The organism is Bradyrhizobium sp. CCBAU 51627 (assembly GCF_028128765.1).
Taxonomy (GTDB): domain Bacteria; phylum Pseudomonadota; class Alphaproteobacteria; order Rhizobiales; family Xanthobacteraceae; genus Bradyrhizobium.
Window position 1 is genome coordinate 1 of sequence record NZ_LBJG01000077.1, and the last position, 54,562, is coordinate 54,562.

46 protein-coding genes are annotated in these 54,562 nt (G+C 64.7%); 37 read left to right on the forward strand and 9 right to left on the reverse strand.

Features of this window, described 5'->3' with window-relative positions:
* Positions 1–93 precede the first annotated feature (93 nt).
* The 8 genes from XH88_RS27205 (at position 94) to XH88_RS27240 (ending at position 9,699) form a co-directional block, all read left to right on the forward strand.
* Complete coding sequence (locus XH88_RS27205; protein ID WP_271671357.1) at positions 94–459, forward strand: endonuclease domain-containing protein; 366 nt, start codon at positions 94–96, stop codon at positions 457–459.
* A gap of 90 nt (positions 460–549) precedes the next feature.
* Complete coding sequence (gene recF, locus XH88_RS27210; protein WP_271671318.1) at positions 550–1,686, forward strand: DNA replication/repair protein RecF; 1,137 nt, start codon at positions 550–552, stop codon at positions 1,684–1,686.
* A gap of 116 nt (positions 1,687–1,802) precedes the next feature.
* Complete coding sequence (locus XH88_RS27215) at positions 1,803–2,561, forward strand: hypothetical protein (RefSeq protein ID WP_271671319.1); 759 nt, start codon at positions 1,803–1,805, stop codon at positions 2,559–2,561.
* Positions 2,562–3,031: 470 nt separating this feature from the next.
* Complete coding sequence (gene gyrB / locus XH88_RS27220) at positions 3,032–5,467, forward strand: DNA topoisomerase (ATP-hydrolyzing) subunit B (RefSeq protein ID WP_271671320.1); 2,436 nt, start codon at positions 3,032–3,034, stop codon at positions 5,465–5,467.
* Positions 5,468–5,645: 178 nt separating this feature from the next.
* Positions 5,646–6,941: a UDP-N-acetylglucosamine 1-carboxyvinyltransferase gene (gene murA / locus XH88_RS27225; protein ID WP_271671321.1), complete on the forward strand. Its 1,296-nt coding sequence runs from the start codon at positions 5,646–5,648 to the stop codon at positions 6,939–6,941.
* 231 nt (positions 6,942–7,172) lie between these two features.
* The gene (locus XH88_RS27230) at positions 7,173–8,567 is read left to right on the forward strand and encodes an MATE family efflux transporter (protein WP_271671322.1); all 1,395 of its coding nucleotides are present in this window, start codon (positions 7,173–7,175) and stop codon (positions 8,565–8,567) included.
* Complete coding sequence (locus XH88_RS27235; protein WP_271671323.1) at positions 8,564–9,052, forward strand: DUF2867 domain-containing protein; 489 nt, start codon at positions 8,564–8,566, stop codon at positions 9,050–9,052. The genes XH88_RS27230 and XH88_RS27235 overlap by 4 nt, the downstream gene beginning before the upstream one ends.
* Positions 9,049–9,699 (forward strand): 2-hydroxychromene-2-carboxylate isomerase, encoded by a 651-nt coding sequence (locus tag XH88_RS27240; protein ID WP_271671324.1) that lies wholly within the window; start codon positions 9,049–9,051, stop codon positions 9,697–9,699. Before XH88_RS27235 ends, XH88_RS27240 begins: the two co-directional genes overlap by 4 nt.
* Positions 9,700–9,756: 57 nt before the next feature.
* On the opposite strand, the gene XH88_RS27245 is transcribed toward XH88_RS27240, so the two are convergent.
* Both XH88_RS27245 and XH88_RS27250 read right to left on the reverse strand, forming a co-directional pair.
* On the reverse strand, positions 9,757–10,128 hold the full coding sequence (locus XH88_RS27245; RefSeq protein WP_271671325.1) for a VOC family protein: 372 nt from the start codon (positions 10,126–10,128) through the stop codon (positions 9,757–9,759).
* Between the two features lie 37 nt (positions 10,129–10,165).
* Entirely contained in the window at positions 10,166–11,281 is a 1,116-nt protein-coding gene (locus tag XH88_RS27250) for an FUSC family protein (protein WP_271671326.1), read from the reverse strand.
* Positions 11,282–11,398: 117 nt separating this feature from the next.
* On the opposite strand from XH88_RS27250, the gene XH88_RS27255 reads away from it, so the two are divergent.
* The gene (locus XH88_RS27255) at positions 11,399–12,769 is read left to right on the forward strand and encodes an MmgE/PrpD family protein (RefSeq protein WP_271671327.1); all 1,371 of its coding nucleotides are present in this window, start codon (positions 11,399–11,401) and stop codon (positions 12,767–12,769) included.
* A gap of 3 nt (positions 12,770–12,772) precedes the next feature.
* Here the strand turns inward: XH88_RS27255 and XH88_RS27260 are convergent, their stop codons facing one another.
* Positions 12,773–14,200, reverse strand: coding sequence for a serine hydrolase domain-containing protein (locus tag XH88_RS27260; RefSeq protein ID WP_271671328.1), 1,428 nt, complete (start codon positions 14,198–14,200; stop codon positions 12,773–12,775).
* Between the two features lie 131 nt (positions 14,201–14,331).
* Complete coding sequence (locus tag XH88_RS27265; RefSeq protein WP_271671358.1) at positions 14,332–15,408, reverse strand: AraC family transcriptional regulator; 1,077 nt, start codon at positions 15,406–15,408, stop codon at positions 14,332–14,334.
* 274 nt (positions 15,409–15,682) lie between these two features.
* Here XH88_RS27265 and XH88_RS27270 point away from each other — a divergent pair, with 274 nt between their 5' ends.
* The 3 genes from XH88_RS27270 to XH88_RS27280 all read left to right on the forward strand — a co-directional run bounded on the left by XH88_RS27270 (position 15,683) and on the right by XH88_RS27280 (position 20,135).
* The gene (locus XH88_RS27270) at positions 15,683–16,600 is read left to right on the forward strand and encodes a pirin family protein (protein WP_271671329.1); all 918 of its coding nucleotides are present in this window, start codon (positions 15,683–15,685) and stop codon (positions 16,598–16,600) included.
* 63 nt (positions 16,601–16,663) lie between these two features.
* Entirely contained in the window at positions 16,664–17,578 is a 915-nt protein-coding gene (locus XH88_RS27275) for a phosphoribosylaminoimidazolesuccinocarboxamide synthase (RefSeq protein ID WP_271671359.1), read from the forward strand.
* 340 nt (positions 17,579–17,918) lie between these two features.
* Complete coding sequence (locus XH88_RS27280; protein WP_271671330.1) at positions 17,919–20,135, forward strand: SLC26A/SulP transporter family protein; 2,217 nt, start codon at positions 17,919–17,921, stop codon at positions 20,133–20,135.
* A 146-nt stretch (positions 20,136–20,281) separates the two neighbouring features.
* Here the strand turns inward: XH88_RS27280 and XH88_RS27285 are convergent, their stop codons facing one another.
* The 3 genes from XH88_RS27285 to XH88_RS27295 form a co-directional block, all read right to left on the reverse strand.
* Positions 20,282–21,367: an SbmA/BacA-like family transporter gene (locus XH88_RS27285; RefSeq protein ID WP_271671331.1), complete on the reverse strand. Its 1,086-nt coding sequence runs from the start codon at positions 21,365–21,367 to the stop codon at positions 20,282–20,284.
* 104 nt (positions 21,368–21,471) lie between these two features.
* Entirely contained in the window at positions 21,472–22,965 is a 1,494-nt protein-coding gene (locus XH88_RS27290; protein ID WP_271671332.1) for an NAD-dependent succinate-semialdehyde dehydrogenase, read from the reverse strand.
* 162 nt (positions 22,966–23,127) lie between these two features.
* Positions 23,128–23,448: a hypothetical protein gene (locus XH88_RS27295; RefSeq protein WP_166811901.1), complete on the reverse strand. Its 321-nt coding sequence runs from the start codon at positions 23,446–23,448 to the stop codon at positions 23,128–23,130.
* Between the two features lie 337 nt (positions 23,449–23,785).
* On the opposite strand from XH88_RS27295, the gene XH88_RS27300 reads away from it, so the two are divergent.
* The gene (locus tag XH88_RS27300) at positions 23,786–24,979 is read left to right on the forward strand and encodes a serine hydrolase domain-containing protein (protein ID WP_271671333.1); all 1,194 of its coding nucleotides are present in this window, start codon (positions 23,786–23,788) and stop codon (positions 24,977–24,979) included.
* Positions 24,980–25,089: 110 nt separating this feature from the next.
* Positions 25,090–26,796 (forward strand): AMP-binding protein, encoded by a 1,707-nt coding sequence (locus XH88_RS27305; RefSeq protein ID WP_271671334.1) that lies wholly within the window; start codon positions 25,090–25,092, stop codon positions 26,794–26,796.
* Positions 26,797–26,955: 159 nt separating this feature from the next.
* Here the strand turns inward: XH88_RS27305 and XH88_RS27310 are convergent, their stop codons facing one another.
* Positions 26,956–27,957, reverse strand: a complete 1,002-nt coding sequence (locus XH88_RS27310; RefSeq protein WP_271671335.1) for an adenosine kinase — start codon at positions 27,955–27,957, stop codon at positions 26,956–26,958.
* A 126-nt stretch (positions 27,958–28,083) separates the two neighbouring features.
* Between XH88_RS27310 and murJ the strand changes: the two genes are divergently transcribed.
* The 15 genes from murJ to trmB all read left to right on the forward strand — a co-directional run bounded on the left by murJ (position 28,084) and on the right by trmB (position 42,555).
* Positions 28,084–29,616 (forward strand): murein biosynthesis integral membrane protein MurJ, encoded by a 1,533-nt coding sequence (gene murJ / locus XH88_RS27315; RefSeq protein WP_271671336.1) that lies wholly within the window; start codon positions 28,084–28,086, stop codon positions 29,614–29,616.
* 69 nt (positions 29,617–29,685) lie between these two features.
* Positions 29,686–30,738: a tryptophan--tRNA ligase gene (trpS, locus tag XH88_RS27320; protein WP_271671337.1), complete on the forward strand. Its 1,053-nt coding sequence runs from the start codon at positions 29,686–29,688 to the stop codon at positions 30,736–30,738.
* A gap of 191 nt (positions 30,739–30,929) precedes the next feature.
* Entirely contained in the window at positions 30,930–31,499 is a 570-nt protein-coding gene (locus XH88_RS27325; protein WP_271671338.1) for a NifU family protein, read from the forward strand.
* Between the two features lie 157 nt (positions 31,500–31,656).
* The gene (gene tsaB / locus XH88_RS27330; RefSeq protein WP_271671339.1) at positions 31,657–32,346 is read left to right on the forward strand and encodes a tRNA (adenosine(37)-N6)-threonylcarbamoyltransferase complex dimerization subunit type 1 TsaB; all 690 of its coding nucleotides are present in this window, start codon (positions 31,657–31,659) and stop codon (positions 32,344–32,346) included.
* Positions 32,343–32,828, forward strand: coding sequence for a ribosomal protein S18-alanine N-acetyltransferase (rimI, locus tag XH88_RS27335; protein ID WP_271671340.1), 486 nt, complete (start codon positions 32,343–32,345; stop codon positions 32,826–32,828). The genes tsaB and rimI overlap by 4 nt, the downstream gene beginning before the upstream one ends.
* Before the next feature lie 38 nt (positions 32,829–32,866).
* Complete coding sequence (locus XH88_RS27340) at positions 32,867–33,322, forward strand: Fur family transcriptional regulator (protein WP_271671341.1); 456 nt, start codon at positions 32,867–32,869, stop codon at positions 33,320–33,322.
* 9 nt (positions 33,323–33,331) lie between these two features.
* A complete protein-coding gene (locus tag XH88_RS27345; RefSeq protein ID WP_271671342.1) occupies positions 33,332–34,012 on the forward strand; it encodes an HAD family hydrolase in 681 nt (226 codons plus the stop codon).
* Positions 34,013–34,215: 203 nt separating this feature from the next.
* Entirely contained in the window at positions 34,216–35,613 is a 1,398-nt protein-coding gene (gene miaB / locus XH88_RS27350) for a tRNA (N6-isopentenyl adenosine(37)-C2)-methylthiotransferase MiaB (RefSeq protein ID WP_271671343.1), read from the forward strand.
* 64 nt (positions 35,614–35,677) lie between these two features.
* Complete coding sequence (locus XH88_RS27355; RefSeq protein WP_271671344.1) at positions 35,678–36,676, forward strand: PhoH family protein; 999 nt, start codon at positions 35,678–35,680, stop codon at positions 36,674–36,676.
* 58 nt (positions 36,677–36,734) lie between these two features.
* Positions 36,735–37,244, forward strand: a complete 510-nt coding sequence (ybeY, locus tag XH88_RS27360) for an rRNA maturation RNase YbeY (protein ID WP_271671345.1) — start codon at positions 36,735–36,737, stop codon at positions 37,242–37,244.
* On the forward strand, positions 37,244–38,359 hold the full coding sequence (locus tag XH88_RS27365) for a hemolysin family protein (protein WP_271671346.1): 1,116 nt from the start codon (positions 37,244–37,246) through the stop codon (positions 38,357–38,359). The genes ybeY and XH88_RS27365 overlap by 1 nt, the downstream gene beginning before the upstream one ends.
* Complete coding sequence (gene lnt / locus XH88_RS27370; protein ID WP_271671347.1) at positions 38,356–40,008, forward strand: apolipoprotein N-acyltransferase; 1,653 nt, start codon at positions 38,356–38,358, stop codon at positions 40,006–40,008. The genes XH88_RS27365 and lnt overlap by 4 nt, the downstream gene beginning before the upstream one ends.
* Positions 40,009–40,191: 183 nt before the next feature.
* Positions 40,192–40,605 (forward strand): helix-turn-helix domain-containing protein, encoded by a 414-nt coding sequence (locus XH88_RS27375; RefSeq protein WP_271671348.1) that lies wholly within the window; start codon positions 40,192–40,194, stop codon positions 40,603–40,605.
* 115 nt (positions 40,606–40,720) lie between these two features.
* On the forward strand, positions 40,721–41,848 hold the full coding sequence (locus XH88_RS27380; RefSeq protein WP_271671349.1) for a M20 family metallopeptidase: 1,128 nt from the start codon (positions 40,721–40,723) through the stop codon (positions 41,846–41,848).
* The gene (gene trmB, locus XH88_RS27385; protein WP_271671350.1) at positions 41,845–42,555 is read left to right on the forward strand and encodes a tRNA (guanosine(46)-N7)-methyltransferase TrmB; all 711 of its coding nucleotides are present in this window, start codon (positions 41,845–41,847) and stop codon (positions 42,553–42,555) included. The genes XH88_RS27380 and trmB overlap by 4 nt, the downstream gene beginning before the upstream one ends.
* Here trmB and XH88_RS27390 read toward each other — a convergent pair.
* A complete protein-coding gene (locus tag XH88_RS27390; RefSeq protein ID WP_271671351.1) occupies positions 42,552–43,634 on the reverse strand; it encodes a DUF2336 domain-containing protein in 1,083 nt (360 codons plus the stop codon). The genes trmB and XH88_RS27390 overlap by 4 nt on opposite strands.
* 366 nt (positions 43,635–44,000) lie before the next feature.
* Between XH88_RS27390 and rimP the strand changes: the two genes are divergently transcribed.
* From rimP to pnp, 8 genes are all read left to right on the forward strand, one after another.
* Complete coding sequence (gene rimP / locus XH88_RS27395) at positions 44,001–44,756, forward strand: ribosome maturation factor RimP (RefSeq protein ID WP_271671352.1); 756 nt, start codon at positions 44,001–44,003, stop codon at positions 44,754–44,756.
* Between the two features lie 2 nt (positions 44,757–44,758).
* Positions 44,759–46,369: a transcription termination factor NusA gene (gene nusA, locus XH88_RS27400; RefSeq protein ID WP_194478656.1), complete on the forward strand. Its 1,611-nt coding sequence runs from the start codon at positions 44,759–44,761 to the stop codon at positions 46,367–46,369.
* 22 nt (positions 46,370–46,391) lie between these two features.
* Positions 46,392–47,075: an RNA-binding protein gene (locus XH88_RS27405; protein ID WP_271671360.1), complete on the forward strand. Its 684-nt coding sequence runs from the start codon at positions 46,392–46,394 to the stop codon at positions 47,073–47,075.
* Between the two features lie 70 nt (positions 47,076–47,145).
* Positions 47,146–49,824: a translation initiation factor IF-2 gene (gene infB / locus XH88_RS27410; protein WP_271671353.1), complete on the forward strand. Its 2,679-nt coding sequence runs from the start codon at positions 47,146–47,148 to the stop codon at positions 49,822–49,824.
* A gap of 155 nt (positions 49,825–49,979) precedes the next feature.
* Complete coding sequence (gene rbfA, locus XH88_RS27415) at positions 49,980–50,411, forward strand: 30S ribosome-binding factor RbfA (RefSeq protein WP_271671354.1); 432 nt, start codon at positions 49,980–49,982, stop codon at positions 50,409–50,411.
* Positions 50,408–51,526, forward strand: coding sequence for a tRNA pseudouridine(55) synthase TruB (gene truB, locus XH88_RS27420; protein ID WP_271671355.1), 1,119 nt, complete (start codon positions 50,408–50,410; stop codon positions 51,524–51,526). Before rbfA ends, truB begins: the two co-directional genes overlap by 4 nt.
* Before the next feature lie 2 nt (positions 51,527–51,528).
* The gene (gene rpsO, locus XH88_RS27425; RefSeq protein ID WP_008540131.1) at positions 51,529–51,798 is read left to right on the forward strand and encodes a 30S ribosomal protein S15; all 270 of its coding nucleotides are present in this window, start codon (positions 51,529–51,531) and stop codon (positions 51,796–51,798) included.
* Positions 51,799–52,258: 460 nt separating this feature from the next.
* Positions 52,259–54,421 carry a polyribonucleotide nucleotidyltransferase gene (gene pnp / locus XH88_RS27430; RefSeq protein ID WP_271671356.1) on the forward strand — a complete coding sequence of 721 codons (2,163 nt, stop codon included), beginning with the start codon at positions 52,259–52,261 and terminating at the stop codon, positions 54,419–54,421.
* The last annotated feature ends 141 nt before the right edge of the window (positions 54,422–54,562 follow it).

Sequence of the window (54,562 nt, forward strand, 5' to 3'; positions counted from 1 at the left end):
CGACATCGCCACGCGCCTTGGCCGGTGGCCACCGGCCAAGGCGCTAAGTCGCTTCCATCGCACAAAATGGTCCCGTGCAGATACAAGGGGTTCGTGCCACAAGAACCATCCCATCGACCAGTCGCGAAGCGTCTCCGCCAATTCGCGAAGAACATGCGACGCGAACCGACGGACGCAGAAGCCGCGATGTGGCGCTTGCTGACGGATCGTCGGCTCTCCACATACAGATTTCGCCGACAAGTGCCGTTCAAGAACTACATTCTCGACTTTGTCTGTTTCGACAAATCTCTCGTAATCGAGATCGACGGGAGCCAACACGCAGACTCACAGGGAGATACGGCTCGCGACGCGGTTCTGTCCGCTGAAGGTTTCTCTGCCGCACGCTACTGGAACAATGACGTCCTTCAGCAGCCGGCTTCCGTATTGGAGGACATCCTTGCAAAGCTTGCCGGGCGGTAAGATACCCTCTCACCCGTCGCCTCACTCCGTGAGGCGCCACCCTCTCCCACAAGGGGAGAGGGGAAAAATCGCCTCAACCACAAAGAACTGATGACCCCTTCCCGCATTCATCGCCTGACGCTGACGCATTTTCGCAATTATCGGGCGGCGGGGCTCGAGACGGCGGCCGACATGGTGGCGCTGGTCGGGCCGAACGGGGCAGGCAAGACCAATTGCATCGAGGCGATCTCCTTCCTGTCGCCGGGGCGGGGCTTGCGGCGCGCCACGCTGGAAGATGTCGCCGACAACCAGGGCGACGGGTCCTGGGCGGTGTCCGCGCAGGTCGAGGGCGCGCTGGGCCTTGCCACGCTCGGCACCGGCATCGAGCCGCCGCGCGCGGACGCTGCCGTCAGCCGGCGCTGCCGCATCGACCGCGAACCGGTGAGTTCGGCGGCCGCCTTCGGCGACCATATCCGCATGGTGTGGCTGACGCCGGCCATGGACGGGCTGTTCATGGGCGCCGCGTCGGAGCGCCGGCGCTTCTTCGACCGCCTGGTGCTGGCGATCGACGTTGAGCATTCCAGCCGCATCAACGCGCTGGAACGTTCGCTGCGCTCGCGCAACCGCCTGCTCGAGACGCGCAATTACGACGACCATTGGTGTGACGCGATCGAGCGCGAGACCGCCGAGCTTGCGGTCGCGGTGGCCGCCACGCGCGGCCAGACCGCAGCAAGGCTCACCGGCATGCTGAATACGCGTGCGCAGGCGTCCGCGTTTCCGTCGGCGCAGATCGCGCTCGACGGCTGGATGGAGAATGCGCTGCTCGAGGAGACCGCGACCTCGGTCGAGGATCGCTACCGCCAGATCCTGCGCGACAACCGTCCGCGCGATGCGATTGCCGGCCGCACCACCGACGGCCCGCATCTCACCGATCTCCAGGTGATCTACGCTCCGAAAAGCATGCCCGCGCGCGATGCCTCCACCGGCGAGCAGAAGGCGCTTCTGATCGGCCTCGTGCTGGCGCATGCGACGCTGGTCGCCGAGATGACCGGGATCGTGCCGCTGTTGCTGCTCGACGAGGTCGTCGCCCATCTCGATCCGAACCGCCGCGCCGCGCTGTTCGACGAGTTGAAGACGCTCGGCGCGCAGGTGTGGCTGACGGGTGCGGATCCGGCCGCGTTTGCCGAGATCGGCGCGGGCGGCGAAGTCTTTGACGTCGAGAGCGGACGCGTTTCCGCCCGGCGATAGCCCGCTTTGTTGAACCTCGTTTATTCGGGCCGCGACTAGGATTGTGAGGCCGCGCTGGCGGTGTCGCAGCCGTTGCAATCGCGCGATCGACACGCGCGACATCCCTGGAGAAGGCCATGACGACGGTAAGGCAAGGGACGAAAGTCCCGGCACGATGGCGGCTGCTCGTGTGCGGCCTCGCTTTGCTCGCAAGCTGCGCGCTCGCAGCCAGCGCCGGCGCCTGGGTGCCGCGCCTGCCGCTTCCGTTTTCGTCCACGCTCACGCCGGATCCCGATGCTGCCCTGCCCGCGCCGACAAGGACCAGCTATCGCGAGATCGGCACCACCAAGATGCTCGGCATCGAGGCGCCGCTGCGGACCAGGCTTACGGCCCGCATCCCCGCTGGCCTCGGTGACGTTCTCGCCTTCTACCGCACCGAGCTCGGCAAGCTCGGCTGGCAGGAACAACATGAAGGCGCTGATATCGCCACCGATCACATCAGGCTGGCCTACGCGACCCCACTCGGGCCGGCGGCACTGCAGCTCGATCGCAAGGGTAGCAGCACCTCGGTCAATCTGGTGCAGCGAAACCGTGAGGCCGCGACCATGGCGCATGTCATGCCCCGGCCCGGCCGCGCCGCGCTGATGCTCACCAATCTCAGCGTCAAGGAAGCCGTCCTCACACTCGACAACCACACCGTCACGCTACCGGCTCGCACCGGCAAGGAACGTCCCGAGTCACCGCTGTTCAATATGCCGCCGGGCAAATACGCCTACGCATTGAAGGTCGACGGCGGCCCGGATCGCGACGCCGCGATCGAGCTCGCGGCCGGCGATGCCTGGGAGGTCACGGTCGGGCCCGAGGGAGACCTCTGGTCGCCGCTTCAGCTGTATTGAACCTGCCCTCTCGCGATCCGCCGCAGGGTGCCCGGGGCGCGTGCTTGAATCCATCGGGTTCGCGAGGCGACTAGTCGTCGAGAGGCGGTGGCGACCGTGTCCATCCGGTGCGGACCGATACCATCACGGTGGCTGCTGGCGAGTCCTGGGCACTTCACGACGATAAGAAGCCGTCCCAGCTCTACTGAGCCGGCGGCTGTTCCAGGGCGCCACGACCGTTCTCGAAAGGCCTCTGCCCACCCCCGCAAAATCCCGTCTTCAGGTGCCCTAAACGGGGCCTCGAATCGGGCTTTTCGCTGGCTTCGGAATCGGCCTTCACACGCCTTGAAAATCGGCCCAAAAACCCTATCTGCTCAAAGGGTTGCGAGGCGATACTTTGCGCTAGGCGCAAGCCCCCTTTCGTGGCACAAATAGCTTCCAGATCAGCGCCTTTTGCGCGGCTGATTCGGGCGACATTTCGAAGGCCTCTCATGACAGAACCTGCTCGGCAGCAAGCTGCCGAAAACGAGTCCTCCTCCGCGAGCGAATACGGCGCGGAATCGATCCGCGTGCTCAAGGGGCTCGATGCCGTTCGCAAGCGCCCCGGCATGTATATCGGCGACACCGACGACGGCTCGGGCCTGCACCACATGGTCTACGAGGTCGTCGACAACGCGATTGACGAGGCGCTGGCGGGCCACGCCACGCGCGTCGACGTCGTGCTCAACGCCGACAATTCCGTCACCGTGCGCGATGACGGCCGCGGCATTCCCGTCGACATCCACAAGGGCGAAGGCATCTCGGCCGCCGAGGTCATCATGACCCAGCTCCACGCCGGCGGAAAATTCGACCAGAACTCCTACAAGGTCTCCGGCGGTCTGCACGGCGTCGGCGTCTCCGTCGTCAACGCGCTGTCGAGCAAGCTCGGCTTGCGCATCTGGCGCGACAACAAGGAGCACTACATCGAGTTTGCCCATGGCGATGCAGTCGCACCGCTCAAGGTCGTCGGCGATGCGCCGGGCCAGCGGGGCACCGAGGTGACGTTCCTGGCCTCGACCGAGACCTTCAAGAACATCGAATATGATTTCGCGACCCTCGAGCACCGCCTGCGCGAGCTCGCCTTTCTCAACTCGGGCGTGCACATCGCCCTCTCCGACATGCGCCACGCCGTCGAGAAGCGCGAGGAGATGCACTATTCCGGTGGCGTCGAGGAATTCGTCAAATATCTCGATCGCAACAAGAAGGCGATCGTTCCGGCGCCGATCATGGTGCGCTCGGAAGCCAACGGGATCGGCGTCGAGGCCGCGTTGTGGTGGAACGACAGCTACCATGAGAACGTGCTGTGCTTCACCAACAACATCCCGCAGCGTGACGGCGGCACCCATCTCGCCGGGTTCCGCGGCGCGCTGACGCGCCAGGTCAACGGTTACGCCGACGCCAATGCGAAAAAGGAAAAGATCGCGCTGACCGGCGACGATTGCCGCGAAGGCCTGACCGCCGTGCTGTCTGTCAAGGTACCGGACCCGAAGTTCTCGTCGCAGACCAAGGACAAGCTGGTGTCCTCGGAAGTGCGCCCGGTGGTCGAGAACGTGCTCAACGAGGCACTTCAGGCCTGGTTCGAGGAGCACCCGTCCGAGGCCAAGATGATCGTCGGCAAGGTGATCCAGGCCGCCGCGGCGCGCGAAGCTGCGCGAAAGGCGCGCGAGCTGACCCGCAAGAGCCCGCTCTCGGTGTCCTCGCTGCCCGGCAAGCTCGCCGACTGCCAGGAGAAGGATCCGGAAAAATCCGAGTTGTTCATCGTCGAGGGCGACTCGGCAGGCGGCAGCGCCAAGCAGGGCCGCAACCGGGAATTCCAGGCGGTGCTGCCGCTGCGCGGCAAGATCCTCAACGTGGAACGCGTCCGTCCCGACAAGATGCTGTCGTCGGAGCAGATCGGCACGCTGATCACCGCGCTCGGCACCAGCATCGGTGACGAATTCTCGATCGAGAAGCTGCGCTATCACAAGATCATCGTGATGACCGACGCCGACGTCGACGGCGCCCATATCCGCACGCTGCTGCTGACGTTCTTCTACCGGCAGATGCGCGACATCATCGACGGCGGGTACCTCTATATCGCGCAGCCGCCGCTCTATAAGGTTGCACGCGGCAAGTCCGAGCAGTACCTGAAGGACGAGCGCGCGCTGGAAGACTATCTGATCGATGCAGGCCTCGACGATTGCATCTACATTCCCGGCACCGGCGGCGACCGCTCGGGGCGCGATCTGCGCGCGCTGGTTGACGATGCCCGCGTGGTGCGCAACATCCTCCGCAATCTGCACAGCCGCTATCACCGCAAGGTGGTCGAGCAGGCCGCCATCACCGGCGTGCTGAATAAGGCCATCTACGGGGATGCCGAGAAAGCGAACGCCGCGGCGCAGTACATCGCCAGCCGCCTCGACAACCAGGCCGAAGAGGTGGAGCGCGGCTGGATTGGCCAGTACGTGGAGGGCCAGGGCTTCCAGTTCGAGCGCACCGTGCGAGGCGTCAAGGAAGCGGCCGTGATCGACGATGCTTTCCTCGGATCCGCCGAAGCCCGCAAGCTCGACGAGTACACCACGAGGCTGCAGGACGTTTATGCCCGCGCCGGCAAGCTGCGGCGCAAGGACGCCGAGCACATGGTTCATGGGCCGGTTGATCTGTTCGAAGCTGTGACCGAGGCCGGCCGCAAGGGGATCACGCTGCAACGCTACAAAGGTCTCGGCGAGATGAACGCGGAGCAGCTATGGGAGACGACTCTCGACGTCAACGCGCGCTCCCTCCTGCAGGTGAAGGTCAAGGAGGTCGACGAGGCCGACGACATCTTCACCAAGCTCATGGGCGACGTGGTCGAGCCGCGCCGCGACTTCATCCAGGAACATTCGCTGAGCGCGACGATCGATATTTGAGGGCAGTTGGCTTTGGGCGCGCTCTAGCCACACACTCGCTGCAACCTCTTCCGCTTGCGGGGGAGGAGGCGCACCTTGTTCGTGGCGACCATCAAGCCTGAATTGCTACCGCCCGCAATTCTCGGTAGTTTCCGCCTCCAAAGCAGCCCGCCCCACCGCAACAGGACGGAGAGAACCCGTGGCGCCCATTCAGTACATCGTCGAGGGCGGTCACCGGCTCTCGGGCTCGATCGAGCCGGCCGGCAACAAGAACTCGGCGCTGCCAATCATCGCGGCCGCCCTGCTCACCGAACATCCGGTGACGCTGGAGAACGTGCCGCGGATCCGCGACACCGAGACGCTGGTCGAGCTGATCCGCTCGGTCGGCGCGGCCGCGCAGTGGACCGCCCGCAATACGCTTCACATCCACGCCAAGAGCATCCGTGCCGCCGATCTCGATCCCGAGCTTTGCGTGCGCATTCGGGCCTCGATCCTGCTCGCAGGCCCCCTGCTCGCACGCTGCGGTGAGCTGATGCTGCCGCCGCCCGGCGGCGACGTCATCGGCCGCCGCCGGCTGGACACCCACGTGCTGGCGCTGGAACAACTTGGTGCCAAGGTCACCGCGACCGACCGGCTGGAATTCCGCGCACCAAAACTTACCGGTGCCGACGTGTTCCTGGACGAGCCGAGCGTGACCGCGACCGAGAACGCGCTGGTGGCGGCGGTCGCCGCGGATGGCGTCACCATTTTGCGCAACGCGGCCTCGGAGCCGCATGTGCAGGATCTCGCCAATTTCCTCGTTGCGCTCGGCGCCAGAATCGAGGGCATCGGCACCAACACCATGATCGTGCACGGGCCGGCGACGCTGGGCGAAGCGACCTATCGGATCCAGCCCGACCATATCGAGGTCGGCTCGCTGATCGGTCTTGCCGCCGTGACGCGCTCGCCGCTTCGCATCGTGCGATCAGGCGTCGAGCACCTGCGCTCGATCCGCATGGGCTTCGAGCGGCTCGGCATCGTCTGCCGCGTCGAGGGCGACGATCTCATCGTGCCATCGAACCAGACGCTGAAAATCCAGGACGATTTCGGCGGCCACGTGCCGAAGCTCGAGGACCAGCCCTGGCCGGCCTTCCCGGCCGACCTGATGTCGATCGCGATCGTCACCGCCACGCAATGCGAGGGCGTGATCCTGATGTTCGAGAAGATGTTCGAGTCCAGAATGTTCTTCGTCGACAAGCTGATCGCGATGGGCGCACGCATCGTGTTGTGCGACCCTCATCGCGCCATCATTGCAGGCCCGAGCCGCCTGCGCGGCGCCTCGATGATCTCGCCCGACATCCGCGCCGGCATGGCGATGCTGCTCGCCGCCGTCTGCGCCGAGGGCACCTCCACCATCAACAACGCCGACCAGATCGAGCGCGGCTATGAGCGAATCGACGAGCGGTTGAACGCGCTGGGTGCGAAGATCCGGCGCGTGCCGGAGCGGAAGGGATGAGGGTTTTTTCCTTTTCCCCTGGTGGGAGAAGGTGGCGCGAAGCGCTGCATGAGGGGTACCTTTCCACAAACAAGCCCGATCGAGTATCGTAGGGTGGGCAAAGCGACGCGTGCCCACCACGGCGCAAGTGCGCCTTTGCCCACCCTACGATAGCCAGCTAGCGGATAGAGCCCCGCATCCCTCCCACGAGAGGCCATGTTTTCGACGTGCGGTTGTGCTATTGACGCCGCCATGCTCGACAGCATCCAATCACAACGGCAGCCGCACATCGGCATGCCGCAAAGCCATCTCGCGCAGGAATTCGTCGAGACGTTACGACTGGCCGTGCCGATGATGCTCACGCAGCTCGGGCAGATCGCGATGATCACGAGCGATCTGGCGCTGATCGGGCGGCTCGGCGAGGATGCGGTCGCGGCTGCGGCACTTGCGCACACCGTCTATTTCGTCAGCTTCACCTTCGGGCTCGGCCTGATGGCTGCGGTGTCTCCGCTGGCAGCGCAGGCGTTCGGCGCCGGCGACGTCAGGCGTATCCGCCGCTCCTTGCGCGTCGGCCTGTGGGTCGCATTCCTCATTTCGCTGCCGATGATGGCCTCGCCGCTTTATGGCGAGCACATCCTGATCACGCTCGGACAGGCGTCGCATTCCGCCGGCCTCGCGCAGCGTTATCTGAACGGCCTTGCCTGGGGCATCGCACCGGCGCTCGGCTTCGTCGCACTGCGCAGCATGATGAGCGCGGTGAACCGGCCGCAGGCGCCGCTGTGGATCACGCTCGCGGCGATTCCTGCGAATTTCGCGCTGGTCTATTGCCTGATCCATGGCCTGTTCGGCCTGCCGGAGCTCGGCCTGTTCGGCGCGGGACTTGCGACCACGTTGGTCAATCTCGGCACCTTCATCGCCGCGCTCGCGATTGCGGCGTGGCGCGAGCCGTTCGCCCGCTACCATCCGCTGGCGCATTGGTGGCGGATCGACTGGTCTTTGATGCGCCAGCTGATCGAGATCGGCGCGCCGATCTCGTTCTCGCTCCTGCTGGAATATGGCCTGTTCTCCTCGGCCGCACTCCTGATGGGATTGATCTCGACCACGGCGCTCGCCGCGCACCAGATCGCGCTCCAGGTCACGGCCGTGCTGTTCATGGTCCCGCTCGGCATCGGCATGGCCGCGACGGTGCGGGTCGGCCATGCCTTTGGCCGCGACGACCCGGCCGGCGTGCGGCGCGCGGGCCTCGTCGCAGCGCTGCTCGGTATCGCACTCGTCGCAGGCCTGACGGTCGCCATCATCCTTGGCCGCTACGAGCTGGGACGGCTGTTCCTCGGCAGCGGTGACGCCAGCGCGCCGACGGTCGCGCTCGCTGCGACTCTGCTCCTGGTTGGCGCGACCTTCTTCATCGCCGACGCGCTCCAGACCATCATGGGCGGCGCGCTGCGCGGCATCAATGACACCAGGATGACGCTGGTGTTCGCAGCGATCGGCTACTGGTGCGTCGGCTTCCCGATCGCGTGGATGCTCGCCTTCCACGCCGGCCTCGCCGCGATCGGCGTCTGGATCGGACTATCGATCGGATCGTTCGTCTATGCCGCTCTCTTGATCTTGCGCTTTGCGATGCTGACGCGCAAGATCACGGGATGACGGGCCCGGTTCGCGAAATCACACCCTATGTCGATGCCGGCACGGTGCTGTCAGGCGCGCAGTTCATCGATGCCTTTCGTGTCGAGGTCGGCGCGAGGCAATTGAGCGCCCGCGAGGCCTGCACCCGGATGGTGCTGCAGGGACCGCGCTGGATCGACGCGCTGACGCGCTTGCGCAACATTCTGGTGACCCCCTTTGGCTTGAAAACATCGGGTGAAGGCGCTTACGCGCCCGGCGGCCTGATCGGCCTGTTTCCGGTGGTGAGCGAGACGCCGGAGCGGCTGGTCGCCGGCTTTGACGACTATCACCTGAATTTCCGTATTGTGGTCGACGTCGCCGGGGAAGCGACGCTTCGCCACGTCACCGTGACCACTGTGGTGAAGACGAACAATTTGCTCGGCCGTACCTACCTCACGCTCATCACGCCGTTCCACAAGCTGGTGGCCCGCGGCATGATGGGAAGGATCGAGGAGCCGGCACGATGACATTGTCCGTCGACCTGTTCTACTCCTTTCGCAGTCCCTTCAGTTATCTGGCACTCCCCAAGACACTGAATCTCGTCGCGGAGTATGATCTGGCGGTCAATTTGCGGCCAGTCTATCCGCTCGCGGTCCGTGTGCCCGGGTTCTTCAAGAAGGCCAGTCCGAACTTCATTCGCTATGTGGTGCTCGACAGCACGCGCGTGGCGCAGCACGAGGGCATTCCGTTCCGCTTTCCGCGGCCCGATCCGATCGTGCAGGACAAGACGACGCTCGATGTCGCGACCGAGCAGCCCTACATCCATCGCCTGACCCGGCTGGGCGCCATGGCGCAGCTCGAGGGACGCTCGCTCGAATTTACACATGCGATCGCGCGCGTGCTGTGGGATGGTTCGGTTGCCGGGTGGAACGAGGGCGATCATCTGGCGCGCGCGGCCGAGAAGGCCGGCTTCGATCTTGCCGCCATGGATGCCGCGATCACCGCCGATCCGGATCGCTACGAGCAAGTGATCGCAGAGAATGAAAAAGACCACGCTGCGTCGGGCCATTGGGGCGTGCCGACCTTCGTGTTCGAGAACGAGCCGTTCTTCGGCCAGGACCGCATCGACCTGCTGGTCTGGCGCATGCAGAGCAAGGGCCTGGCGAAGCGCTAGGACGTGTGCGCAGTCGCAGCGATGCAGCCCGTCACATTCGCACCGGCTGCCCGACCCCTAGCAAGTTACCTTCGCTATCGCGAAGCCCCGCTCTCCGACCCCCTTGCTGGGATAATTCCCGGCAATCTCCGCTATGCCATCGACGGTCTTCAAGCCGGGCAGATCGTACTCCTCGAATTCGACCCCGCGCGCGCGAAGCTCGCATACGGTTGCCTCGATATCCTCGACTTCCCAACCCATTTGCGTATGCGTGCCGGATTGCATTCCGGCCGAGAGGAATATCGCGAACTCTCCCCCAGCGCAGACGTAGCGGAGTCCGCCCGCACGCTCTTCCACCGGCTTGAGTCCAAGTTTTTCGGCATAGAATGCCCGCGCGCGGTTGAGATCTCTGGCCGGAAGGCGGGTCGCCACCTTTGCGTTGCCTAACATGATCCTTTTCTCCCGGTCTAAAACCCGCTTGCCTTCCCTACTCTGCCACGCGTGCGGACTTGTCGCGCGCGGCCTCCGACCATTCGCCGACGACGCGATCGAGGTCGCAGAGATTCTGGTGCATCTGCTCCAGCGAGAAGCCGAGCGCGAAGAAGCGCTCGGCGGTGTCGCTCGCATGACCGCGGATCAGCCCGTCCTGGCGCACGCCCGCAACCGCTTCGGCATAATGCTGAAGCGCGAGATGCACGGGATGGATCGGCGGCGCGCCGGCACCTGCACGCAGGGCTTCGGCCGCCGACTTCAGGAAGCGTGCGATCGCAGCGCCCACCTCCGCCAGCGGCGCGGCAAGCCGGACCTGCACCTCGACCGGCAGCGGCACCACGGTGGCACGGCCGATCATCACGACGTCATGGCGCAGCCGCAGGATCGTGCGCAGCAAGGGGCCGGTGTCGGGACCGCTCGACAGCCGCGCCGAACGCTCGCGCTCGGCCTCTGCGCCGATCGCATTCATGCCCACCATGGCGGTGCCGATACCGTCCTGGATCCGGTGCAGTGCGTCGTTGTCGCGGCCGCGGGTGAGACCCGCGAGCAGTTCGGTGAAGGCCTCCGCGATCAGCTCGAGCAGCTTCGCCGCGCTGGCACGGATCTGCCGGACCGCGCGCGACGGCAGCACCAGGAACGAGACCAGCAGCCCGGTGATGGCGCCGACCGAGACTTCGCTGACGCGATCGATTGCGGATGCCAGCGGATCGGCGTGATGCATGGTCGGCACCAGCAGCACGATCACCGCGGTCACGGTGGCGGTGCTCAGGTTCGGATAAATCGCGGCGACGAGGGCGAGCGGCGCGACTGCCAGTACGAGCAATCCCAGCAGGCCCGCTTCGCTGGAATAGGGAAGCGTGATCGCAATGGCGCCGCCATAGATGGCGCCGCCGATCGTGCCGAGCATGTAGTCGCGCGTCGCCTTCAGCGAGCGGCCGACGCTCATCTGGGTCACGATCAGCGAGGTCAGGACCGCCCAGAGAGGCAGCAACAGATGCAGCGCGGTCGCGAGCGCATAGGCCGCCGTCGCCGCCACCGTGACCCGGATCGCCAGCCCCAATTGCGTCCGCCGCGGCCGGACCCGGTCGAACAGCTCTCTTGCGCCTGCCATCGTCTGATGTCCCGATCCTCTCAATCGGCCAAGAGCATAGCTGATGCCCGCGGCTCGAAGGCCGCTTGAAAGGCAAAATCAGCCCGCCTAACTTGCCGGCCAAAACGAGGAAACACGATGGCCCATGAAACCGCAACGCTCGCCGCCTATGTCGCCAACCTGAAATTCGTCGATATTCCGGCGGAGGTGCTGGAGCGCGCCAAGGTGCTGACGCTGGACTTTTTGGGCAGCGCCATCCGGGCCCGGAGCGAGGCTGAATCCACTCCGTCGATCCTGAAGATGCTGGAAGCGCTGGCGCTCGACACCAAGGGCGAGTCGACCGTGTTCGGCGATGCCAAGACCTGGACGCCGGCGGTGGCGGCCCTGCTCAACGGCGCGCTCGGCCATTCGCTCGATTTTGACGATACCCATGCGGATTCCTCGCTGCATCCGAGTGCGCCGGTGGTTCCGGCCGCCTTCGCTGTCGGCGAAATGGTCGGTGCTTCCGGCCGCGACGTGTTGACTGCGATCGTCGCGGGTTATGAGGTCTGCTGCCGGCTCGGCAACGCGCTTGACCCGACGTCGCACTATGCGCGCGGCTTCCATCCGACCGCGACGGCCGGCACTTACGGCTCGGCCGCGGCGGCGGCAAAGCTGTTCGGCCTCTCCGAGCCGCAGATCGTCGCCGCGTTCGGCGTCGCCGGCAGTCAGGCCGCGGGCTCGCTGCAATTCTTGATGAACGGCGCATGGAACAAGCGCTACCAAGTCGGCGCCGCCGCGATGAACGGCGTGATTGCCGCAACGCTCGCGCGCAACGATTTCGTCGGCTCTGCGGAATCGATCGAAGGCAAGCATGGCCTGCTCGCCGGCTACACCGACGATCCGCATCCAGGCAAGGCGGTGGCCGAGCTCGGCAAGACCTATGAGACCATGAAGATCGGCGTCAAACCCTATCCGAGCTGCCGTTACACCCATGCCGCGATCGACGCGCTGATCGCGATGCGGCGCGAGCACAATCTGACGCCCGACCAGGTCAAGCGCGTCGAGATCGGCCTGCATCGCAACGGCATCATCCTGACCGGCGATGCGGCCACCAAGCGGCATCCGACGTCGATCGTCGGCGGCCAGTTCTCGATGTTCTTCACCGGCGCTCTTGCGCTCGACCAGGGCTCGTTTGGCTGGGACGATTACGCCAGGCTCGGCGACGCCGCGATCGACGCGCTCGCCGACAAGTTCGACGTGGTGCAGGACGACCGCCTCGAGATCGGCCGCACCCATCCCTTCGGTGCGCGCGTCAGCATCACCACGGACGATGGCGTGCACGAGCGGCTCTACGCCGATCCCTCCGGCGAGCCGAACTCGTTCCCCGACACGCAGGCGATGCAGCAGAAGTTCCTGACGCTGGCGCGGCCCGTGCTCAACGCACGAGCCGACAAGTTCGCCGATGCAATCATGACGCTGGAGCGGTTCGATCGCGTGACGAAGGCGACGGAGCTTGGGCGGCAGTAGCTGCTACTCCGCCCCCGCCAGCTTGCCCTTTTCGCGCGTTATCGCCACCACGTCGCGTACGAGATCGAACACGCCATCCGCTGCCGGCGGGAAATTCGGCGAGCGGCCGAGGCGCACGATCACCAGGCGCTCCGACGGGATCACGATCGTGTATTGGCCGATCGTGCCCTTGGCGAAGAAGGCATCGCGCGGCCAGCCGTGCTCGACGCGAAATTTTGCGCCAAAGCTGTCGCCCTGGTTGGTCCAGAAGCCGGCGCCGATGCCGACCCACGCGTTTGGTGTGGCCGATGCCGAGCAGTTCACCCAGCCCTCGGGCAGGATGCGCTTGCCGCCGACGACGCCGTCGTTGAGATAGAGCTGGCCGAAGCGCGCCCAGTCGCGCGCGGATGCCATCATCTCGCCGGAGCCTTCGATCGTGCCGGCGCTGTCGAGCTGGAGCGTGACGTTGAGCATGCCGAGCGGCGCGAACAATTCGCGGCGGGCAAAGCGAAGCGCATCGGCCGGCTTGCCGCCGGCGGCGTTGCGGATGAGATGCGAGAGGATCAGGAAGTTGCCGTCGTGGTAATTCCACGCCGTGCCCGGCGCCGACGCAAGCGGCGCGCGCTCGGCAAAGCCCGCCATATCGTTCTCGGCGTATTTCATCGTGTTGACCGGCTCCAGCACGGAACCGAGCGAGGCCTCCAGCGAGCTTCCAAGGGCAATGCCGGCGGTATGACGCAGCAATTGATCGACGGTGATGGCGTGACGCGGATCGTCAGGATCTTGCCAGGCGGCGATCGGCGCGGGCCCGTCCAGCTTCAACTTGCCCTGGCGCACGAGGATGCCTGTGAGCGCCGAGATCACCGACTTCGTCATGGAGAAGCCGAGCAGCTGCGTCTCCGGCCGGATGCCGTCGGCATAGCGCTCGGCGATGATGCGCCCGGCCTTCATGACGACGATCGCGCGGGTGTGGCGATAGGGCGGCTGCGCGGGTTCAGTGAAGGCGCGGTCGAGCGCAGCTGACAGCGCCTCGCTTTGCGGCGGGACGATTCCGGGGCCGGCAATCTCGGGCAGCAACGCGGGCTGCTTGTCGTCGATCGGCAACGGAACGTCGGCGATCCCCTGGCCGTGCTCGAGCGTACAACCAAGTCCCTCGCGATAGACGGCATGGCTGCGGCCGATGCCGAACAGGGTCACGGTGACATCCTTGCGGGCGTGATCGATCTGCAAATTCATCGCCCAGGTCAGGAGGCCGCTGCCCGGCATCGCCTCGGTTGTTTCAGTGAGGTCGCGCTGGGAATCGAGGCCGGAGACGAACGTCTCCGAGCAGAGCGTGTGGGCGATGAAGCCGGTGGCAACCTTGGGCACGTCACGCGCCCTGGCTGCGCCGAGCGCGAGGCCGGCGCAGGCGATGGCGGTGGTGAGGAGGACGATCTGGCGGCGAGGGGTCACAGGCTTTCTCCGGCTGGGGGGGCGAGTGCCGGAGAGCAGGCCGGATGCGGGCGAGACGCGCTCGCCGGATTTGGAAAACGACTTCGCCAAAACTGACCGGGGCTGGTCGATTTCGGACTTCCTATGTGATTTCAGTGCCTTACAATCCAAGCCGCGTCGACCTTGAGCCGCCGGTACTCCGTCGGCGTCACCCCGGTCACCGCCTTGAAGGCGCGGTTGAACGGTCCGAGCGACTGGAAGCCGGCGTCAATCGCGATGGTGATGACGGGAACCTCGGCCTGGGTGGGATCGGCGAGCGCGGCCTTGGCTTCCTCGATCCGGTGGTTATTCAGGAACACATTGAAGTTGCGATAGCCGAGCCGCTGGTTGATCAGCCGGCGCAGCCGGTATTCCGGAATTTTCAGCCGGCCGGCCAGCACGCCGATGGTGATGTTCTCCTGACGATAGATCCGCTCGTCCGCCATCAGCCGCATCAGGGCGTCGATGAGCTTCTGGTCGGCGGCGTCAACGGGCGGAGGCTGACTGGAAACATCAGGCGATGCAGGCTCCACTGCTGCCGTAAACAGATCCGTCCCGTCAACGCGCATCATGGCGTAGACGATCGCCGCGACGGTGCAGGCGAGCACGCCGGCATTGATGGTTTCGGCGACAGCGCCGACGTGATGGCCGGCGACGGCGATCTGAAGCACCGCGTTCAGCCCGCCATAGAGCGCGGTTGCGCAGACGATGAAGACGCGGGCGCTGCGACGGCGCTCGACCAGGTCGGCCGGCCAGGAGGCGATCGTCTGCGCGATCGCAAGCGCGATGAACCCGAGCACGATCAGATTGACCACCGTGACCGAGAACCGCACATGGCCGCCGGGTGCAATCCAGACGCAGCCCGCGAAGCTGAACGCCGTCACCAGTGCCCAAACGCATCCGTGCCACCAATGGAGGCGAAACTCGTCGTCAAACAGGGCGCGTGTGAACAGCCAGAACACCACCATGGTGCCGGTGGACAACGCGATCAAGGGTGCATGCCAGAGCGGGACCCGCGAAGTGACATCCATCGAATAGCTCACCGCATGCGCGGCCGAGCCCAGCGCGAAGGCCGCGCCGAGGCGAGCAGCCAGCACTTTGCGGAAGTCCTGCAGCAGCGCCGCCGCCAGCACCAGCAACAGTGCGACGCTGGCGGCGCGGAAGGCAAGGTCCAGGGCGGCAAGGGTCATCGATTGATGCGGGTCGGTCGCAGTTGCGGTCGGCCGAACATCGGTCGTCAGCGCTATTTTTTCAAGGACCATCCTCACTCACGGCTGTCATCGCCCGGCCTCGACCGGGCGATCCAGTACTCCGCGGCAGCGGTGATAGAACCGATGAGCCGCGGCGTACTGGATCGCCTGCCTTCGCAGGCGATGACACCGGCGTATGTGGCCCGGCCTTTGGCGCGACGGCGACGCGAAATCCTGCTACGATCAAGCCCACTGAGCTAAGAAGGAGCCCGTCATGAGCTGGATGCCTGATAACGATCCCGTGCTCGGCGATCCCAAAACATGCGACGCACTCGATCTCGTCATCGTGCCGCGCACCCGCGATCTCGGTGACGGATTCGCGGTGCGGCGGGCGCTGCCGCATGGCAAGCGGCAGATGGTCGGGCCCTTCATCTTCTTCGATCATTTCGGCCCGGTGCAGTTCGTCTCCGGAAAGGGCATGGACGTGCGGCCGCATCCGCATATCGGGCTTGCCACCGTCACCTATTTGTTCGACGGGTCCATCATGCATCGCGACAGCGAGGGCAATGTGCAGGAGATCGCGCCCGGCGCGATGAACCTGATGACGGCGGGGCGCGGCATCGCGCATTCCGAGCGAACGCCGGATGCGCAGCGCGCCTCGGGCCAGCAGATGCTTGGCCTGCAGAGCTGGATCGCGCTGCCTGAAGGCTCCGAGGAGATCGATCCCTCGTTCCAGCATTATGCCGCGGGCGATCTGCCGATGATTTCCGAGCGTGATTTTACCGCGCGGGTGATCGCCGGCTCCGCCTTCGGCATTTCCTCGCCGGTGAAAATGGTCTCGCCCTGGTTCTACACCGAGGTCACGGCCGCCGCCGGCGCGACCGTGCCGCTCGACCCCGATCATGAGGAGCGCGCGATCTACATCGTCGACGGCGAAGTGGAGATCGCCAATGAGCGTTACGAAGGGCCGCGGCTGCTGATCTTCCGTCCGGGCGATCGCATCACCGTGAAGGCGCCCAAGGCCACGCGGATGATGTTTCTCGGCGGCGATGCGCTGGAAGGGCCGCGCCACATCTGGTGGAATTTCGTCTCCTCCAGCAAGGAGCGGATCGAGCAGGCCAAGCAGGACTGGAAAACTGGCCGCTTCGCCGCAGTTCCGCAGGAACATGAGTTCATTCCGCTGCCGGAATAGGCTAATCCGGTGTCCGGCCGCACTGTCCGGTGCGGCTGGACTTTCTTCCTGAAGGCTCTGCCGATGACCACCATGCTCTCCAGCGACCTGCCCCTGACCAAGATCGGCCGCGGCAAGGTGCGCGACATCTATGCCGTCGACGACGACCGCCTGCTGCTCCTCACCACCGACCGCATCAGCGCCTTCGACGTCGTGATGGCCGAGACCATCCCGATGAAGGGCGCGGTGCTGACGCAAGTGAGCGCGTACTGGTTCAACAAGCTCGAAGGCATCGTGCCGCATCACATGATCAGCGCCGATACCGACGAGATCGTCGCGGCGGTGCCGGCCCTGAAGCCGCATCGCGCGGAAATCCTCGGCCGCGCCATGCTGTGCAAGCGCACCAAAGTATTTCCGATCGAATGTGTGATCCGCGGCTATCTCTCGGGCTCGGCCTGGAAAGAATATGCGCAGAGCGGCACGCTCGCGGGCGAGAAGCTGAAGACCGGCCTCGTCGAGAGCGAGAAGCTCGATCCGGCGATCTTCAGCCCCGCGACCAAGGCCGAGAGCGGCCATGACGAGAACATCACCATCGCGAAGATGCGCGAGGTCGTCGGCGACGAGGTCGCCTATACGCTCGAGAGCATGACGCGCGCGATCTACACCCTCGGCGAAGAGCTGGCGCGCGAGCAGGGCATCATCATCGCCGATACCAAGTTCGAGTTCGGCCGCGACAAGGACGACCGCATCATCCTGATCGACGAAGTCATGACACCGGATTCGTCGCGCTTCTGGGCAGTCGATGCCTACAAGCCCGGCCAGCCGCAGGCCAGCTTCGACAAGCAACCCTTGCGCGACTATCTCGATGTCGAGCGTCGCGCCGGCCGCTGGAACGGCGACGCCCCGCCGCCGCCGCTGCCGGCGAGCGTGGTCGATGCGACCAGCAAGCGCTATCTGGAAGCGTATCGGCGCGTGACGGGGACGGAGCTGAAGATTTAGGCTGGGCAGTCGCCTTGCACCCGTCGTTGCGAGCGAGGCACAATGCATCTCCAACGTCGTCCCGGCGAAGGCCGGGACCCATACCGCGGAGTCTGTCGATTGCGGATAGCAGGAGTACCGCACTCCGAGTCTTCGCCAAACCCCACCCTGTGGTTACGGGCCCCGGCCTTCGCCGGGGCGACAACAGACTTCTGCTTTTCTCTCAACCATATGGTTGACCGTTTCGCACGCGGACGCCGGCAGAACTGTCGGATACTTCATATTTGCAAGAATCTTGTTGCGCTAGGCTCGCACTCGTCTACCTCTCCGGGCGGGTATTTTCATGAGCGAGTGTCACAGCGTGACAGATCCTGCAATTGGCTTCGATCCGGTCCCTCGGGTCAGCCCCTCCGCCAAGCGTGCGCTGAATGATATCTTTGGAGGGGGTGCCGCCAGCGTCCTCACCGTGACGTTCGGGCTGTCCTATTCGCTGTTGATCTTCGCCGGCCCGCTCTCGCCCTATCTGTCCTACGGCATCGCCGCGACCTTCATCAGCTCGGCGGTGCTTGCCGCCGTGATCGGGCTCGGCAGCTCGCTTCCTTTTGCGATCGCCGCCCCCGACAGCTCGACTGCCGCCGTCACAGGGATCCTTGCGGCATCGCTGGTCGAGCACATCGAGGCGGCCAATCCATCGGCGCCGCTGCTCTCGCCTGTCCTGATCACGCTCGGCCTGTCGACCGTGCTGACCGGCATCGTGCTGTGCGGGCTGGGCCTCACGCGGCTGGGCCGCGCGATCCGCTACGTCCCCTATCCCGTGGTCGGCGGCTTCCTCGGCGCCACCGGACTTCTCATTGCGCTGGGTGCTGTCAGGGTCATCACCAATATTCCGGTGCAGCTCGCGACGCTGCCGCGCTTCGCGAGCGGCACCACGCTGCTGGAGCTCGGTGCCGCCTGCGCCATGGCACTGGCGCTGTATCTGACCTGGCATCGCTCGCGGAATCCGTTTGCGTTGCCGATCATCCTGGTCGGCGGCGTGATCACGGCGCACTTGGCGTTCTGGATCTCGGGGGTTTCGCTCGATGCGGCACGCAGCCTGGGCTGGACGTTCCAGCAGCCGCCGCACGCGGCGTTCATGCTGCCCTGGCACACCGACGAGCTCGCCAACTATCCCTGGTTTGCCGTCCCTGATTTGCTCGGCAATCTCGTCGCCGTCGTCTTCGTCACCGCGTCCAGCACGCTGTTCAACACCACCGGCATCGAGGTCGCCGTGCACCGCGAAGCCAATCTCGAGCGCGAGCTGAACGTCACGGGCGCGGCCAACATCCTCACCGGCGTGCTCGGCGGCTACACCGGCTGCAGCTCGATCAGCCGCTCGGTGCTCAATTTTTCCAGCGGCGGACGCGGCCGGTTGTCAAGCCTCACCGCCTCGGCGCTCTCGCTGCTGATGCTTGGGGTCGCGCCCGAATTGCTCGGCTTCATTCCGAAATTCGTGCTTGGCGGCCTGCTGCTCTATCTCGGCGCCGACCAGCTGCACAAATGGATCATCGAGTCGCGCAAGCGGCTGTCGAAGCTCGAATATCTCTCGCTCGTCGCCATCATCATCATCATCGTCGCCTGGGGCTTCGTGCCGGGCATTTTGATCGGCGTGATCATCGGCTGCGCGACGTTTGCTTTCAGTGCGGCACGGGTCGACTCGATCAAGTACAGTTTCGATGGCTCCGAATATCGCTCCTCGCTCGACCGCTCGCGCGACGACCAGGAGGTGCTGCAGGCCCATGGCGGCAAGATCCAGGGCCTCAACCTCCAGAGCTATCTGTTCTTCGGCTCCGCCAACCGACTCTACCAGCATGTCAAGCTGCTGCTCCAGGAACGTCCGGAGTGCCGCTATCTGCTGTTCGACTTCAAGCTCGTCACCGGCGTCGATTCCTCCGCAGCCTACAGCTTCGCGCAGATCAAGCGCAGCGCGGCCGATCTCGGCGTCGAATTGATTGTGGTGCACCTGTCGGCAGCGGCCGAGAAGGTGCTGCGCGCAAGCGACTTCATCGGTGAAGGCGTCACCATCATCGGCGAGCTCGATCGCGCGCTGGAATGGTGCGAGAACGAAATCATTGCGCAGCATCAGGGGCTGGCACAGGAAGAAGCTAGCCTGCGCGACTGGTTCGCGGGCATTCTCGATAGCGAGGATGACGCCGACGAGCTGATCCGCCGCTGTCAGCGCATCGAGGTCGAGGCCGGCGAGGTCATCGTGCAGGCCGGCGACCCCGCCGATTCCATGCACTTCATCCTCGACGGCCGCGTCGGCATCATGGTCCCCGCCGACGACGACCGCACTACGCGCGTGCGCAGCCTGGGGCGCTACACCACGATCGGCGAGATGGGCCTGGTGTCGCACACGCCGCGGAGCGCCACCATCCAGGCCGAAGTCGACAGCGTACTCTACGTGCTGAATACGCACCAGTTCGATGCCATCAAGGCCGAGGACCCCGCGCTCAGCCACAAGCTGTTGACTTATTTCGTATCGGTAATGGCCGAGCGACTGACATTCGCCAACCGGACGATTGCGGTGCTCAGGCGATAGCGAAAGCAATCCGGCAGGCTAAAGCGCGATGAGATCTGGATGAATCGTCATCGCGCCTTAGATTGTTGTTTGGGCATGATCTCCGCGCAAACGCGTTCCGCGTTTGTCGCGAGAGAAAACCGCTGTGCACTTTTCCGGATCATGCTTTAGACCTGGATCGCCTGGTCTTCGTCCAAGGCGAGCAGGAGTTCGGCAACCCGGTTGGCGGAAGCCGTCCACTCTGCAAGCTTGGCGTAGTTGTCCGTGAACCAGTTGAACGCGGTCTGGACGACGACAAAGGCCGCCGATGCCTGCACCACTTCGCCAAGCGTCATCGCATCGACCAAATATTTGGGCAGACACAGCAACAGACCGATCACCGGCGTAATCAGGAGACTGGTATAGGTGACCAGGGTCATCCGCATCAATTGCCAGCAATAGATGCGCCAGATCGCGATCACGGCCTTCAACGCCGACACGAGGGCGTGCCGGCCATTCGGTCGATCCTCGGACACGATCTTCCCCTCACCGCTCTCGCGCACATGCGTCCCGATCGCCCGCAGTTCGGCCTCCATCCGCTTGTTCTCCTCGATGACTCGCGTCAGATGCCCGGCTGTCAGCCAGATGCCGATCGCGAGCAGCGCGGCATACGCGATCACGGCAAGGACGAGATACCCGGGAATCGTGAAGTCTATGCCATCAAGATGGACCTGCAGATTGCCGCCGACAGACCAGAGCACACCGATGAACGTACCGATGGTGAGCAAGGACTGAAGCAGTCCGGTGACGAGGTCGATCGGCAGGTCGGTCGCGACCCTGGCGTCCTCGGCGATGCGATATTCGGGCGCCTCATGGTGTCCGGCGAGGGGGCCTGCCTTCACAAGGTGAGAACGTCCTAGCCAATCGTCATAGAGGCGATTGCTCAGCCACTCCCGCCAGGAGCGCTGCAGGGTCATGCGCGCCCACACCGAGAATACGGTCAAGGCGATACTCGCCGCCGCCAGCGGCAGAAACCGGTACGTCTGGTACAGAAGCTCCGCCTGATCTCTCCGGCCAATGGCGTTGAAAAAGTCGCGATTCCAGAAGTTCAGGCCGTATTGCGTCAGAAGTTGCAGGATCACATTGACGATCAAACCGAGGACCAGGGCCCATGCGACCCAGGCGGTGGGGCCCCGCCAATATCCCGAAGCGCTTTGCCAGAAGCGGCCCAGCAGCCGCTTCTCACCCGGAACGAAAGAGGTCCTCGTCAGCATTCGCGAGCCGCAATCCTGCGTGCGGCAAACCTTATAATGCCGCTTGTGCCAAATTACGGTGTCTTTCCGGAGGCCTTTTGACCTGCGTCAAGCGATGCCGGCGGCTACACCCCCGCCATCATCACGTATTTGATCTCGACGTATTCTTCCATGCCGTGACGCGAGCCTTCGCGTCCAAGGCCGCTTTCCTTGACGCCGCCGAAGGGCGCAACCTCGGTGGTGATCAGGCCGGTGTTGACGCCAACCATGCCTGATTCCAGCGCTTCGGCGACGCGCCAGACGCGGCCGATATCGCGGGAGTAGAAGTACGATGCGAGGCCGAACGGCGAGGCGTTGCACATCGCGATGACGTCAGCCTCGTCCTTGAAGCGGATCACCGGGGCGAGCGGACCGAAGGTTTCCTCCTGCGATACCAGGGAATCCGGCTTGACGTCGGCGAGCACGGTGGGCTCGAAGAACGAACGTCCGAGCTCGCTGCGCTTGCCGCCGGTCACAATCTTGGCGCCGCGCTTGACGGCATCGGCAATGTGGCGTTCGACCTTGTCGATTGCCTTCATGTTGATCAGGGGCCCCTGCGTGACGCCGCTCTCGGTGCCGTCGCCGATCTTCATCGCCGCGACCTTCGCCGACAGCTTCTTGACGAACTCGTCGTAGATCTTGTCCTGGGCGTAGATGCGGTTGGCGCAGACGCAGGTCTGGCCCATGTTGCGATATTTCGAGACGATCGCGCCTTCGACCGCGGCGTCGATGTCGGCGTCATCGAACACCACGAACGGGGCGTTGCCGCCGAGTTCGAGGCCGAGGCGCTTCACGCCGACGGAGGCCTGCTGGTAGAGAATCTTGCCGACTGCGGTCGAGCCGGTGAAGCCGACGAAGCGCACCGCCGGATGCTCGCACAGCACCTTGCCGATCGGCGGCGCATCACCGGTGATGATGTTGAGCACGCCCTTGGGGATGCCGGCCTTCTCGGCGAGCACGGCCAGCGCGAGAGCCGAGAGCGGCGTCTCGTTGGCGGGCTTCAGCACCACGGTGCAGCCCGCGGCCAGCGCCGGCGACACTTTTCGCGTGATCATCGAGTTCGGAAAGTTCCACGGCGTGATGGCGCCGCAGACGCCGATCGGCTGCTTGATCGCCAGCAGCCGCGCATCAGCCCGCTGCGTCGGGATCGTCTCGCCATAGACGCGGCGGGCTTCCTCGGCGAAGAACTCGATATAGGCGGCGCCGATATCGACCTCGCCGAGCGCTTCCGACAGCGGCTTGCCCTGCTCGGAGGTGAGGATCAGCGCGAGGTCTTCGCGGTTGGCGATGATCAGCTCGAACCATTTGCGCAGGATGTTGGAGCGCTGCTTGGCGGTGTGCTTGGCCCAGGCCGGGAACGCGCGCTGGGCGGCTTCGACCGCCTTGGTGGTGTCATCGGCGCCAAGCTGCGGCACTTTTGCGATCTCGACACCGGTCGCGGGATTGTTCACCGCGAAGACCGGCTTGCCGACCCAGGCGCCGTCGATGTAGCAGGCCTCCTTCAGCAGCGATGGGTCCTTCAGGCGGTCACGCAAGGCGGCAGTGGCGTGCTGGGCGCGTGCAGCGGCGGTCGGGGTCATGGCGTTACTCCCTGGGACGATCGGATCGGCCGGAATATAGGGGCAGACGGTATGCAATGCACCGCCCCGCAACGCACATCTGCTGATTGCTGAAGTTGGGAGCGGCCGGCTCTTCACCTCTCCCCGGCGGGGAGAGGTGAAGCACCAACACCACGGAGAGGATCAGGCCGCGCCGCTCATATAGGTCTCGCGCCGGCCGATCATGCGCTCGGCGGCCGCTTTGGCGTCGGCCTTCGAGGAGGTCGCGCAGGTGCGATATTCGAGATCGGGCACGTCGGAGGTATCGCGACGGCCGAACCAGTTTTTCGAGCCAACCGGCAGCAGCGCCAGCGACTGCGCCAGATTATCGACCGCGCCGAAGGAATAGAGCGCGCCAGTGCCGGCGATCCGAACCTCGTAAATGCCGGGCGAGATCGGCGCTTCCAAATTATCGCCACGTCCGGGACGGGGATAGCGCTTCCATTCGCTCCAGGTTGAAATCATCTCAGGTCCCCCTCGCGGCCGCTGGGCCGCCAAAATTTGCTTCAAATCCTAACGTCAGCCCCAAGTCGGGCCGCAAGCTGAACGTCGCAACGCACAAAGCGTTTCAAGTGCTTCAAAACGCTCGAAACATATCGCCGCGGCCATCCAGGGTCACGGTCAGCTGCGGCCATCCACCGCAAATTGTGAAGACGTGTTGCAGATCAGTCGTCCCGCGCGACGCCGGAACCGTCAAGTCACGACATCGCGACCGGCGCGCAAGTTGAGATGCTTGCCGCACGCGACCTCCGGGAGGACAATCCGATCACTTCCAACAATAATCAAACCGGAGGAAACGTAGATGCAAAGCAAAGCTGAGATCGACGAGATTCTGCGCAAGACAAGCGATGCCAAGGAAATCCCCGGAGTCGTTGCGATCGCCGCCAGCGGTAACGACGTGCTGTATCAAGGCGCGTTCGGCAAGCGCGATCTGTCCAAGCCCGATCCGATGACGCTGGACAGCGTGTTCTGGATCGCCTCGATGACGAAGGCGATAACATCGGCCGGCGCGATGCAGCTGGTCGAGCAGGGCAAGCTGTCGCTCGATGCGCCGATCGGCGAGGTGCTGCCCGATCTCGCCAAGCCGCAAGTGCTCGAAGGCTTCGATGAAAAAGGTGAAGCGAGGCTGCGGCCGGCGAAGGCACCGATCACGCTGCGTCACCTCATGACCCACACCGCCGGCTTCTGCTACAATATGTGGAACGGCGACATCGCGACCTATCTGGACAAGACCGGCACGCCGCCGATCACCACCTGCCAGAATGCCGCGCTGAAGACGCCGATCGCGTCCGACCCCGGCACGCGCTGGGAGTATGGCACCAATATCGATTTCGTCGGCAAGGCGGTGGAGGCGGTCAGCGGCAAGCGCCTCGATGCATACTTGCGCGACAATCTGTTCGCCCCTCTCGGCATGGGCGACACCGCCTTCAAGATTACCGATGACATGCGCAAGCGCCTGGTCGGCATGCATGCGCGCGGCGAGGATGGCCAGCTCGCCGCGATTCCGTTCGAGCTCGAGCAGGAGCCGGAATTCCACATGGGCGGAGGCGGCCTCTATTCGACCGCGGGCGACTACATCAAGTTCACCCAGATGATCCTGAACAAGGGCCGCGGCAACGGCAATCAGGTGCTCAAGGCCGAGACGGTTGCGACCATGGGGCAGAACCACATCGGCGATCTCAACGTCACCAAGATGACCTCGGTGGCGCCGATGTACACCAACGACGTCGACCTCTATCCCGACCAAGCCAAGAAGTGGGGTCTCAGCTTCCTGATCAACACCGCCAAGACGCCGGAAGGCCGCAGTGCCGGCAGCCTCGCCTGGGCGGGCCTCGCCAACACCTATTACTGGATCGATCCGGCGCGCGACGTCACCGGCGTGATCCTGATGCAGCTGTTGCCGTTCGCGGACGCGAAATGCCTGGAGGCCTTCGCGGGATTTGAGCGTGGCGTCTATGCCGGGCTCGATGCCGGGAGCGGGAAGAAGGCAGCCTAACCGTTAGTATGAGGCGCGCAGTGTCGCGCGCATTCGCCGCAACGGATAACCTCGTGCCCGAGAGCCATCGGCTTCAGGGCACGAGGCAATAAAGGTTTGAGGAGACGAACTTGGCAAACGATCTTGCAGGTAAAGCCGAAAGCTACGTTTGCGGCATCTCGGACACGCCGCTGATCGGCGACACCATCGGCCGCAGTCTCGACCATGCGGTGCGGCGTTGGGGCAGCCGCGAGGCGCTGGTCTCGCCCAGCCACGGCGTGCGCTGGACCTGGACGGAATTCGCCGAGCGCGTCGATGCGCTTGCCGCCGGCTTTCTCGCGCTGGGTCTCGAACGCGGTGAGCGGATCGGCATCTGGTCGCTGAACCGGCCGGAATGGACCTTGACCCAGTTCGCCGCCGCCAAGGCCGGCCTGATCCTGGTGACGATCAATCCCGCCTATCGGCTCAGCGAGCTGGAATTCGCGCTGAAGAAGGTCGGCTGCGCGGCGATCGTCACCGCGACGGCGTTCAAGACCAGCCAATATATGGAGATGCTCAACACGCTGCTGCCGGAGCTGGCGAGCGCCACGCCCGGACAGCTGCAGGCGGCGCGGCTGCCGGCCCTGCGGATGGTGATTCAGATTGGCGGCCCCTCGGCGCCCGGCACGATCCCGCTCGAAGAGGTCGCGTGCATGGGCAAACCCGAGCATCGCGAACAGCTTGCGGCACTCGGCGCGGCGCTTCAGTTCGACGACCCGGTCAATATCCAGTTCACCAGCGGCACCACGGGCTCACCAAAGGGCGTGACGCTGACGCACCATAACATCCTCAACAACGGCTATTTCACCGGACGCGCAATGCGCCTGACGGAAGCGGATCGCATCTGCATCCCGGTGCCGCTCTATCATTGCTTCGGCATGGTGATGGGCAACCTCGCCTCCGTCACGCTCGGCGCGACCATGGTCTATCCCGGCGAGGGCTTTGATCCGCTCGCGACACTGCGCGCGATCGAACAGGAGAAATGCACCACGCTGTACGGTGTGCCGACCATGTTCATCGCAGAGCTCGATCATCCCGAGTTCAAAAAATTCAACCTGACATCATTGCGCACCGGCATCATGGCCGGCGCGCCCTGCCCGATCGAGGTGATGAAGCGCGTCAACACCGAGATGAACATGCGCGAGGTGACCATTGCCTATGGCATGACCGAAACCAGTCCGGTCAGCTTCCAGAGCGCGACGGACGACCCGCTCGAACGGCGCGTCTCCACCGTCGGGCGGATTCATCCGCATGTCGAGGTGAAGGTCATCGACCTCGAGGGGCGGATCGTCAAGCGCGGCGAACGCGGCGAGCTCTGCACCCGCGGCTACAGCGTCATGCTGGGCTATTGGGAGGAGAAGGAGAAAACCGCCGAGGTGCTCGATACCGCCGGCTGGATGCATACCGGCGACCTCGCCACCATCGACGATGAGGGCTATTGCAACATCGTCGGCCGCATCAAGGACATGGTGATCCGCGGCGGCGAGAATCTCTATCCGCGCGAGATCGAGGAATTTCTGTACCGCCACCCCAAGATCCAGGATGTGCAGATTTTTGGCGTGGCCGACACCCGCTACGGCGAGGAGCTCTGCGCCTGGATCCGCGTCAGGCCGGGCGAGACGCTGACCGCCGAGGAGATCCATGCCTTCTGCGACGGCCAGATCGCCCACAACAAGATCCCGCGCTACGTGGAATTCGTCGACGAATTCCCGATGACGGTGACCGGAAAGATCCAGAAATTCGTGATGCGGGATGCCGTGGAGCAGCGGCTGGGGTTGAAAGCGGCGAAGACGGCGTGAGGTGCTGAACGCGCTCGCCCCACCGACGCTGTCATTCCCCGCGAAAGCGGGGAATCCAGTACGCCGCGACTTCTCGACTGAACCACTGACGTCTCTGGAATACTGGATCGCCCGGTCAAGCCGGGCGACGACAGTGAAGCGCGAGGCGCGACTTCGGCCCTAAACCGTCAGCCCGCGCTGCTGGGCCAGCTCCCTCAGCGACACGAGCGGGCGCGCGCCGATGTGCTGGATCACTTCGGCCGCGGCAAGCGCACCAAGCTCGCCACACTGCTTGTGCGACAGATCGCGCGAGAGCCCGTAGAGAAATCCCGCGGCAAACAGATCGCCGGCGCCGGTGGTGTCGATCAGTTGCGTGATCGGCGAGGCCGGCGCTGCGACGGCATCCGTCGGCGTCACCACCACGCAGCCCTTTTCGCTGCGGGTCACCACGCCGAGCTTGACGTCGTTGCGCAGCTGCTTGAGCGCGGTATCGAAGTCGGAGGTCTCGTAGAGCGCGTGCAGCTCGGACTCGTTGGCGAACACGATGTCGGCGATGCCGTCCCGCATCAGCCCCAGAAACTCGTCGCGGTAACGGCCGACGCAGAAGGAATCGGACAGCGTCAGCGCCACCTTGCGGCCGGCCTCGTGGGCGATCTTGGAGGCCTTCAGGAAGGCGTCTTTCGCACCCGGCGGATCCCAGAGATAGCCTTCGAGATAGACGATCTTGGCGGCCGCGATCTCGGCCGGATCGATATCGGCCGGCGACAGGTCCTGCGCCGCACCGAGATAGGTGTTCATGGTGCGCTCGCCGTCGCCGGTGACCAGGATGTAGGAGCAGCCGGTGGCGGGGCCGTCCTTCGCGGGCGGCGTGTTGAAGGCGACGCCGGCGGACCGGATGTCGTGGACATAGAGCTTGCCGATCTGGTCGTCCTTGACTTTACCGACATAAGCCGCACGCGCGCCGAAGCTGCCGATGCCGACGATGGTGTTGGCGGCCGAGCCGCCCGAGACTTCCGTCGCCGGGCCCATGTCGTTGTAAATGGCGGTAGCCCGCGCCTCGTCGATCAGGGACATGCTGCCCTTGGTCATGCCGTGCTTGACCAAAAAGGCTTCATCGGTCCGGACCAGCACGTCGAACAGCGCGTTGCCGATACCGAGAACGTCATATTTCACGTCAGCCATTCACCTTGATCCTGTTTGGCGGATTGCGATCCCCGCGAAAATCCGCTTCCTGTCGGCCTGAAATCCGGCTCGCGGCCTATCACGACCGGGCCGCTACGGGCAAGCAACGGTATTATAACGGCCCCGATGATCCGCTCCTTCCTGACCGTCTCGACGGGAACACTGGCCTCGCGGCTCCTGGGCTTTGCGCGCGATTCCCTCATCGCGGCCTTGCTCGGCACCGGCGCTGTTGCGGATGCCTTTCTGGCCGCCTTCCAGCTCGTCAATGTGGTGCGGCGGCTGCTCAGCGAAGGGGCACTCAACGCGGCGCTGATCCCGGCCTGGCTGCGCGTCCGTGACAGCGAGGGCGCGGAGGTGGCTTCGGCCTTTGCGGGGCGCGTGCTCGGCACGGTCAGCGCCGCCCTGATCGTGATCTCTATTGGCATCGCCGTCGCTATGCCGCTGATCATTGTGATCATCGCGCCGGGCTTCGTCGGCAGCCCCACGCTCGATCTCGCCGTCCAGAACGCGCGGCTGATGCTGCCTTATCTGGCGTTTGCCGGCCCGGTCACGGTTCTGATGGGATTGCTGAACGCTCAAGGCAAATTTGCACTCACCGCGTTCTCGCCGCTGCTGTTCAACATCGCGCTGATCGCGGTCATCACCGCGCTGCTGCTGTGGCACGCCGATGCGGCTCTCGCCGCATGGATGTTGGCGACGACCGTCGGCATCGCCGGCCTGCTGCAACTCGTGATGCTGGCTTCACAGCGAAGTGCGCGTCTCGCGACGCCGCTGCGCGCGGGTTTCGACAAGGAGATGCGCGGCTTCTTTGCCAAGGCGATCCCCGGCATGATCGCAAGCTCGGGCCCGCAATGGCTGATGGTTGCGGGCGCGATCATCGCTTCGGCAACGCCGTCCGCCGTGTCCTGGCTCTATTTCGCCAACCGCCTGATCGAGCTGCCGCTCGGCATCGTCGGCGTTGCCATGGGCACGGTGCTGGTGCCGGAGCTGACGCGCGCCGTGGGAAGCGGCGACCGCGAGGCGGTGGCGCACGCGGAATCGCGCGCGCTGGAACTTGCGACCGGACTCGCACTGCCCGCCACGCTCGGCCTCGCCGTGCTCGCCGTGCCGATCGTGCGGCTGCTGTTCGAGCATGGCGCCTTCCACGCGGAGGACAGCGCAGCCACCGCGCATGCGCTGATGTGGCTGGCGCTGGGCCTGCCGGCGCATGTGCTGATCAAGGCGCTGTCGCCGGCCTTCTACGCCCGCAGCGACACGATGACGCCGCTGCTCGCGACGGCCAAAGGCTTCGTGGTCGCGGTCTTGCTCGCCGTGCTGCTCGGACACTTCTTCGGCGCGAGCGGCATCGCCGCGAGCATTGCGGCCGGCGCCTGGAGCAGCGCCGTCTCGCTGCTCCAGACAGGCTCAAGCGAATTCGGCTTCTCGTTTGATGCCACCGCGCAAAAGCGGCTGCCGCGGATCGTGCTTGCCGCCGCCGCCATGGGCGCCCTGCTCTGGCTGATGACAGCGCTGATGCCATCAGAGACCCACGGCCTGATCCGCTTCATCGTGCTGGGCGCGCAGATCGGTGCCGGGATCGCCGTTTACGGCCTGCTCCTGCAAATCCTTGGCGCCGCCTCCTGGCGCGAGGCGGTTAATGCCCTGAAGCGGCCGGTCTGACGAATTGCCCTTGACGGGGCAGCGCCGCTGTTGGAAACGACGGCCGGCGACCTCTCAGGAAGACTGACCATGCCATTCGTTGAACGGGTATTTTCGGGCGTCCAGCCGACGGGCAATCTGCACCTCGGCAACTACCTCGGCGCGATCGTCAACTTCGTGAAGATGCAGCAGACCCACAACTGCATCTATTGCGTCGTCGACATGCACGCGATCACGCAAGGGGTGGACGTCTGGGGCGGGCCGACCGAGCTCGCGCGCGTCACCCGCGAGGTGACTGCGGCGTTCATTGCCAGCGGCATCGATCCGAAAAAGCACATCGTGTTCAACCAGAGCCAGGTCTCCGGCCACGCCGAGCTCACCTGGATCTTCAACTGCGTCGCGCGCCTGGGCTGGCTGAACCGCATGACCCAGTTCAAGGAGAAGGCCGGCAAGGACCGCGAGAACGTCTCCGTCGGGCTCTACGACTATCCGGTGCTGATGGCTGCCGACATTCTGCTCTACCGCGCCACCCACGTGCCTGTCGGCGAGGACCAGAAGCAGCATCTCGAGCTCTCGCGCGACATCGCCCAGAAGTTCAATAACGATTTCGGCGACTCGATCCGCAGTCACGGCTTCAGCGACGGTCTGTTCTTCCCGCTGCCGGAACCCTTCATCACCGGCCCGGCGACGCGCGTGATGAGCCTGCGCGACGGCACCAAGAAAATGTCGAAGTCGGATCCATCCGACAATTCGCGCATCAACCTCACCGACGACGCCGACACCATCGCGCAGAAGATCCGCAAGGCGAAGACCGATCCGGAGCCGCTGCCGACGGAAGAGAAGGGCCTGGAAGCGCGTCCCGAAGCCGACAATCTCGTCGGCATCTTCGCCGCGCTGTCCGACCGCTCGAAGGCGGACGTGCTGCGCGATTTCGGCGGCGGCCAGTTCTCCAGCTTCAAGAACGCGCTGGCCGAACTGTGCGTCACCAAGCTCGCGCCGATTGCGGGCGAGATGAAGCGCCTGGTGGCCGATCCCGGCCATATCGACGCGATCCTGAACGACGGTTCCGACCGGGCCCGGGCCATTGCTGACGAGACCATGAAGCTCTCGAAGGATATCGTCGGCTTCATCCGACGGCGCTGAAGGCTGGCCGGCGTCACGGCGCCGGGCCGTCTCGCCTCTCCCCGCTTGCGGGGAGAGGGAGAAGCCGCCCCCTAACCCGCTGAAATAACAGCGAAACGACCGTTTTCCCCCTTGACCGTGCGTTCCCCATCGCCATCTGCTAGGGAATAGCGCACGCGCCGGCCTTGAACCGGCGACGTCTGGAGAAAACCATGTTCATTCAAACCGAAGCCACCCCCAATCCCGCCACGCTGAAATTCATCCCCGGCCGCGCCGTTTCCGACGGCAGCCCGATGGAATTTTCGAGCCGCGAAGCTGCAACGCGTTCGCCGCTCGCCGAAAAGCTGTTCGATGTGCCTGGCGTCATCGGCGTTTTCTACGGATCCGACTTCATCACCGTGACCAAGGCGAACGGTGAGTGGCAGCAGCTCAAGCCCGCGATCCTCGGCGCCATCATGGAGCACTACATGTCCGGCGCGCCGCTGCTCGCCGACGGCACGGCGCAAGCCGATGTCGAGCTCGACGACGAGGACGAGTTCTTCGACGAGGCCGATGCCGAGACGGTCGACATGATCAAGGACCTGATCGAGACCCGCGTGCGGCCAGCCGTCGCCAATGACGGCGGCGACATCACCTTCCGCGGCTTCAAGGACGGCATCGTCTACCTCAACATGAAGGGCGCCTGCTCGGGCTGCCCGTCTTCGACCGCGACGCTTCAGCACGGTATCCAGAACCTGCTGAAGCACTTCGTGCCCGACGTGGTCGAAGTCCGGCCGATGTAAATTGCGCGATCGGCGCACCGATCGTTTCCGTCATGCCCGGGCTTGTCCCGGGCATCCGCGTTTTTGGAGCTGCAAAGTCGTGGATGGCCGGGTCAAGCCCCGGCCATGACGGCAAGAAGCTTGGGCATCATCCGGTTGGCAATGCTATGATCGCGACATGCTGATCCTTGCCATCGATACGGCGCTCGAGGCGTGCGCAGCCGCCGTGCTCGACACCGATGCCGGCGAGCTCCTTGCGCGGGAGCAGCTGCTCATGAAGCGCGGTCACGCCGAGGCGCTGATGCCGATGATCGCGCGCGTGATGCAGTCGGCCAATCTCGCCTTCACCTCGCTCGATCGCATCGCCGTCACCCTCGGCCCTGGAAGCTTCACCGGCCTGCGTGTCGGCATATCGGCAGCCCGTGGCCTTGCGCTCGCCGCGAAGCGGCCCGCCGTCGGCCTGACCACCCTGTCCGCCTATGCGGCCGCCATCGTCGGCCAGAGCGGAACGGCGCCAGTGATCTCGGCGATCGATGCGCGGCACGATCATGTCTATTTCCAGATTGTCGCCGGCGACGGCAGCCAGCTGGTGCAGCCGGCGATCGCCCCGATCGACGACGCCATCGCCGCTTCGCAATTCGGCGCGCCGCATCTGGTCGGCAATGCCGCAAGGATTCTCGCCGATCGCTGGCCGAAGGATGGGCCGCAACCCCTTGCGGTTGATACCCAGCCCGCGCCCGACATCAGCTGGGTGGCCTGGCTCGGCGCTGCGGCCAATCCCGACACCAATCCGGCGCGGCCGTTCTACCTGAAGGCGCCTGACGCAAAGCCGGCCGCGCCGCCGCTCGCACACGCCGCAATCTCATGATGAGATGGCTTTCTGAATGGTGGCGCGGCGGCACCGCGGCCGTCGAGCCGGCGTCCGCGCGCGACGCGGCGCGGCTGGCGCAGCTTCACGGCAAGTCCTTCGCGCATGGCTGGGGCGAAGGCGAATTCGAGCGTATGCTCATCGAGAGCAACACGCTGGTCCACCGCTTGCGCCTGGGGCGCAAGACCATCGGCTTTGCGGTGTCCCGGATCGGCGCGGACGAAGCGGAAATCCTCTCGGTTGCGGTCGATCCGGCCCATCGCGGCCGCGGCCTCTCCCGCACGCTGCTGATGACCCATCTCGGCCACCTCGCAGGGCGCGGCGTACGCACGATATTTCTCGAAGTCGAGGAAAATAACCAGCCGGCGCGGCGGCTCTACGACGGGTGCGGATTCGTGGTGGTCGGACGCCGCGAACGCTACTATAAGCAGGCCAACGGGGAACAATTGAACGCCCTTCTGATGCGACGTGACTTGTCGTAACATTGATGGCAGAAAACGCCCCGTCAGGCGGACACGATATGACTGGACTTAAACCTTCTTCCGTATCCAAGGCGACCGGCATCGAGGCGCGCTGCGCCGCCACCGGAATGCGCATGACCGAGCAGCGGCGCGTCATCGCCCGCGTGCTGGCGGAAGCGGTCGATCACCCCGACGTCGAGGAATTGTACAGGCGCTGTGTCGCGGTCGACGACAAGATCTCGATCTCGACCGTCTACCGCACCGTCAAGCTGTTCGAGGATGCCGGCATCATCGAACGCCACGATTTCCGCGAAGGCCGCGCGCGCTACGAGCAGATGCGCGACAGCCATCACGATCACCTCATCAATCTGCGCGACGGCAAGGTGATCGAGTTCACCTCGGAAGAGATCGAGAAGCTGCAGGCGGAGATCGCACGCAAGCTCGGCTACAAGCTGGTCGATCATCGGCTCGAGCTTTATTGCGTCCCGCTCGACGACGACAAGCCGTCGTCCTAAGTCAGTTTAGTGCCCATCGATCTCATCATCTTCGATTGCGATGGCGTGCTCGTGGACAGCGAGGTGATCTCCTGTCGCGCGCATGCGGACGTGCTGACCAGGCACGGCTATCCGATCACGTCGGAGCAGGTGCTGGCCCGCTTTCTCGGCGTGTCCGAAAAGGACGCCCGGCGCATCGTCGAGCAGGAGATCGGCCGCAGCCTTCCCGACGATTTCGAGCAGCGGGTCAATGCGGCCACGCTGCAATCTTACGCCAGCGATCTGCAACCGATTACCCATGTGGCCGCAGCGATCAGCGCGATCGATTTGCCCAAATGCGTTGCATCGAGCAGCACACCGAACAAGATCCTTCACGGCCTGACCTGTGCCGGCCTGTATGACCTGCTCGCTCCGCACGTCTTTTCGGCAAGCCAGGTTGCACGCGGCAAGCCGGCGCCCGATCTATTTCTGTTCGCCGCCGCGCAGATGAGGGCCGCGCCGGAGCGGTGCCTGGTGATCGAGGATAGCGTCCCCGGCGTAACCGGCGCGCACGCCGCCGGCATGACCGTGCTGGGCTTTTGCGGCGGCAGCCACTGCCCGCCCGGGCACGCCGAAAGGCTGCGGGCCGCTGGCGCCGGACTGACCTTCGACGATATGCGGCAATTGCCGGAACTGGTCCGGCGTGTCGCGACGGACGCCCGGACGGACTGATTGTTGCCGTCATTCGGGGGCGATGCGCAGCAGAAAACTCTAGCGCGCACTCGCGCACCTGCGAATCTTGCGCCAAAACCGCTTGGTTCCGGGTTCGCGACTACGTCGCGCCCCGGAATGACGGCCGCAGGCCCCCAATCGCTGGATTTTCGGCTCTCCAGCCTCTATTTGAAGGCTGTCCTCCACCGCAATTTCCGGGTTCCATGACGCCGCCGCGCAAGCTGCACATCAAATCATATGGCTGCCAGATGAACGTCTACGATGCCCAGCGCATGGTGGACACCCTGGCTCCCGAAGGATTCACGGAGACCGATCGCGCCGAGGAGGCCGACCTCGTCATCCTCAACACCTGCCACATCCGCGAGAAGGCCTCTGAAAAGGTCTATTCCGAGCTCGGTCGCCTGCGCCTCGCCAAGGACGAGGCGGCACGTGAGGGCCGCGCCATGCAGATCGCGGTCGCCGGCTGCGTCGCCCAGGCCGAAGGCGAGGAGATCGTCCGCCGGGCACCCACGGTCGACGTCGTGGTCGGCCCGCAGAGCTACCATCACCTACCCCAACTGGTGAAGCGCGCCAGCAGCGAAGGCCGCGCGATCGAGACTGAATTTCCCGCCGCCGACAAGTTCGGCTTCCTCGCCCAGCCCAAGCCCGATGCGATCCGCGCGCGCGGCATTTCCGCGTTCGTCACGGTGCAGGAAGGCTGCGACAAGTTTTGTACATTCTGCGTCGTGCCTTACACGCGAGGCGCGGAGGTCTCGCGCCCCGTGGCAAAAATCGTCGACGATGTGAAGCGCCTTGCCGACAACGGCGTGCGCGAGCTCACGCTGATCGGGCAGAACGTCAATGCCTATCATGGCGAGGGACCCGACGGAAAAAGCTGGGGGCTCGGCCAATTGCTGGAGCATCTGGCCAAAATTCCCGGCATCGCGCGGCTGCGCTATTCGACCAGCCACCCCCGCGACGTCGATGACAGCCTGATCGCAGCCCATCGCGACCTCGACGCGTTGATGCCGTTCGTGCACCTGCCGGTACAGTCGGGCTCAGACCGGATTCTGGCCGCCATGAACCGGAAACATACCGCCGATGATTACCGGCGCGTCATCGACCGATTCCGCACCGCGCGCCAAGACATTGCTTTTTCATCGGATTTTATCGTCGGCTTCCCCGGCGAGAGCGAGCAAGATTTTCTCGCCACCCTCGCGCTTGTCACGCAAATCGGCTACGCTGCGGCTTATTCGTTCAAATACTCCGCCCGGCCGGGAACGCCGGCCGCGGATATGCAGGAGACGGTGTCCCCCGCCGAGATGGACCAGCGATTGGAGCGGCTCCAGGACTTGATCGACAGCCAGCAATCGGCCTTCAACAAGGCTGCGATTGGCTCAACGGTCGACGTGCTGTTCGAACGTCCGGCGCGCAAGGACGGCCAGATCGTCGGCCGCACCGCCTTCCTTCAGCCTGCGCACGTGATGGCCTCGCCCGATATCATCGGACAGATCCTGCCGGTCAGGATCGACAGTCTCGAGCGCTACAGTTTCCTCGGCGAGCTCGCCACGCCACGCAATAGGCGCGAGCCCGCTTTATCATCCATCGCCACTGGAGCCTGAACCCTTGCCAAAAAGCGCATCGGATTCGTCTTCCATCGCTCCCAGCCGCAAATTTGACCGCGACATGCAAGTTCCGCCCGAGACCCAGGTCGTCATCGATTTCGACGACAACCGTGCCGCATCCGCGCTGGTCGGCCCCTATGGCCAGAACCTGGCGCAGATCGAGCGGCGGCTCGGAGTCGTCGTCGACTCCAAGGGCAACCACATCACCATCGGCGGCACCCGCGACGGCTGCGATGCCGCACGCCGGGTACTGGAGACGCTCTACGCCCACGCAGTGAAGGGGCAGGACGTCGACCAGGGCGAGGTCGAAGGCGCGATCCGCGCGGTGATCGCGCAAGGCTCGCTGTTCGAGTTCGACGCCAAGTCGGCGAAATCCAGCTTCGACAGCATCAATTTGCGCAAGCGCCCGGTGCGCGCGCGCACGGCGGCGCAGGACTCCTACATCCGCGCGTTGAAGCGGCATGAGCTGGTGTTCGGCATCGGCCCCGCCGGCACCGGCAAGACCTGGCTTGCGGTTGCGCATGCCGCGCAATTGTTCGAGCGCAAGGAGGTCGACCGCATCATCCTGTCGCGTCCGGCGGTGGAAGCCGGCGAGCGGCTCGGCTTCCTGCCCGGCGATCTCCGCGAGAAGGTCGATCCTTATCTTCGCCCGATCTACGACGCCCTCTACGATCTCATGGATGCACGCATCGTCGAGCGCGCGCTCCAGAGCGGCGAGATCGAGATCGCGCCGCTCGCCTTCATGCGCGGCCGCACCCTGACCAACGCCGCGATCATCCTCGATGAGGCCCAGAACACGACATCGATGCAGATGAAGATGTTCCTGACCCGCCTCGGCGAGAACAGCCGCATGATCGTCACCGGCGACCCCTCGCAGATCGACCTGCCCAACGGCCAGACCTCGGGTCTCGCCGAAGCGACGCGCCTGCTCGATGGCGTCGAAGGCATTGCGCAAGTTCATTTCAAGGCCGAAGACGTGATCCGCCACGAGCTCGTGGCACGAATCGTCGCTGCCTATGAAGGGTCGCCGCAGCGGCCAGCCGCCGGCAACAAATCCTGACGAGACAACAGCGGGACCAGCCGGGCGCGAGCACGGCGCCTTCGTTCCGAACAAAGCCATGTCGCATCCCAACCTTCCCATCACCGAGGTCCTCGTCGTCGCCGATTGCTGGCAGAGCGAGCCTGACGCCGAAGCCGTGATCCAGCGCGCCGTCGCCGCCGCCGCCGAAACCGTCGACGAAGACGTCGCGGATGCGGAAGTGGCCGTGATGCTGACCGATGATGCCGGCATCCGGACGCTCAACAGCAACTGGCGCGGCATGGACAAGCCGACCAACGTGCTGTCGTTTCCCGCGCTCCAGCCGGAGGGCGAGTGGAAGCCGGGGGATGCGCCGCGCATGCTCGGCGACATCGCGATCGCCTTTGAGACCATGCGGCGCGAGGCGGACGAGGAACACAAGCCGTTCGATCATCATTTGAGTCATCTCGCCGTGCATGGTTTCCTGCATCTGATCGGCTACGATCACGAGAACGACGACGACGCGGAAGAAATGGAAGCGCTCGAAACCGAGATCCTGGCCCATCTCGGCATCCCCGATCCCTATGCAGACCGCGCGGGGACGCACTGATGCCGGATTCAGATCCTGTTCACGACAATCCGCGCAACACGGCCAATCTGCCCGCCGTCGTGACGCCTGGCGAAGTCATGCGCCCGACCGCGGAAGGCTGGCTGCTGCGCGCGATCCGCACCCTGTTCGGCTGGAAGGCCGGATCTGTCCGCGACGATCTCCAGGTCGTGCTCAACGCGACGACGCCCGACGACACCGGCTTCTCCGCGGTCGAGCGCACCATGCTGCGCAACATTCTCGGCCTGCATGAGCGCCGCATCGCCGACGTCATGGTGCATCGCGCCGACATCGTCGCGGTGAAACGCGACATTCCGCTCGGCGAATTGATGGATCGCTTCGAGAGCGCCGGCCATTCGCGCCTCGTCGTCTACAACGAGACGCTCGACGATCCCGTCGGCATCGTCCACATCCGCGACTTGCTCGCCTTCATGACGGTGCGGGCGCGCGTGTCGGAGGCCACCAAGACCAAGCGCAAGAAGCCGCTGCCGGCCGGGCTCGATTTGAAGGCGGTGGACCTCGCGCTGCAGCTGCAGGACGCACGCATCATCCGCAAGCTGCTCTATGTGCCGCCGTCGATGCGCGCGATCGACCTGCTGGCGCAGATGCAGGCCACACGCATTCATCTCGCGCTCGTCGTCGACGAATATGGCGGCAGCGACGGCCTCGTTTCACTCGAGGACATCGTCGAACAGATCGTCGGCGAGATCGACGACGAGCATGACAGCGACGAGCCACCCTCGATCGTCCGGCTTCCCGACAATGCCTTCATTGCGGACGCCCGCGCCAGTCTCGACGACGTCCGCACGGTGATCGGCGAAGACTTCGTCACCGGCGAGGCCGGCGAGGAGGTGGAGACGCTGGGCGGTTATCTCGTCAGCTTCGTCGGCCGCCTGCCGGTGCGCGGGGAGGTGATCTCGGGCCCCGGCACTTACGAGGTCGAAGTGCTCGACGCCGATCCGCGCCGCGTCAAGCGGCTGCGCATCTCGACCCGGAAGGAACGGCCCACGCCGCGCACCCAGCGCGAGAGAAGCCGCCGCGAGGCCGCACCCGACAGCGGCCAGCCGACGGCTGGCGACACGCCGACCCCGCCCGCCGACGGGACCGGCCCGCAGTGAGTCCGTTCCAACGTTTCAGGCAGATTGCGCTTGCCGTCATCCTGACCTGGGGATGGAAGCGCGCGCTGCTGGCGATGGCATGCGGCGCATTGTCGGTGCTGGCGCTGGCACCGTTCAACATCTTTCCGGTGCTGTTCATCACATTCCCCGTGATGGTCTGGCTGATCGACGGCGCCGGTGCCGGACGATATGGCGGCGTCCCTGCCGCAGCGCTGACGGGCTACTGGTTCGGTCTCGGCTATTTCGTTCCTGGCCTCTACTGGATCGGCTACGCCTTCTTCGTCGACGCGGACGTGTTCGCCTGGCTGACACCCTTCGCCGTGCTGGGCCTGCCGGCCTATCTCTCGCTCTTCACGGCGGCCGGTTTCGCGCTGGCCCGTCTGCTCTGGACCAAGGATGCCACCCGCGTTCTCGCGCTCGCTGCAAGCCTTACGGTCGGTGAATGGTTGCGTGGGCACGTGCTCACCGGCTTTCCCTGGAATGCCTTCGGCTATGCGCTGTCGGAGCCGTTGGCGCTGGCGCAGACGTCATCCCTCATCGGCCAATGGGGCATGACCTTCCTCGCGGTTGCGATCTTTGCGAGCCCGGCGGTGCTGATCGACCGCACGCGCGACCGCAGCCTGGCATGGCGCGTGCCGGCCGCGGCGATTGCGCTGCTGGTCGCCATGGGCATCTTCGGCGCCATCCGCATGTCGCTGCATCCCACCACGATGGTCGCGGGCACCAAGCTGCGCCTGATGCAGCCGGACCTTCAGCAGGATGCCAAGTTCAACTACTCCGCCAAGGCGGAGGTGATGAAGAAATATCTGGCGCTATCGGACCGGGCCTCCGGACCGCAATCGACCGGCGTGCGCGATGTTACCATCCTGATCTGGCCGGAATCCGCCTTTCCGTTCTTCCTGACCCGCGAAGCCGATGCGATGGCCGCGATCGCCGAGCTGTTGCCGAAGGGCACCGTTCTGATCACCGGATCGGTCCGCGCCCCCGATTTGCCGCCCGGCAAGCCGATCACGCGCGCCTACAATTCGATCTACGTGATCGACCACGATGGCAGCGTGCTCGCGGTCTACGACAAGCTGCACCTGGTTCCGTTCGGAGAATATCTTCCGTTTCAGGACGTGATGGAGAAGCTGGGCTTCGAGCAGCTGACACGGGTCCGAGGCGGCTTCATTCCCGGCACGGTGCGGCACGTGCTGCCGCTGCCGGGCGCGCCGCCCGCGCTGCCGCTGATCTGCTACGAGGCGATCTTTCCCGGCGAGGTTGGGACACGCGACGAGCGCCCGGGCTGGATGGTGAACCTCACCAATGACGGCTGGTTCGGCATCTCGACCGGTCCCTATCAGCATCTGGAGCAGGCGCGGATGCGCTCCATCGAGCTCGGGCTACCGCTGGTCCGCTCGGCCAATACCGGCGTCTCGGCAGTGATCGATCCGATGGGACGCACGGTGGCCAGCCTCGGCCTCGGGATCGAAGGCATCTTGGACTCAAGCCTGCCCACCGCAATCCCGCCCACGATCTATGCGAGGGTCGGTGACATCCCCGCGGCCATGCTCGTTGCGCTGGCTGTGATTTTGGCGGTGCGCCGTCGTGTTGCCAAACGGCACCCTGATCGCGCTAGCGATATCGGCAAGACGGCCGGAAACCTTTGACAACCGTAGTCCACGGTTGACAGATTGCATGCGGGCTCCCCATTCTGCACCGGCTGCGCAAGACAGCGGTGCATTGCTAAATTTCTCCGCAATGTTTCCCCAATCAGAGTGAAGTTTGGCGTCGCTGGCACCTGAGGCAACAAGTTCGATTGCGCCGATGGTGATGTTTGGAGGGCTGAGGAAATGTCGAAAGCGCCCAACCCTGTTGACAAATATGTCGGCAGTCGCGTGCGCATGCGCCGCATCATGTTGGGCATGAGTCAGGAAAAGCTCGGTGAAGCTTTGGGCCTGACATTCCAGCAGATTCAGAAGTACGAGAAGGGCACGAACCGGGTCGGCGCGAGCCGAATCCAGCAGATTGCCGAGATTCTCCAGGTGCCGGTGTCGTTCCTGTTCGAGGGCGGACCGAGCGGCGTGCCCGGCCCCGAAGGCTTCGCTGAGGGTGCATCGCCCTCTTATGTGTCCGACTTCCTCGCGACGTCCGAAGGGCTCGCGCTGACCAAGGCGTTCACCCGAATCACCGATTCGAAGCTGCGCCGCTCGATCGTCGATCTCGTCGAGCAGATCGCCGCCCGCGAAGGTCCCGACAAGCGCTGACGCGCTCTTCATTCCGATTTGAGACTGCGCCAAATCTGGCCTATGTCGTCATTTGCGGACCGCGCATTACGCTGCCTCCGCTGAAGTGATGTGATTCGAAGGCGCAGATACGTCCATGGCGAGATCCAATTCGTTCGATTCCCAAACTATCCTCGCTGGTATCCGCCGCTGGGTGGAGATTGAGACGCCGACGGAGGTGCCCGAGCAGGTCAACAAGCTGACCTCGATGGTTGCCGACCATTATCGTGATCTGCCCGTCACGCTCGAACGCGTCGCCGGTGTCGACGGCTGCGGCGACCATCTCGTGGTGCGTTCGACCTGGGGGCAGGACCGGCCCGGTATTCTGGTGCTCAGCCATCTCGATACCGTTCACCCCCTGGGCTTCATCGCGCGCCTGCCATTCAAGGTCGAGGGCGACAGCGCATTCGGTCCCGGCATCTACGACATGAAGGGCGGCGCCTACATCGCCTATCACGCCTTTCGCGAACTCTGCGCCGCCCCCGATCGCCCGCCGCTCGGTGTCACCCATCTGTTCACCTCCGACGAGGAGATCGGCAGCCCGACATCGCGCGCGCTGATTGAGAACGAGGGTCGCAAGGCCAAATACGTGCTGGTGACGGAGCCGGCGCGCGACGGCGGCAAGATCGTCACCGGACGCAAGGGCGTCGGACGTTTCGAGGTCTTCATCAAAGGGGTGCCCGCGCATGCCGGCTCGCGCCCCGAAGACGGCCGCAGCGCCATCCGCGAGCTCGCCAATGTCATCCAGACGCTGGAAGGGATGAACGATCTGAAACGCGGCGTCACCGTCAATGTCGGCGTGGTGCGCGGCGGCACGCGTCCCAACGTCACGCCGGAAGAGGCCTATGCCGAAGTCGATCTGCGCGTGCCAAGCTTCGACGATGCGGAAGAATTCGTCGGCAGGATCCTCGGCCTGACGTCGAAGACCGACGGCGTGACCGTCACGGTCACCGGCGAGCTCAACCGTCCGCCCTATGAGAAGGGCAATGCAGGCGCATCGCTGTACGAGCACGCCAGAACGCTCGCGGCGGAAATCGGTTTCGAGCTGATCGATACCCACACCGGCGGCGGCTCGGACGGCAATTTCACCGCGCCGCATACCGGCACGCTCGACGGACTCGGCGTCGACGGCAAGGGTGCGCACACCCATTATGAGCAGCTCTACGTCTCCTCGCTCGAGCCGCGCGCGCGGCTGCTCTATCGCCTGTACCAGACGCTGCGATGAGCGAACGCAAATCAGATCCCGACCGCGCGGAAGGCGAGCGCGCCTTCTTTGGACGGCGCAAGGGCCACAAGCTCAGGCAGCATCAGGCCGAGCTGGTCGATCATCTGCTGCCGCATCTTTCGCTCGACATCACTATGCCGCGGCCTGCGAATGCCGCCGGGATCTTCGATCTCCCAGTCGAAGATCTGCGGCTCGAGATCGGCTTCGGCGGCGGTGAGCATCTCGCGACGGAAGCGCAGAACTTCCCGACGACCGGCTTCATCGGCTGCGAGCCCTATGTCAACGGCATGGCCAAGATCCTGGCGCAAATCGAGGCGGCCAACATCGGCAACATCCGCCTGTTTGCCGGCGACGCCGCCGAACTATTGGCCTGGCTGCCCAGCGCTTCGCTGTCGCGGATCGACCTGATCCATCCCGACCCCTGGCCGAAACGGCGGCACTGGAAGCGGCGCTTCGTTCAGGACCGCACGATCGCTGCGATGGCGCGCGTGCTGAAGGCAGGCGGCGAATTCCGCTTTGTCTGCGACATCGACGACTATTGCGCCTGGACCCTGTCGCACCTTGCGCGCGCGCCGGACTTCCAATGGCTCGCGGAACGCGCCGATGATTTCCGAAAGCCCTGGGCCGGCTACACCATGACGCGTTATGGACGAAAGGCCGCGCGCGAAGGCCGCAAGGCGGCTTACTTGCGTTTTCGCAGAAGCTAGATCGTCCGCCGGTTGCGCCAGAAATTCACGACGCGCTCGGCGGTCGCCGGCATCAGGCGCGTGAAGTTCATTCGCGCCGCTTCGAGATCGGCATCGGCCGGCGTGCGCTGCGGCCCGTACCACATCAGGATCAGCGCGCGCACCGTGGGCCAGCCGAGATTCAGGACCCGGCCGAGGACCAGGATCGGGTCGTAGCGATCGCCCCCGATCAGGCGGTCGAGGATCGGAAGCCTGACGCCGGACATCGCCGAGAGTGCGGCGACCGACTCCTCGTATTTGTGCGCCTTGGCGAAGCCGAGCAGCGCGCTCTCGCCGAGATGACCATCACGATGCAAGCCGAGCACCGTGCGCTGTGCGGCCGAGAAATCGCGCCGCGGCCCGGGCGGCAGCGCGGCCTCCTCGATCGCGGCCATGGCGCGCTTGATCTCGACCTGGCGCGTCGGATTGACCACGCTGGAGAGACGACGCCTGATGACGTCGAGCGTGCCGTTCAGAAGCTCCTTGAGATTCTCGCCCGAAAGATCCTCGCGCTGGCCGATCTTGAGCGTCAGCACACCATCCTGGCTCGCGCGCTTGATCAGCTCCGAATAGCCGCCCGGCGAGAAATGTGCGCCGGCATTGCCGGCGGCGCGGCGTACCACGTCGCGATCGCCGCGCTCGACCAGCACGTCGGTAATTTGCGTCGACAGGGTCGGCCGCTCCGTCATCGCCAACAGATGACCCTGACCCTTCAGCCGGGCGATCTCGACGAGTGCGGCTTCGTCGAGCACGGGCGAGCGGCGCAGCACCGGACCGGCCACCATGATCTCGTTTTCGCGGGCGAGCTGGCCGACGAGATGACGCGGCGCATTGTCCACGCGCGAGAAGCGCTCGGCGAGATCGACGCGCGCGGCAAGCTCCGCATGCGGGACAAGATCGATCAGCAGATCGTCGAAAAGATCGACGAGCTCGGGACGGAGTTTTGAGGGATCCTGAAAGAATAACGCGGCAATGGCGCTCGCGATCTCGCCACGACGCCGGGGATCGCCGCGTTTGACGATATCGTCCAGTCCGGGAATGAGCGACGTGGCAACAGTCATGAAACGCAACTCGAATCTGGCACGCCGTGGGCGCGCCATGGCTCAAGTCGCCCCACAAGGTGGAAATTAGGCCCGCTTCATGAAGGAAGCGTTGCTCCCGGGCTGCCCGCCGGAGCGCAAAAAGCCCGCATCTGCCCGTAAGAGGCCTTGTCCGGGCTGGCGGAAAGGGCTATATCAGCGCCAATTCATCTTCTCATACGATCCGCGTAGTGAGAGTGGGCCCGAAAGGACCCGCTCTTTTTTATTACCTGAACGCGGCTTGGCGGAAGATGCGGCCCGGCCGGCTGTCGGGATAGTTCCGAAACGGGCTCTGACGTCTTAACCAAGCCTTAACCATCGACACCATCGAGCGCCTTGACCCCTGAGATGACCGAACCGACCACTGGTTCCACAGATGCCGAAATGCTGGCCGAGCCGAGGCTCGTGGTCGAGCCAGGCGTCGCGGCACGGGTGTCTGCGGTCGCAACACCGGTGCTGGAGGGCATGGGCTACCGCCTGGTGCGGATCCGCATCTCCGGGGAGGCCGGCTGCACCGTGCAGATCATGGCCGAACGGCCCGACGGCTCGATGCAGCTCGAGGATTGCGAGGCGATCTCGCGGGCGCTGTCGCCAGTGCTCGACGTCGCCGACCCCATCGACCGCGCCTACCGGCTGGAAATCTCCTCGCCGGGGATCGACCGGCCGCTGGTGCGCCGCTCCGATTTCGAGCGCTATTCCGGCCATCTGGTGAAGATCGAGATGGCCGTCGCCCATGAAGGGCGCAAGCGGTTCCGCGGCACGCTGGGCACTGTGGAAGGCGACCGCGTGCATCTGCATCGCGACGACGCCAAGGCAGGCGACAATGCCGACGTGCTCCTGACGATGGAAGATATCGGCGAGGCCCGGCTGGTGCTGACCGATGAGCTGATCGCCGAATCCATGCGCCGCGGCAAGGCCGAGGAGCGCCAGATGCGCCGGGATCTCGGTCTCGCGCCACCGCAGGCGCCGCACGCCGAGATCAGCGCAAAGACGACCAAGAACACCAAGCCGAAAAAGAAGCCGGCACCGACCAACACGAAGAAACATCGCCTTGCTGCCGAACGCGCGCGGCGCGGCGAGATCGAGCCTGACGAAGGAGACTAGCCATGGCAGTCAGCGCCAATCGACTTGAATTGCTCCAGATCGCCGACGCGGTCGCTCGCGAGAAATCGATCGACCGTGGCATCGTGATCGCGGCGATGGAAGATGCCATTGCCAAGGCGGCGCGGGCCCGTTATGGCAGCGAGACTGACGTTCACGCCGAGATCGACCCGAAGAAGGGCGAACTTCGGCTGTCGCGCCATATGCTGGTGGTCGACAAGGTCGAAAATCATTCCAACCAGATCTCGCTGATCGATGCGCAGCGCGCCAACCCGGGCGCCCAGGTCGGCGACACCATTGCCGACACGCTGCCGCCGCTCGAATACGGCCGTATCGCGGCTCAATCGGCCAAGCAGGTGATCGTGCAGAAGGTGCGCGAGGCCGAGCGTGACCGGCAATATCAGGAATTCAAGGACCGCATCGGCGACATCGTCAACGGCGTCGTCAAGCGCGTGGAATATGGCAGCGTCATCGTCGATCTCGGCCGCGGTGAAGCCATCATCCGCCGCGACGAGATGCTGCCGCGTGAGGTGTTCCGCAACGGCGACCGCGTCCGCGCCTACATCTTCGACGTCCGCCGCGAGACGAGAGGTCCGCAGATCTTCCTGTCGCGCACCCATCCGCAGTTCATGGCGAAGCTGTTCGCGCAGGAAGTGCCGGAAATCTACGACGGCATCGTCGAGATCAAGGCGGTCGCCCGCGATCCCGGCTCGCGCGCGAAAATCGGCGTGATTTCCCGCGATTCCTCGGTCGATCCGGTCGGCGCCTGCGTCGGTATGCGCGGCTCGCGCGTGCAGGCGGTGGTGAACGAATTGCAGGGCGAGAAGATCGACATCATCCCGTGGTCGCCTGATATCGCGACCTTCGTGGTCAACGCGCTGGCGCCCGCTGAAGTCTCCAAGGTCGTTATCGACGAAGACCGCGAGCGCATCGAGGTCGTGGTGCCCGACACCAACAACCAGCTCTCGCTGGCGATCGGCCGTCGCGGCCAGAACGTCCGCCTCGCCTCGCAGCTCACCGGCTGGGACATCGACATTCTGACGGAGCAGGAGGAATCGGAGCGCCGGCAGGCCGACTTCGAGAACTCCACCCGCGTCTTCATGGAATCTCTCAATGTCGACGAGGTGGTCGGCCAGCTGCTCGCCTCCGAAGGCTTCACCTCGGTCGAGGAACTGGCGATGGTGGACCTCAAGGAACTCGCCAGCATCGAGGGCTTCGACGAGGAGACCGCGCAGGAGCTGCAGAGCCGCGCGCGGGAATATCTCGATCAGCAGGAAGCCGAGATCGAAGCCCGCCGCAAGGAACTCGGCGTCGAGGACGCCGTGAAGGACGTGCCCGGCGTCACCTCGAAGATGCTGGTGAAGTTCGGCGAGAACGACATCAAGACGGTCGAGGATCTCGCCGGCTGCGCGACCGACGATCTGGTCGGCTGGACCGAGCGCAAGGAAGGCGGCGAGCAGACCAAATTCGCCGGCGCGCTCGACGGGCTCGGCATCTCCCGCGACGATGCGGAAGCCATGATCATGCAGGCCCGTGTCAAGGCCGGCTGGATCACGGAGGCTGACCTTGCCAAGCCTGCCGAAGAGGCTGACGCGGCCGAAGATCAACCGGCTTAAGGGCAACGGAGATGTCGCCCGGATGCTTGCCAGCGCTGACAGCGAACTTGATCATGGACCGCGGGCCGAAAGGTCCGCGACCATGCGCATGTGCGCGGTCAGCCGCGAGGTCCGGCCGATCGACGAGCTGATCCGCTTCGTCGTCTCGCCCGGGGGCGACATAGTTCCCGACCTCAAACGCAAGCTGCCCGGACGCGGCATGTGGGTCACGGCGTCGCGACAGGTGGTTGCGGAAGCGGTCCGCCGTCACCAATTTACCAAAGCCTTCAAGCGCGACCTGCGCATTCCCAAGTCGCTTCCCGACGATATCGAGGCGCTCCTGGTCCGGAGCGTGATCGAGGCCCTCGGGATCGCCGCCAAGGCGAGGCAAATCGTCGCCGGCTTCGGCAAGGTCGAAAGCGCCCTGCGGGAGGGCACGGTCGCGGTCCTGATCCATGCCAGCGACGGGGCCGCGGACGGAATCCGCAAATTGGACACGCTGGCGCGGCAAAATGACGAAAATCGCGGCGTTCGGCCGCCGATTCCCGTCGTCACCGCATTGAAATCTGCAGAATTGGATTTGGCACTCACCCGGTCAAATGTGATACATGCTGCCCTGCTCGCGGGCCCGGCGAGCAAGACATTCCTGTCACGTAGCCAGATGCTGGTCCGATACCGGCTGGCGGACGACGACAAGACTGCCGAAAAGCACGGCCAGGATTTCTGAAGACAAACGACCACCCGATAGGACGGTGCGGCAACGCACAACACTGATAAATCAGGATTAGGACTGCTGAATGGTTGATACCAAGACCCCTGACGACAAGAAGCTGAGCGTTCCGAGCAAGACGCTATCGCTCAAGCCGCGCGTCGAAACGGGCACCGTGCGCCAGAGCTTCAGCCATGGCCGCAGCAAGCAGGTCGTGGTCGAGAAGCGCGGCAAGCGTCGCATCGACGGCAGCCCTGAGCCGCAGGCGCCCACCGTCGTTGCAAAGCCGGCGCCGGCCGCGCCCGCGCCGACCCCGTCGCGCACGGCGCCACCGCGCAATGCCGGCTCCGGCGTCGTGCTGCGCACGTTGACCGAGGACGAGCGCTCCGCTCGCGCCAGCGCTCTTGCTGATGCCAAGGTCCGCGAAGTCGAAGAGCGCCGCCAAGCCGAGGAAGAGGCCCAGCGCCGCGCCGTCCGCGAGGCCGCCGAGCGCGCCGAGCGCGAAGCCGCCGAATCCCGCCGCAAGGCCGAGGAAGAGCGTCATCGTCACGAGGAAGAAGCCAGGCGCAAGGCCGAGACCGAAGCCAAGAAGCGCTTTGGCGAAGGCGAGCAGCCGGCAGCGGCTGCGCGTCCCGCCGCCGCCCCGGCGACCAGCGCTCCGCGCCCGGCGCCGACGACGACGCGGCCGGGAACGACGACGACCGCTCGCCCCGCCACCACCACGTCGCGGCCGGCAGGCCCTGCGGGTCGCACGCCCGCTGTCGCGGCCGGACCGGACGAAGACGACGGTCCGCGCCAGATCCGGCGTGGCCCCGGCGGCGCCGCGCGTCCTGCAGCAGCGCCCAAGACCACGCACAAGCCCGGCCCGCAGAAGGAGCGCGGCCGCCTCACCGTCGTGACCGCCCTCAACGCCGACGACGTGCGCGAGCGTTCGATCGCCTCGTTCCGCCGCCGTACCCAGCGGCTGAAGGGCCACGCCTCGAACGAGCCGAAGGAAAAGCTCATTCGCGAGGTGACGATCCCGGAAGCGATCACCATTCAGGAACTCGCCAACCGCATGTCCGAGCGCGCGGTCGACGTCATCCGCATGCTGATGAAGCAGGGCGCGATGCACAAGATCACCGACGTGATCGACGCCGACACCGCCCAGCTGATCGCCGAAGAACTCGGCCACACCGTCAAACGCGTCGCCGCGTCGGACGTTGAGGAAGGCCTGTTCGACCAGGTCGACGATTCCACGGATACCGAGACGCGCTCTCCGGTCGTCACCGTGATGGGTCACGTCGACCACGGCAAGACCTCGCTGCTCGACGCGCTCCGCCATGCCAACGTGGTGTCAGGCGAAGCCGGCGGCATCACCCAGCATATCGGCGCCTATCAGGTGCTGTCGCCCGAAAGCGGCAAGAAGATCACCTTCATCGACACGCCCGGCCACGCCGCGTTCACCGCGATGCGCGCCCGCGGCGCCAAGGTCACCGACATCGTCGTGCTGGTGGTCGCGGCCGATGACGGCGTCATGCCGCAGACGGTCGAAGCCATCAATCACGCCAAGGCCGCGAAGGTGCCGATCATCGTTGCCATCAACAAGATCGACAAGCCCGATGCCAAGCCCGAGCGGGTGCGCACCGAGCTGCTCCAGCACGAGGTGCAGGTCGAATCGTTCGGCGGCGACGTCGTCGACGTCGAAGTGTCCGCCAAGAACAAGACCAACCTCGACAAGCTGCTCGAGATGATTGCGCTCCAGGCCGAAATCCTCGACCTGAAGACCAATTCGGAGCGTCCGGCCGAAGGCACCGTGATCGAAGCCAAGCTCGATCGCGGCCGTGGTCCCGTCGCCACCGTGCTGGTCCAGCGCGGCACGCTGCGGGTCGGCGACATCATCGTCGCCGGCGCCGAGATGGGCCGCGTCCGCGCGCTGATCTCGGATCAGGGCGAGACCGTGCAGGAGGCCGGCCCCTCGGTGCCGGTCGAGGTGCTCGGCTTCAACGGTCCGCCGGAAGCCGGCGACCGTCTCGCGGTCGTCGAGAATGAAGCTCGCGCCCGCCAGGTCACCAGCTACCGCGCGCACCAGAAGCGCGAGAACGCCGCGGCCTCGATCTCCGGCATGCGCGGCTCGCTCGAGCAGATGATGTCGCAGTTGAAGACGGCGGGCCGCAAGGAATTCCCGCTGATCGTCAAGGCCGACGTGCAGGGCTCGCTGGAAGCGATCCTCGGCTCGCTGGAGAAGCTCGGCACCGACGAAGTCGCAGCCCGCATCCTTCATGCCGGCGTCGGCGGCATCTCGGAATCGGACGTGACGCTCGCGGAAGGTTTCAACGCCGCGATCATCGGCTTCTCGGTTCGTGCGAACAAGGAGGCGGCGGCCGCCGCCAAGCGCAACGGCATCGAGATCCGCTACTACAACATCATCTACGACCTCGTGGACGACGTGAAGAAGGCGATGAGCGGCCTGCTCGCGCCGACCCTGCGCGAAACCATGCTGGGCAATGCCGAGATTCTGGAGATCTTCAACATCTCCAAGGTCGGCAAGGTCGCCGGCTGCCGCGTCACCGATGGCACCGTGGAACGCGGCGCCAATGTGCGCCTGATCCGCGACAACGTCGTCGTGCATGAAGGCAAGCTGTCGACGCTGAAGCGCTTCAAGGACGAAGTGAAGGAAGTCCAGTCCGGTCAGGAATGCGGCATGGCCTTCGAGAACTATCACGACATGCGTGCCGGTGACGTGATCGAGTGTTACCGTGTGGAGACGATCCAGCGCTCCCTGTAAGTCCAAATCTTACCGAAGCGCCGGGATCTTTTTGAACTGAAATTGCGGGAGTGCGATGGCCGGATTTTTCCGGCCATCCACGCCTCATTCGTTTCAACAGGACAAATGACAATGCTCGTGTCCCAAACGCGGGCACGACGAGGTGATTTTCGACCATGCCCCGCCACCATCAGAAGAAGAGTTCCGCGCCCGGCGGCTCGCAGCGCCAACTGCGCGTCGGCGAGCAGGTTCGCCACGCGATAGCCGATATTCTGGCGCAAGGCAGTGTGCATGATGCGGACCTCGAAGGTCACATCATCACCGTGCCGGAGGTACGGATGTCGCCCGACCTGAAGCTCGCGACAATCTACGTGATGCCGCTCGGAGGCCGTGACACCGAGCTCGTCATCAATGCGCTCGATCGCAACAAGAAATTCCTGCGCGGCGAAGTCGCGCGGCGCGTTAACCTGAAATTTGCACCTGACATTCGCTTCCGCGTCGACGAGCGATTCGACGAAGCGGAACGGATCGAGAAGCTTTTGAGAACACCTGCGGTGCAGAAGGACCTGCAACAGGATCCGGATTCGGATCGGGAAGAAGAACGATGATGATGGACCCCGCTCACGGCACGATCGGCAGCGACGAGGCCAATGCGCGCGATCTGCAAAAGAATAATTTTGCAGATGCCGACGGCAACGCGCAGCCGCATCAGGAAGCGCGTCGCGTCAACAACGATCCGCGCGCAAACAAGCAGAAGGGGAACCAGCAGCGCCGCGACCGGCGCGACGTGCACGGCTGGGTCGTTCTCGACAAGCCGATCGGGATGACCTCGACGCAGGCCGTTGCCGTGCTCAAGCGCCTGTTCAACGCCAAGCGTGCGGGCCACGCCGGCACGCTCGATCCGCTCGCTTCCGGCGGCCTGCCGATCGCGCTCGGCGAAGCCACCAAGACGGTTCCCTTCGTCATGGACGGCCGCAAGCGCTACCGCTTCACCGTGTGCTGGGGCGAGGAGCGCGACACCGACGACATCGAGGGCCAAGTCACGGCGACCTCGGACCAGCGTCCGACCCGCGAGGCCATCGAAGCCCTGCTACCCCGTTTCACCGGCGTGATCGAGCAGGTTCCGCCGCGTTATTCGGCGATCAAGGTCCAGGGCGAGCGGGCCTATGATCTCGCCCGTGACGGCGAGGTCGTGGAACTAGCGCCCCGACCCGTCGAGATTCACCATTTAATCCTTGTAGATCAACCGGATAACGACCGGGCCGTGTTTGAGGCCGAGTGCGGCAAGGGCACCTATGTGCGGGCGCTGGCCCGCGATATGGGCCGGATTCTCGGCACTTACGGCCATATCTGCGCGCTGCGGCGGACCCTGGTCGGCCCATTCGGCGAAAATGACATGATTCCGCTGGATCAGCTGGAGGCTTTGTGCGATAGAGCCGCGTCCGGCGAGGGAAGCCTCGCCGACGCGCTGATGCCCGTTGAGACCGCGCTGGACGACATCCCGGCACTGGCCGTCACTCGGGCTGATGCGGCAAGGCTCCATCGGGGCCAGGCCGTTTTGTTGCGCGGACGGGATGCGCCCACAAGTAGCGGCACAGTCTATGTCACGGTGGCAGGCCGTCTTTTGGCGCTTGCTGAAGTTGGCAATGGCGAAATCATCCCCAAGCGTGTGTTCAACCTGACCGGTTTGACTGCCTCAACCGGTCGCAACGAGAGAAATTGACGATGTCGATTGCCGCAGAACGCAAAGCGGAAGTCATCAAGACGAATGCCACCAAAGCCGGCGACACCGGCTCGCCCGAGGTTCAGGTCGCGATCCTGTCGGAACGCATCAACAACCTCACCAACCATTTCAAGACCCACGTGAAGGACAACCATTCGCGTCGTGGCCTCTTGAAGCTGGTCTCGACCCGCCGCTCGCTCCTCGACTATCTGAAGAAGAAGGACGAGGCGCGGTACAAGGCGCTGCTCGAGAAGCACAACATTCGTCGTTAAGAGTTCTTGCGCGCGCCACCGGCGCGCGTTTTTGCGCGTGGTTTCGAGCGAAAGCGCTTATTTCAAGGTTTTTGATCGAGGCTCACGCGTCCGGTGCGAGCCCAAAGCGCGACAAGAATCGCACTTTGGATTGTTGTTTGAGCATGATCTCTTCGGAAAACCGCTTCGCACTTTTCCGGATCATGCTCGAGCGACGCTTCGCATCCGGGGCATGATCAGCGAAGGCCGCGGTTCGGTGTTCGCGTTCGTGCCGACTGACAGTCCAGCAGCAATCCGGCGGCTGGGCGCAACGGGCAAGGTGCCCGTATGACCCGAAAGGATGGACGCCATCCGACATCCAAGAACCATGGCAGGATCGCAGGACGCTGATCGCCCACACCGATCAGCGTCCTGCAATCTTGACATGGTTTTTGTTTTTCGAGCCGTCCCTTCTTTTGAGAACCCATGAAAGAAGACCTCTATGTTCAATAAGCATTCAGTCGAGATCGACTGGGGCGGACGCCCTCTCAAGCTCGAAACCGGCAAGATCGCACGCCAGGCCGATGGCGCCGTCATCGCCACCTATGGCGAGACCGTGGTGCTCGCCACCGTCGTCGCGGCGAAGGCGCCGCGTGAAGGCGTCGATTTCCTGCCGTTGACCGTCGACTACCAGGAAAAGACCTACGCCGCGGGCCGCATTCCCGGTGGCTATTTCAAACGCGAGGGCCGTCCGACCGAGAAGGAGACGCTGGTCTCCCGTCTGATCGACCGTCCGATCCGTCCGCTGTTCGTCGATGGCTGGCGCAACGAGACCCAGGTGATCGCCACCGTGCTGTCGCACGACATGGAGAACGATCCTGACATCGTGGCGCTGGTGGCCTCCTCAGCCGCGCTGACCCTGTCCGGCGCGCCGTTCAAGGGCCCGATCGGCGCGGCCCGCGTCGGCTTCGCCAATGACGAGTTCATCCTCAACCCGACGCTCGACGAGATGGTCGACACCCAGCTCGACCTCGTCGTCGCCGGCACCGCCGACGCCGTGCTGATGGTGGAATCGGAAGCCAAGGAGCTGAACGAAGACATCATGCTCGGCGCCGTGATGTTCGGTCACCGCCACTTCCAGCCGGTCATCAACGCGATCATCGAGCTCGCCGAGAAGGCTGCCAAGGAGCCGCGCGAAGTTACCGTCATCGACAATGCCGCGCTGGAGAAGGAAATGCTCGGCCTCGTCGAGCAGGAGCTGCGCGCCGCCTACGCCATTCCGGTCAAGCAGGATCGCTACGCCGCGGTCGGCAAGGTCAAGGAAAAGGTGATCGCCCACTACTTCCCCGAAGGGCAGGAGCCGAAATACGACAAGCTGCGCGTTGCCGCGGTGTTCAAGGAGCTCGAAGCGAAGATCGTTCGCTGGAACATCCTCGACACCGGCAAGCGCATCGACGGCCGTGACGTCAAGACGGTGCGCAACATCATCGCCGAAGTCGGCGTGCTGCCCCGCGCCCACGGCTCGGCGCTGTTCACCCGCGGCGAGACCCAGGCGATGGTCGTGACCACGCTCGGCACCGGCGAGGACGAGCAATACATCGACGCGCTGTCGGGAACGTACAAAGAGACGTTCCTGCTGCACTACAACTTCCCGCCCTACTCGGTCGGTGAGACCGGTCGCCTCGGCGGCACCAAGCGCCGCGAGATCGGCCACGGCAAGCTCGCCTGGCGCGCGATTCACCCGGTGCTGCCGCCGCATCACGAGTTCCCCTACACCGTGCGCGTGGTTTCGGAGATCACCGAATCCAACGGCTCCTCGTCGATGGCTTCGGTCTGCGGCGCCTCGCTTGCGCTGATGGACGCCGGCGTGCCGATGAAGCGGCCGACCGCGGGCATCGCGATGGGCCTGATCCTCGAGGACAAGCGCTACGCGGTTCTCTCGGACATCCTCGGGGACGAGGACCATCTCGGCGACATGGACTTCAAGGTCGCCGGTACCGAACAGGGCATCACCTCGCTCCAGATGGACATCAAGATCGAGGGCATCACCGAAGAGATCATGAAGGTGGCGCTCGCCCAGGCCAAGGATGGTCGTATCCACATCCTCGGCGAGATGGCCAAGGCGCTCACCAACGCCCGCGCCGAGCTCGGCGAATACGCGCCGCGCATCGAGACCTTCAAGATCGCCACCGACAAGATCCGCGAAGTGATCGGCACCGGCGGCAAGGTGATCCGCGAGATCGTCGAAAAGACCGGCGCCAAGGTCAATATCGAGGACGACGGCACCGTGAAGGTCGCCTCCTCCGACGGCGAGGCGATGAAGGCCGCGATCAAGTGGATCAAGTCGATCGCGTCCGATCCGGAAGTCGGCCAGGTCTATGACGGCACCGTCGTCAAGGTGATGGAGTTCGGCGCCTTCGTGAACTTCTTCGGCTCCAAGGACGGCCTCGTCCACATCAGCCAGCTCGCGGCCAACCGCGTGCAGAAGACCTCCGACGTCGTCAAGGAGGGCGACAAGGTCAAGGTCAAGCTGCTCGGCTTCGACGATCGCGGCAAGACCCGCCTGTCGATGAAGGTGGTCGACCAGACCACCGGCGAGGACCTCGAAGGCAAGGACAAGAGCGCCGAGGGCGACAAGGCCCCGCGCGAAGCGGCCGGCGAGTAACCGCTTAAGGCCAAGTCAAAAACACGAAGGGCGGCCGAAAGGCCGCCCCAGGCTGCTGACAAACCCCTGGCTTTTGCCGGGGGTTTTTGATTCAAGATGGCATGCTGAGGAAGCCGCTACCGCAACAGACCGCGTTGGAGA

Bases quoted from the DNA above. Each gene is read 5' to 3' on its own strand.
- pnp (WP_271671356.1), top strand. From the start codon at position 52,259: ATGTTCAATAAGCATTCAGTCGAGATCGACTGGGGCGGACGCCCTCTC.
- rbfA (WP_271671354.1), top strand. From the start codon at position 49,980: ATGCCCCGCCACCATCAGAAGAAGAGTTCCGCGCCCGGCGGCTCGCAG.
- XH88_RS27215 (WP_271671319.1), top strand. From the start codon at position 1,803: ATGACGACGGTAAGGCAAGGGACGAAAGTCCCGGCACGATGGCGGCTG.
- XH88_RS27380 (WP_271671349.1), top strand. From the start codon at position 40,721: ATGGCGAGATCCAATTCGTTCGATTCCCAAACTATCCTCGCTGGTATC.
- XH88_RS27245 (WP_271671325.1), bottom strand. From the start codon at position 10,128: ATGTTAGGCAACGCAAAGGTGGCGACCCGCCTTCCGGCCAGAGATCTC.
- gyrB (WP_271671320.1), top strand. From the start codon at position 3,032: ATGACAGAACCTGCTCGGCAGCAAGCTGCCGAAAACGAGTCCTCCTCC.
- XH88_RS27310 (WP_271671335.1), bottom strand. From the start codon at position 27,957: ATGGCTGACGTGAAATATGACGTTCTCGGTATCGGCAACGCGCTGTTC.
- XH88_RS27325 (WP_271671338.1), top strand. From the start codon at position 30,930: ATGTTCATTCAAACCGAAGCCACCCCCAATCCCGCCACGCTGAAATTC.
- XH88_RS27375 (WP_271671348.1), top strand. From the start codon at position 40,192: ATGTCGAAAGCGCCCAACCCTGTTGACAAATATGTCGGCAGTCGCGTG.
- XH88_RS27290 (WP_271671332.1), bottom strand. From the start codon at position 22,965: ATGACCCCGACCGCCGCTGCACGCGCCCAGCACGCCACTGCCGCCTTG.
- XH88_RS27295 (WP_166811901.1), bottom strand. From the start codon at position 23,448: ATGATTTCAACCTGGAGCGAATGGAAGCGCTATCCCCGTCCCGGACGT.
- XH88_RS27235 (WP_271671323.1), top strand. From the start codon at position 8,564: ATGACGGGCCCGGTTCGCGAAATCACACCCTATGTCGATGCCGGCACG.
- XH88_RS27340 (WP_271671341.1), top strand. From the start codon at position 32,867: ATGACTGGACTTAAACCTTCTTCCGTATCCAAGGCGACCGGCATCGAG.
- infB (WP_271671353.1), top strand. From the start codon at position 47,146: ATGGTTGATACCAAGACCCCTGACGACAAGAAGCTGAGCGTTCCGAGC.
- XH88_RS27265 (WP_271671358.1), bottom strand. From the start codon at position 15,408: ATGACCCTTGCCGCCCTGGACCTTGCCTTCCGCGCCGCCAGCGTCGCA.
- XH88_RS27300 (WP_271671333.1), top strand. From the start codon at position 23,786: ATGCAAAGCAAAGCTGAGATCGACGAGATTCTGCGCAAGACAAGCGAT.
- XH88_RS27390 (WP_271671351.1), bottom strand. From the start codon at position 43,634: ATGACTGTTGCCACGTCGCTCATTCCCGGACTGGACGATATCGTCAAA.
- tsaB (WP_271671339.1), top strand. From the start codon at position 31,657: ATGCTGATCCTTGCCATCGATACGGCGCTCGAGGCGTGCGCAGCCGCC.
- XH88_RS27240 (WP_271671324.1), top strand. From the start codon at position 9,049: ATGACATTGTCCGTCGACCTGTTCTACTCCTTTCGCAGTCCCTTCAGT.
- trmB (WP_271671350.1), top strand. From the start codon at position 41,845: ATGAGCGAACGCAAATCAGATCCCGACCGCGCGGAAGGCGAGCGCGCC.
- XH88_RS27405 (WP_271671360.1), top strand. From the start codon at position 46,392: ATGCTTGCCAGCGCTGACAGCGAACTTGATCATGGACCGCGGGCCGAA.
- XH88_RS27270 (WP_271671329.1), top strand. From the start codon at position 15,683: ATGAGCTGGATGCCTGATAACGATCCCGTGCTCGGCGATCCCAAAACA.
- truB (WP_271671355.1), top strand. From the start codon at position 50,408: ATGATGATGGACCCCGCTCACGGCACGATCGGCAGCGACGAGGCCAAT.
- recF (WP_271671318.1), top strand. From the start codon at position 550: ATGACCCCTTCCCGCATTCATCGCCTGACGCTGACGCATTTTCGCAAT.
- XH88_RS27285 (WP_271671331.1), bottom strand. From the start codon at position 21,367: ATGCTGACGAGGACCTCTTTCGTTCCGGGTGAGAAGCGGCTGCTGGGC.
- rimP (WP_271671352.1), top strand. From the start codon at position 44,001: ATGACCGAACCGACCACTGGTTCCACAGATGCCGAAATGCTGGCCGAG.
- XH88_RS27230 (WP_271671322.1), top strand. From the start codon at position 7,173: ATGCTCGACAGCATCCAATCACAACGGCAGCCGCACATCGGCATGCCG.
- XH88_RS27275 (WP_271671359.1), top strand. From the start codon at position 16,664: ATGACCACCATGCTCTCCAGCGACCTGCCCCTGACCAAGATCGGCCGC.
- miaB (WP_271671343.1), top strand. From the start codon at position 34,216: ATGACGCCGCCGCGCAAGCTGCACATCAAATCATATGGCTGCCAGATG.
- nusA (WP_194478656.1), top strand. From the start codon at position 44,759: ATGGCAGTCAGCGCCAATCGACTTGAATTGCTCCAGATCGCCGACGCG.
- murJ (WP_271671336.1), top strand. From the start codon at position 28,084: ATGATCCGCTCCTTCCTGACCGTCTCGACGGGAACACTGGCCTCGCGG.
- XH88_RS27255 (WP_271671327.1), top strand. From the start codon at position 11,399: ATGGCCCATGAAACCGCAACGCTCGCCGCCTATGTCGCCAACCTGAAA.
- XH88_RS27250 (WP_271671326.1), bottom strand. From the start codon at position 11,281: ATGGCAGGCGCAAGAGAGCTGTTCGACCGGGTCCGGCCGCGGCGGACG.
- trpS (WP_271671337.1), top strand. From the start codon at position 29,686: ATGCCATTCGTTGAACGGGTATTTTCGGGCGTCCAGCCGACGGGCAAT.
- XH88_RS27355 (WP_271671344.1), top strand. From the start codon at position 35,678: ATGCAAGTTCCGCCCGAGACCCAGGTCGTCATCGATTTCGACGACAAC.
- rpsO (WP_008540131.1), top strand. From the start codon at position 51,529: ATGTCGATTGCCGCAGAACGCAAAGCGGAAGTCATCAAGACGAATGCC.
- ybeY (WP_271671345.1), top strand. From the start codon at position 36,735: ATGTCGCATCCCAACCTTCCCATCACCGAGGTCCTCGTCGTCGCCGAT.
- XH88_RS27365 (WP_271671346.1), top strand. From the start codon at position 37,244: ATGCCGGATTCAGATCCTGTTCACGACAATCCGCGCAACACGGCCAAT.
- rimI (WP_271671340.1), top strand. From the start codon at position 32,343: ATGATGAGATGGCTTTCTGAATGGTGGCGCGGCGGCACCGCGGCCGTC.